This window comes from Micromonospora sp. WMMD882, assembly GCF_027497255.1.
Taxonomy (GTDB): Bacteria; Actinomycetota; Actinomycetes; order Mycobacteriales; family Micromonosporaceae; genus Micromonospora.
In genome coordinates, this window is sequence record NZ_CP114903.1 from 2,819,385 (window position 1) to 2,876,291 (window position 56,907).

Annotated in this window: 54 protein-coding genes (2 of these 54 running past the window's edge); 20 read left to right on the forward strand and 34 right to left on the reverse strand. The window is 73.3% G+C overall.

The annotated features are described in order from the left end of the window. The 5 genes from O7606_RS11410 to O7606_RS11430 form a co-directional block, all read left to right on the forward strand. Positions 1-39, forward strand: the 3' end of a protein-coding gene (locus O7606_RS11410) for an FAD-dependent monooxygenase (protein WP_281599029.1). It extends 1,158 nt beyond the left edge of the window; the window shows 39 of its 1,197 coding nt (coding positions 1,159-1,197); the start codon falls outside the window, past its left edge; the stop codon is at positions 37-39. Between the two features lie 19 nt (positions 40-58). Beyond that, the gene (gene rfbA, locus O7606_RS11415; protein ID WP_281599030.1) at positions 59-931 is read left to right on the forward strand and encodes a glucose-1-phosphate thymidylyltransferase RfbA; all 873 of its coding nucleotides are present in this window, start codon (positions 59-61) and stop codon (positions 929-931) included. A gap of 25 nt (positions 932-956) precedes the next feature. After that, complete coding sequence (rfbB, locus tag O7606_RS11420) at positions 957-1,943, forward strand: dTDP-glucose 4,6-dehydratase (RefSeq protein WP_281599031.1); 987 nt, start codon at positions 957-959, stop codon at positions 1,941-1,943. A 143-nt stretch (positions 1,944-2,086) separates the two neighbouring features. Beyond that, complete coding sequence (locus tag O7606_RS11425) at positions 2,087-3,307, forward strand: acyltransferase (RefSeq protein ID WP_281599032.1); 1,221 nt, start codon at positions 2,087-2,089, stop codon at positions 3,305-3,307. Between the two features lie 43 nt (positions 3,308-3,350). Continuing rightward, positions 3,351-4,094 carry a 3-oxoacyl-ACP reductase family protein gene (locus O7606_RS11430; RefSeq protein ID WP_281599033.1) on the forward strand — a complete coding sequence of 248 codons (744 nt, stop codon included), beginning with the start codon at positions 3,351-3,353 and terminating at the stop codon, positions 4,092-4,094. Between the two features lie 39 nt (positions 4,095-4,133). Here O7606_RS11430 and O7606_RS11435 read toward each other — a convergent pair whose 3' ends face one another. Then, the gene (locus tag O7606_RS11435) at positions 4,134-4,706 is read right to left on the reverse strand and encodes a TetR-like C-terminal domain-containing protein (protein ID WP_281599034.1); all 573 of its coding nucleotides are present in this window, start codon (positions 4,704-4,706) and stop codon (positions 4,134-4,136) included. 79 nt (positions 4,707-4,785) lie between these two features. On the opposite strand from O7606_RS11435, the gene O7606_RS11440 reads away from it, so the two are divergent. Both O7606_RS11440 and O7606_RS11445 read left to right on the forward strand, forming a co-directional pair. Next, positions 4,786-5,277: an FBP domain-containing protein gene (locus tag O7606_RS11440; RefSeq protein WP_281599035.1), complete on the forward strand. Its 492-nt coding sequence runs from the start codon at positions 4,786-4,788 to the stop codon at positions 5,275-5,277. A 118-nt stretch (positions 5,278-5,395) separates the two neighbouring features. Continuing rightward, positions 5,396-6,925, forward strand: coding sequence for a DHA2 family efflux MFS transporter permease subunit (locus tag O7606_RS11445; RefSeq protein WP_281599036.1), 1,530 nt, complete (start codon positions 5,396-5,398; stop codon positions 6,923-6,925). Positions 6,926-7,025: 100 nt separating this feature from the next. Here O7606_RS11445 and O7606_RS11450 read toward each other — a convergent pair whose 3' ends face one another. After that, complete coding sequence (locus tag O7606_RS11450) at positions 7,026-7,625, reverse strand: GNAT family N-acetyltransferase (protein WP_281599037.1); 600 nt, start codon at positions 7,623-7,625, stop codon at positions 7,026-7,028. 51 nt (positions 7,626-7,676) lie between these two features. Between O7606_RS11450 and O7606_RS11455 the strand changes: the two genes are divergently transcribed. Next, positions 7,677-8,588 (forward strand): YihY/virulence factor BrkB family protein, encoded by a 912-nt coding sequence (locus O7606_RS11455; protein ID WP_281599038.1) that lies wholly within the window; start codon positions 7,677-7,679, stop codon positions 8,586-8,588. On the opposite strand, the gene O7606_RS11460 is transcribed toward O7606_RS11455, so the two are convergent. Next, positions 8,558-9,727 carry an alkaline phosphatase PhoX gene (locus tag O7606_RS11460; RefSeq protein ID WP_281599039.1) on the reverse strand — a complete coding sequence of 390 codons (1,170 nt, stop codon included), beginning with the start codon at positions 9,725-9,727 and terminating at the stop codon, positions 8,558-8,560. The two genes, O7606_RS11455 and O7606_RS11460, sit on opposite strands and share 31 nt — an antisense overlap. Positions 9,728-9,854: 127 nt before the next feature. On the opposite strand from O7606_RS11460, the gene O7606_RS11465 reads away from it, so the two are divergent. Continuing rightward, positions 9,855-11,453: an NAD(P)/FAD-dependent oxidoreductase gene (locus tag O7606_RS11465; protein ID WP_281599040.1), complete on the forward strand. Its 1,599-nt coding sequence runs from the start codon at positions 9,855-9,857 to the stop codon at positions 11,451-11,453. Between the two features lie 4 nt (positions 11,454-11,457). Here the strand turns inward: O7606_RS11465 and O7606_RS11470 are convergent, their stop codons facing one another. Next, positions 11,458-13,044 (reverse strand): Rieske 2Fe-2S domain-containing protein, encoded by a 1,587-nt coding sequence (locus O7606_RS11470; RefSeq protein ID WP_281599041.1) that lies wholly within the window; start codon positions 13,042-13,044, stop codon positions 11,458-11,460. 202 nt (positions 13,045-13,246) lie between these two features. Here O7606_RS11470 and O7606_RS11475 point away from each other — a divergent pair, with 202 nt between their 5' ends. Continuing rightward, entirely contained in the window at positions 13,247-13,468 is a 222-nt protein-coding gene (locus tag O7606_RS11475) for a DUF2631 domain-containing protein (protein ID WP_281599042.1), read from the forward strand. Positions 13,469-13,552: 84 nt separating this feature from the next. On the opposite strand, the gene O7606_RS11480 is transcribed toward O7606_RS11475, so the two are convergent. The 8 genes from O7606_RS11480 to O7606_RS11515 form a co-directional block, all read right to left on the reverse strand. Then, positions 13,553-14,917, reverse strand: a complete 1,365-nt coding sequence (locus tag O7606_RS11480) for a DivIVA domain-containing protein (RefSeq protein ID WP_281599043.1) — start codon at positions 14,915-14,917, stop codon at positions 13,553-13,555. Positions 14,918-14,948: 31 nt separating this feature from the next. Continuing rightward, on the reverse strand, positions 14,949-16,100 hold the full coding sequence (gene rlmN / locus O7606_RS11485) for a 23S rRNA (adenine(2503)-C(2))-methyltransferase RlmN (RefSeq protein WP_281599044.1): 1,152 nt from the start codon (positions 16,098-16,100) through the stop codon (positions 14,949-14,951). Between the two features lie 104 nt (positions 16,101-16,204). Continuing rightward, positions 16,205-17,506 (reverse strand): phosphatidate cytidylyltransferase, encoded by a 1,302-nt coding sequence (locus O7606_RS11490; protein WP_281599045.1) that lies wholly within the window; start codon positions 17,504-17,506, stop codon positions 16,205-16,207. A gap of 440 nt (positions 17,507-17,946) precedes the next feature. Then, positions 17,947-18,504, reverse strand: coding sequence for a ribosome recycling factor (gene frr, locus O7606_RS11495; protein ID WP_281599046.1), 558 nt, complete (start codon positions 18,502-18,504; stop codon positions 17,947-17,949). Positions 18,505-18,562: 58 nt separating this feature from the next. After that, on the reverse strand, positions 18,563-19,330 hold the full coding sequence (pyrH, locus tag O7606_RS11500; RefSeq protein WP_281599047.1) for a UMP kinase: 768 nt from the start codon (positions 19,328-19,330) through the stop codon (positions 18,563-18,565). Between the two features lie 158 nt (positions 19,331-19,488). Further along, the gene (tsf, locus tag O7606_RS11505; RefSeq protein ID WP_281599048.1) at positions 19,489-20,316 is read right to left on the reverse strand and encodes a translation elongation factor Ts; all 828 of its coding nucleotides are present in this window, start codon (positions 20,314-20,316) and stop codon (positions 19,489-19,491) included. A gap of 161 nt (positions 20,317-20,477) precedes the next feature. Next, entirely contained in the window at positions 20,478-21,338 is an 861-nt protein-coding gene (gene rpsB / locus O7606_RS11510) for a 30S ribosomal protein S2 (protein ID WP_281599049.1), read from the reverse strand. A gap of 323 nt (positions 21,339-21,661) precedes the next feature. Continuing rightward, a complete protein-coding gene (locus O7606_RS11515; protein ID WP_281599050.1) occupies positions 21,662-22,930 on the reverse strand; it encodes a hypothetical protein in 1,269 nt (422 codons plus the stop codon). Positions 22,931-23,147: 217 nt separating this feature from the next. On the opposite strand from O7606_RS11515, the gene O7606_RS11520 reads away from it, so the two are divergent. From O7606_RS11520 to O7606_RS11530, 3 genes are read left to right on the forward strand one after another with little or no spacing between them, the layout of a single operon-like run. After that, positions 23,148-23,507, forward strand: a complete 360-nt coding sequence (locus tag O7606_RS11520) for a YraN family protein (RefSeq protein ID WP_281599051.1) — start codon at positions 23,148-23,150, stop codon at positions 23,505-23,507. Between the two features lie 15 nt (positions 23,508-23,522). Beyond that, positions 23,523-25,046 carry a YifB family Mg chelatase-like AAA ATPase gene (locus tag O7606_RS11525; RefSeq protein ID WP_281599052.1) on the forward strand — a complete coding sequence of 508 codons (1,524 nt, stop codon included), beginning with the start codon at positions 23,523-23,525 and terminating at the stop codon, positions 25,044-25,046. Beyond that, complete coding sequence (locus O7606_RS11530) at positions 25,043-26,308, forward strand: DNA-processing protein DprA (RefSeq protein WP_281599053.1); 1,266 nt, start codon at positions 25,043-25,045, stop codon at positions 26,306-26,308. The genes O7606_RS11525 and O7606_RS11530 overlap by 4 nt, the downstream gene beginning before the upstream one ends. On the opposite strand, the gene O7606_RS11535 is transcribed toward O7606_RS11530, so the two are convergent. Beyond that, on the reverse strand, positions 26,275-26,619 hold the full coding sequence (locus tag O7606_RS11535; RefSeq protein ID WP_281599054.1) for a hypothetical protein: 345 nt from the start codon (positions 26,617-26,619) through the stop codon (positions 26,275-26,277). The genes O7606_RS11530 and O7606_RS11535 overlap by 34 nt on opposite strands. A 316-nt stretch (positions 26,620-26,935) precedes the next feature. Here O7606_RS11535 and O7606_RS11540 point away from each other — a divergent pair, with 316 nt between their 5' ends. Next, positions 26,936-28,033 (forward strand): tyrosine-type recombinase/integrase, encoded by a 1,098-nt coding sequence (locus tag O7606_RS11540; RefSeq protein WP_281599622.1) that lies wholly within the window; start codon positions 26,936-26,938, stop codon positions 28,031-28,033. Positions 28,034-28,115: 82 nt separating this feature from the next. Continuing rightward, positions 28,116-29,297: an aminotransferase class V-fold PLP-dependent enzyme gene (locus O7606_RS11545; RefSeq protein ID WP_281599055.1), complete on the forward strand. Its 1,182-nt coding sequence runs from the start codon at positions 28,116-28,118 to the stop codon at positions 29,295-29,297. Between the two features lie 175 nt (positions 29,298-29,472). Here the strand turns inward: O7606_RS11545 and O7606_RS11550 are convergent, their stop codons facing one another. Next, complete coding sequence (locus O7606_RS11550) at positions 29,473-30,174, reverse strand: M23 family metallopeptidase (protein ID WP_281599623.1); 702 nt, start codon at positions 30,172-30,174, stop codon at positions 29,473-29,475. A 443-nt stretch (positions 30,175-30,617) separates the two neighbouring features. Between O7606_RS11550 and O7606_RS11555 the strand changes: the two genes are divergently transcribed. Both O7606_RS11555 and O7606_RS11560 read left to right on the forward strand, forming a co-directional pair. Then, complete coding sequence (locus O7606_RS11555; protein WP_281599056.1) at positions 30,618-31,373, forward strand: class I SAM-dependent methyltransferase family protein; 756 nt, start codon at positions 30,618-30,620, stop codon at positions 31,371-31,373. Then, positions 31,370-32,476 carry a sulfite oxidase gene (locus O7606_RS11560; protein WP_281599057.1) on the forward strand — a complete coding sequence of 369 codons (1,107 nt, stop codon included), beginning with the start codon at positions 31,370-31,372 and terminating at the stop codon, positions 32,474-32,476. Before O7606_RS11555 ends, O7606_RS11560 begins: the two co-directional genes overlap by 4 nt. Before the next feature lie 82 nt (positions 32,477-32,558). On the opposite strand, the gene O7606_RS11565 is transcribed toward O7606_RS11560, so the two are convergent. The 12 genes from O7606_RS11565 to proS all read right to left on the reverse strand — a co-directional run bounded on the left by O7606_RS11565 (position 32,559) and on the right by proS (position 41,040). Beyond that, the gene (locus tag O7606_RS11565) at positions 32,559-32,882 is read right to left on the reverse strand and encodes a DUF2469 domain-containing protein (protein WP_281599058.1); all 324 of its coding nucleotides are present in this window, start codon (positions 32,880-32,882) and stop codon (positions 32,559-32,561) included. Beyond that, complete coding sequence (locus tag O7606_RS11570) at positions 32,879-33,691, reverse strand: ribonuclease HII (protein ID WP_281599059.1); 813 nt, start codon at positions 33,689-33,691, stop codon at positions 32,879-32,881. The genes O7606_RS11565 and O7606_RS11570 overlap by 4 nt, the downstream gene beginning before the upstream one ends. Continuing rightward, positions 33,685-34,152 carry an NUDIX domain-containing protein gene (locus O7606_RS11575; protein ID WP_281599060.1) on the reverse strand — a complete coding sequence of 156 codons (468 nt, stop codon included), beginning with the start codon at positions 34,150-34,152 and terminating at the stop codon, positions 33,685-33,687. The genes O7606_RS11570 and O7606_RS11575 overlap by 7 nt, the downstream gene beginning before the upstream one ends. A gap of 100 nt (positions 34,153-34,252) precedes the next feature. Then, positions 34,253-34,885: a signal peptidase I gene (gene lepB / locus O7606_RS11580; protein ID WP_281599061.1), complete on the reverse strand. Its 633-nt coding sequence runs from the start codon at positions 34,883-34,885 to the stop codon at positions 34,253-34,255. Continuing rightward, positions 34,882-35,760 (reverse strand): signal peptidase I, encoded by an 879-nt coding sequence (gene lepB, locus O7606_RS11585; protein ID WP_281599062.1) that lies wholly within the window; start codon positions 35,758-35,760, stop codon positions 34,882-34,884. Before lepB (O7606_RS11585) ends, lepB (O7606_RS11580) begins: the two co-directional genes overlap by 4 nt. Before the next feature lie 156 nt (positions 35,761-35,916). Next, the gene (gene rplS, locus O7606_RS11590) at positions 35,917-36,273 is read right to left on the reverse strand and encodes a 50S ribosomal protein L19 (RefSeq protein ID WP_281599063.1); all 357 of its coding nucleotides are present in this window, start codon (positions 36,271-36,273) and stop codon (positions 35,917-35,919) included. A gap of 143 nt (positions 36,274-36,416) precedes the next feature. Next, the gene (gene trmD / locus O7606_RS11595) at positions 36,417-37,187 is read right to left on the reverse strand and encodes a tRNA (guanosine(37)-N1)-methyltransferase TrmD (RefSeq protein ID WP_281599064.1); all 771 of its coding nucleotides are present in this window, start codon (positions 37,185-37,187) and stop codon (positions 36,417-36,419) included. A gap of 194 nt (positions 37,188-37,381) precedes the next feature. Then, a complete protein-coding gene (rimM, locus tag O7606_RS11600) occupies positions 37,382-37,996 on the reverse strand; it encodes a ribosome maturation factor RimM (RefSeq protein ID WP_281599065.1) in 615 nt (204 codons plus the stop codon). After that, entirely contained in the window at positions 37,996-38,229 is a 234-nt protein-coding gene (locus O7606_RS11605; RefSeq protein ID WP_018218949.1) for an RNA-binding protein, read from the reverse strand. The genes rimM and O7606_RS11605 overlap by 1 nt, the downstream gene beginning before the upstream one ends. A gap of 1 nt (position 38,230) precedes the next feature. Continuing rightward, positions 38,231-38,704, reverse strand: a complete 474-nt coding sequence (gene rpsP / locus O7606_RS11610; RefSeq protein WP_281599066.1) for a 30S ribosomal protein S16 — start codon at positions 38,702-38,704, stop codon at positions 38,231-38,233. Between the two features lie 193 nt (positions 38,705-38,897). Next, a complete protein-coding gene (locus O7606_RS11615) occupies positions 38,898-39,548 on the reverse strand; it encodes a DUF402 domain-containing protein (protein ID WP_281599067.1) in 651 nt (216 codons plus the stop codon). Between the two features lie 85 nt (positions 39,549-39,633). Next, entirely contained in the window at positions 39,634-41,040 is a 1,407-nt protein-coding gene (gene proS / locus O7606_RS11620; RefSeq protein ID WP_281599068.1) for a proline--tRNA ligase, read from the reverse strand. A gap of 155 nt (positions 41,041-41,195) precedes the next feature. Here proS and O7606_RS11625 point away from each other — a divergent pair, with 155 nt between their 5' ends. After that, a complete protein-coding gene (locus tag O7606_RS11625; RefSeq protein WP_281599069.1) occupies positions 41,196-42,371 on the forward strand; it encodes a PP2C family protein-serine/threonine phosphatase in 1,176 nt (391 codons plus the stop codon). 31 nt (positions 42,372-42,402) lie between these two features. On the opposite strand, the gene O7606_RS11630 is transcribed toward O7606_RS11625, so the two are convergent. Next, positions 42,403-43,488 carry an amidohydrolase family protein gene (locus O7606_RS11630; protein WP_281599070.1) on the reverse strand — a complete coding sequence of 362 codons (1,086 nt, stop codon included), beginning with the start codon at positions 43,486-43,488 and terminating at the stop codon, positions 42,403-42,405. A gap of 248 nt (positions 43,489-43,736) precedes the next feature. On the opposite strand from O7606_RS11630, the gene O7606_RS11635 reads away from it, so the two are divergent. Next, positions 43,737-47,306 (forward strand): S8 family serine peptidase, encoded by a 3,570-nt coding sequence (locus O7606_RS11635; RefSeq protein WP_281599071.1) that lies wholly within the window; start codon positions 43,737-43,739, stop codon positions 47,304-47,306. 56 nt (positions 47,307-47,362) lie between these two features. On the opposite strand, the gene O7606_RS11640 is transcribed toward O7606_RS11635, so the two are convergent. The 7 genes from O7606_RS11640 to ftsY all read right to left on the reverse strand — a co-directional run bounded on the left by O7606_RS11640 (position 47,363) and on the right by ftsY (position 55,620). Next, positions 47,363-47,500: a hypothetical protein gene (locus tag O7606_RS11640; protein WP_281599073.1), complete on the reverse strand. Its 138-nt coding sequence runs from the start codon at positions 47,498-47,500 to the stop codon at positions 47,363-47,365. 202 nt (positions 47,501-47,702) lie between these two features. Continuing rightward, entirely contained in the window at positions 47,703-49,259 is a 1,557-nt protein-coding gene (gene ffh / locus O7606_RS11645) for a signal recognition particle protein (protein ID WP_281599074.1), read from the reverse strand. Between the two features lie 151 nt (positions 49,260-49,410). After that, on the reverse strand, positions 49,411-51,690 hold the full coding sequence (locus tag O7606_RS11650; RefSeq protein WP_281599075.1) for a [protein-PII] uridylyltransferase: 2,280 nt from the start codon (positions 51,688-51,690) through the stop codon (positions 49,411-49,413). Positions 51,691-51,705: 15 nt separating this feature from the next. Then, positions 51,706-52,044, reverse strand: coding sequence for a P-II family nitrogen regulator (locus O7606_RS11655; RefSeq protein WP_281599076.1), 339 nt, complete (start codon positions 52,042-52,044; stop codon positions 51,706-51,708). 26 nt (positions 52,045-52,070) lie between these two features. Further along, positions 52,071-53,429, reverse strand: coding sequence for an ammonium transporter (locus O7606_RS11660; RefSeq protein ID WP_281599078.1), 1,359 nt, complete (start codon positions 53,427-53,429; stop codon positions 52,071-52,073). A 160-nt stretch (positions 53,430-53,589) separates the two neighbouring features. Further along, positions 53,590-54,453, reverse strand: coding sequence for an aminoglycoside phosphotransferase family protein (locus O7606_RS11665; RefSeq protein WP_281599079.1), 864 nt, complete (start codon positions 54,451-54,453; stop codon positions 53,590-53,592). A 6-nt stretch (positions 54,454-54,459) separates the two neighbouring features. Beyond that, a complete protein-coding gene (ftsY, locus tag O7606_RS11670; protein WP_281599081.1) occupies positions 54,460-55,620 on the reverse strand; it encodes a signal recognition particle-docking protein FtsY in 1,161 nt (386 codons plus the stop codon). A gap of 147 nt (positions 55,621-55,767) precedes the next feature. On the opposite strand from ftsY, the gene O7606_RS11675 reads away from it, so the two are divergent. Then, positions 55,768-56,907: the 5' portion of an alkaline phosphatase D family protein gene (locus tag O7606_RS11675; protein WP_281599082.1), read on the forward strand. 621 nt of this gene lie beyond the right edge of the window; 1,140 of the gene's 1,761 nt are visible here — the first part of the coding sequence; it begins with the start codon at positions 55,768-55,770; the stop codon falls past the right edge of the window.

The window sequence follows — 56,907 nt, forward strand, 5'->3', positions numbered from 1 at the left end:
TCGGCACGGGTGGGTCGGGAGCGGTCGGCCGTCGGCTGACCCCCAAGGAGAGGGACTCATGAAGGGCATCATCCTGGCCGGTGGCCACGGCACCCGGCTGCATCCGGTCACGCTCGGCATGTCCAAGCAGATGCTCCCGGTCTACGACAAGCCGATGATCTACTACCCGCTGTCCGTGCTGATGCTGGCCGGCATCACCGACATCCAGATCATCTCGGCGCCGCAGGACCGGGCGAGCTTCCAGCGGCTGCTCGGCGACGGCTCCCGGATCGGGCTGAACCTGAGCTACGCCGAGCAGGACGAGCCGCGTGGCCTGGCCGAGGCGTTCCTCATCTCGTCCCGGCACATCGGCGACGATCCGGTGGCCCTGGTGCTCGGGGACAACATCTTCCACGGCCCCGGCTTCGGCGACCTGCTCCGCCAGCAGGTACGCGACGTCGACGGCTGCGTCCTCTTCGGCTACCGGGTGCACGACCCGGAGCGATACGGCGTCGGCGAGTTGGACGCGCGGGGACGACTGCTGTCGCTGGAGGAGAAACCCGCCCGCCCCCGGTCGAACCTGGCGGTCACCGGTCTCTACCTCTACGACAACGACGTGGTCGACATCGCCAAGAACCTGCGCCCCTCGGAACGCGGCGAGCTGGAGATCACCGACGTGAACCGGATCTACCTGGACCGGGGCCGGGCCCGGCTGGTGCCGCTGGGGCGCGGCTTCGTCTGGTTGGACGCCGGCACCCACGACGCGCTGACCGCCGCCGGCCAGTACGTGCAGATCCTGGAGCACCGGCAGGGGGTCCGGATCGCCTGCATCGAGGAGATCGCCTGGCGGATGGGCTTCATCGACCAGGAGACCTGCCACCGGCTCGGCGCCGAGCTGGCCAGCTCCCCGTACGGGCGCTACATCGTCGACGTGGTCACGGCCGATGCGTGACCACCCGGAGAGGAGGAGGGCCGCGATGCGGATCCTGGTGACCGGGGGCGCGGGCTTCATCGGCTCGCACTACGTCCGGAGCCTGCTGGACGGCCGGTACGCCACCGGCCCGGTCGAGGTGACGGTGCTGGACCGGCTCAGCTACGCCGGCGACCGGGACAACCTCCCCGCCCGGCACGAGCGGCTGCGGTTCCACCAGGGCGACGTCCGGGACCTGCCGCTGCTGGCGGAGCTGCTGCCCGGGCACGACGCGGTCGTGCACTTCGCGGCCGAGTCGCACGTGGACCGGTCCGTCGCGTCGGCCGCCACCTTCGTCAGCAGCAACGTGCTGGGCACCCAGACCCTGCTGGAGGCGGTGCTGCGCGCCGGCGTGCCCCGCGTCGTGCACGTCTCCACCGACGAGGTGTACGGGTCGATCGCCGAGGGCTCGTGGACCGAGGAGTGGCCGCTGCTGCCGAACTCCCCGTACGCCGCCTCGAAGGCGGGCTCGGACCTGGTCGCCCGGTCGTACTGGGTGACGCACGGGCTGGACGTGTCGATCACCCGGTGCACCAACAACTACGGGCCGTACCAGCACCCGGAGAAGCTCATCCCCCGGTTCGTCACGAACCTGCTGGAGGGCCGGCGGGTGCCGGTGTACGGCGACGGCCGCAACGTCCGCGAGTGGTTGCACGTCGACGACCACTGCCGGGCGATCCACCTGGTGCTGACCGAGGGCCGCGCGGGCGAGGTCTACAACGTCGGCAGCGGGTGCGAGCTGACCAACCTCGCGCTCACCGAACGCATCCTCGGACTCTGCGGCGCCGACCGCTCCTCGATCGAGTACGTCACCGACCGCAAGGGCCACGACCTGCGGTACTCCCTCGACGACACCAAGATCCGCCAGCAGCTCGGCTTCGTGCCGCAGGTCGACTTCGACAGCGGGCTGGCCGAGACCGTGGCGTGGTACCGGGACCACCCGGGCTGGTGGAAGGAGGCGCGGCGGCGCGCGGACGCCGACCCCGCCGGATGACCGCCTCAGGCCATGACCTAGACGGGACAGCAATTGCACTTACTGCGGCTTCCTGGTCGATGCCAGACTCTACACCGGCCTGATCTCCAACGGTCTCCGCAGGGTCGCCGGAAATCGCTCTACACGAACAGCCGGGGTGGCAGATGGAACACGGGACAGACGTCGTGCGGCGTGGCCGCCTGGATTCGATAACGGGCGCTCGGTTTGTCGCCGCCTTCGTGGTCTTCGCCTGCCATGTCGGCATCTACGGTTTCTTCGCCGCGGACAGCGCCGTCGGTCGGTGGCTCAAACCCGCGACGCAGGGCGCCGGTCTGGAGGCCGTGTCGTTCTTCTTCATTCTCAGCGGTTTCGTGCTCACCTGGTCGGCCCGGCCCGGGGAGGGCTACGGCCGGTTCCTGCGCCGCCGGATCCTGAAGATGTACCCCAACCACATCGTCACCTTCTGCCTGGCCATGCTCCTCTACGCGGCGGCCTCCACCTCGGCGCTCAACGCGACGCTGAACGTGTTCCTGCTGCACGCCTGGCGTCCGGAGCCCGGCGGGGGCAACGGTCCGAGCTGGTCGCTCTCGGTCGACCTGTTCTTCTACCTGCTGTTCCCCCTGCTGCTGCCGCTGGCCAAGCGCATCCCGGGCAACCGGCTCTGGTGGTGGGTGGCCGGCATCGGCGTGCTCGTCCTGGCCCTGCCCAGCCTGGCCATGCTGCTGCCGGCCGAGCCGAAGTTCCCGGACAGCTACGAGGGGACGATGCTGGAGGGGGTCTCCAGGTACCCCTTCTACGCTTTGTTGATCTTCCCGCCGGCCCGGATGCTGGACTTCCTGCTCGGCATCCTGGTCGCCCGGATCGTGCTGACCGGCCGGTGGATCAACTTCGGCGTGCCGAAGGCGGTGCTGCTGGCCGCCGCCAGCTACGTGGTCGGGCTGTTCGTGCCGTTCTACTACACCCTCGACGCGATCAACGCCATTCCGATGGCCATGCTGATCGGCGCCCTGACGGTGGCGGAATCCCGTGGCGGCCGGTCGTGGCTCGCCCATCCGGTGCTCCGCAGGCTGGGCGAGGCGTCCTTCGCCTTCTATCTCGTGCACGAGATCGTGCTCATTTCCGTACGCGCAACGATGGGCTTCGAAACGCAACTCAGCCTCGGCCAGAGTCTGCTCTCGGTGAGCGTCGCACTGGCGGTGAGTCTGGCCCTGGCATTCGCGCTCTACCACTGGCTGGAAATGCCGGTGATGCGAAAGTGGGCCGGTTCCCGTCGGTCGGCGAAAAACAGCGCCGCAGCGACCCCCGCCGCAGTTTCCACGCCCACCGCGGCGTCCCTGCCGACGCCGGAGGGCAGCGGCCGGCCGGACGAGCGGGAACGCATCTGACGATTCCGTCCCCCCATTCACGAGCAGACAGGACGGCAACCGCATGAAGCTGCCCCTCATCGGCAAGGCGGCCCTGGTCACCGGCGGCAGCCGTGGCATCGGACGCGCGACCGCGCTCCGGCTCGCCGAGGACGGCGCGGACGTGACGTTCACCTTCCAACGGCAGGCCGAACAGGCGGCCGAGGTGGTCACGCAGATCAAGGCCCTGGGCCGGCGGGCGCTCGCCGTGCGGGCCGACTCGGCCGATCCCGCCGCGGTCCGGGCCGCCGTGGAACAGGCGGTCGCCGAGTTCGGCCGGCTCGACATCCTGGTCAACAACGCCGGCACCGGCGTCGGCGGGCCGATCGAGGAGACCCCGCTGGAGGACGTCGACCGGCTCCTGGCGGTCAACCTCCGGGCCCCGGTCGTCGCCACCCAGACCGCCGTCCGGCACCTCAGCGACGGCGGACGCATCATCAACATCGGCAGCAGCAACGCCGAGCGGGTCCCCCGCCCCGGGCTGACCCTCTACGCGCTGACCAAGGCCGGTCTCATCGGCATGACCAAGGGCCTGGCCCGGGATCTCGGCCCCCGCGCCATCACCGCGAACGTGATCTGCGTGGGCCCGGTCGACACCGACTTCAACCCCGCCGACGGCCCGGACGCCCCGGCCAAGGCGGCCCGGTTGGCGCTCGGGCGGTTCGGCGAGCCGGCGGACGTCGCCGCGATGGTGGCGCACCTCGCCGGCCCGGCCGGGCGGTGGATCACCGGAGCGTCGATCACGGTGGACGGCGGGGCGAACACCTGAGACGCGGAGGGTCGCGCCGGGGCCCCGGCGCGACCCTCCCTACCGCGACGCCGGCCAGTTCTCCAGCAGCGTGTGCAGGGCGTCGAGGGAACGGTCCCAGGACGCCTGGACCGCCCGCGAGGCGCCGAACCCGCCCGCCGCCTCCAGGCTGACGAAACCGTGGATGGCGCTGCGCAGCAGACGTACCGCGTCGGTGAGGTCCGGCTCGGCGAGCCCGTAGGCGCGCAGCATCGCGTACGTGGTCTCGATGATGGCCAGATGCCCGGCGGAGTCGGCGGCGACCTGCGGGGGCAGCGGGATCTGGACGGCGGCGTACCGCCCCGGGTGCCGGTGGGCGAAGTCCCGGTAGGCGTGGGCGAAGGCGACCAGGGCGTCCCGGCCGGCCCGGCCGGCCACCGCCGCCGTGATCCGCCCGGCCAGGTCCCGGGCGGCCAGCATGGCCACCCGGGACCGCAGGTCCTGCAGGTTGCGGACGTGGGAGTAGAGGCTCGCGTCCTTGACCCCGAACCCACGCGCCAGGACGGACACCTTGACGTTCTCGAACCCGACCTCGTCGGCGAGGTCGGCGGCCGCCCTCGTGACGCGGTCGGCGGTCAGGCCCGCACGGACCATCTGGCACCTCTTCTCGACCCGAAACCTAATACTCCAAGGTTGTTGCCTAGACAGCCTAGGCCCTGCTAGCGTCCGGGTCATGAACGAAGTGGGCGCCCAGGCCATCCGGCAATCGTTCATCAACTGTTCCAGAGGCGAGGCCCGACGATTGGCGCTGCCGTCCGACCTGGGCGCCCGCCCCTGGGCCGATCTCGACTTCCTGGGCTGGCGCGACCCGACCCGACCCGGTCGGAGCGCGCTGGTGACGACGACGACCGACGACCGGCTCGTGGGGGTGATGTTCCGGGTCGCCGACACCCGCGCCCGGCGACGCGCCATGTGCGGCGTCTGCCTGACCACCCACCCCGGCGACGGGGTGGCCCTGATGACCGCCCGCAAGGTCGGCGTCGCCGGCCGTCGGGGCGACTCCGTCGGCCTCTACCTCTGCGCCGACCTGGACTGCTCGCTCTACCTGCGGGGCAGGAAGGACGCCGGCCCGGGCGCGCGGATGACCGAGTCGCTGACCCTCGACGAGCAGATCGGACGCTGTCGGGCCACCCTGCTGGCCTTCCTCGACAAGCTCTTCGGGTGAGCGCCGCCCCGGCCGCCGGACGCCGGGGCCCACCGGCCGGCGGCGGCCCACGGAGGCCACCCGCCCCGCACCGACCCGACGGCCCCGGCGCCGTCCCACGACCAGCCAGGAGTCCCTGATGTCCGAGTCCCTGGGGGCGGCGCCCCCCACCAGCGGGCCCACCGCGACGGAGCCCGCCGCGGCCCCCCGGCCCGCCGGTCTCGTGCTCGTCGTCCTCGCCTCGGCGCAGTTGATGGTGATGCTGGACGGCACCATCACCAACATCGCGCTGCCGAGCATCCAGAACGACCTGGAGATGTCCCAGGCCAACCTGGCCTGGGTGGTCAACTCCTACGCCCTGGCCTTCGGAGGTCTGCTGCTGCTCGGCGGCCGGGCCGCCGACCTGTACGGCCGGCGACGCGTCTTCCAGCTCGGTCTCGCCCTGTTCACCCTCGCCTCCCTGCTCGGCGGGCTCGCGCCCAACGGTGGGCTGCTGGTCGCCGCGCGGGTGGTCCAGGGCGTCGGCGCGGCGATCGTCGCGCCGACCGTGCTGTCGCTGATCACCACGAACTTCCCCGCCGGCCCGGCCCGCAACAAGGCGATGGGGGTCTACGGCGCGGTCGCCGGCCTCGGCGCGACCCTCGGTCTGCTGCTCGGCGGGGTGCTCACCGACTACCTCAGTTGGCGTTGGGTCATGTTCGTCAACGTCCCGGTCGGCATCGCCGTGCTGGTCAGCAGCAGGATCCTGCACGGCGGCACGGAGCTGCCCGGCCGGCTGGACGTGCCCGGCGCGATCACCGGCACCGCCGGCCTGCTCGCCTGCGTCTACGCCATCCACCACGGCGGCCAGGAAGGCTGGGGCGAGAGCCTCACCGTGGCGCTCATCGTCGCGGCCGTGGTGTTCCTCGGCGCGTTCGTGGCCATCCAGTCCCGGGCCCGGCACCCGATGATGCCGCTGCGGCTGTTCCGGGAACGCAACCGGCTCGGCAGCTACGTCACCTCGCTCTTCCTCGGCGCGGGCCTGTTCGCCACCTTCTACTTCCTCACCCTCTACATGCAGCAGATCCTCGGCTGGAGCCCGGTGCGCTCCGGCCTGGCGTACCTGCCGTTCAGCGTCGGCCTGATCCTCGCCGCCACGGTCGCCTCGAAACTGGTCAGCCGCTACGCGCTGCGGCAGGTCGCCGTGCCCGGCCTGCTCGTCGGGATCGCCGGGATGTACTGGATCAGCACCGTCGAGCGGGACTCCTCCTACCTGACGACGCTGATGCCGGCCATGTTCATCACCGCCTTCGGCCTCGGCTGCGCCTTCGTGCCGATGACCCTCGGCGCGGTCCGGGGCGTCGCCGACCACGACGCCGGCATCGCCTCCGCGCTGCTCAACACCGGCCAGCAGATCGGCGGCGCGATCGGCCTGGCGTTCATGGCCGCCGTCGCCACCGCCACCGCCGACGACCTCGTCCCCGACGCCGTCGGCACCCTGCACCGGGCCACCCTCGCCCAGGACCTGCCCCTGGTCGAACGGGCCGCCGACGCGCTCACCGCCGGATACACCCAGGCGTTCCTGGTCGCCGCGGCCCTCTTCGCCGTGGCCGCGGTGCTCACCGGAATCCTGATCGACGCCGCCAAGCCGGATCAGGCGACGGACGTTCCCCCGGTCCATCCGTCCTGATCCCCCACGGGCCTGCCGCCGGGATCCCCCGTTCCCCGGCGGCAGGCCCGACCGGGGCGCCGCGCCAGCCGGTCGGGCTGGGGTCCGGCCCCCACGACGGTCAGGCGGACAGCACGAACGTCTCCATCTCCAGCCCGCCGTACCAGTCGGCGCGCCGGCCGACGTGGGTCATGCCGAGCCGTCGGGCCACCGCCATCGACGGCTCGTTGCCCGGCAGCACCACCGCGTGGACCCGTCGGGTGCCGGCGGCGAACTCCCGGGCCACCAGGGCGCGGGCCGCCTCGGTGGCGTACCCGTTGCCCCAGGAGTCCGGGTGCAGGTGCCAGCCCACCTCGATCTGGTCGACCGGCTCCATGTCCCGGCCCCGCAACGGCTTGACCAGCGCCGTCCCGACGACCAACCCGCCACCCACGCCGCCCTGGCCACCACCGGGCGGGCCGGCCTCCGCCGGGGCGTCCCGGTCACCGGCGCGCAGCTCGACCGCCCAGAGCCCGTACCGGCCGTCCGGCGAGTAGCTGCCCTGCCAGCCGCGGACCCGGTCGAGCGCCTGCTCCGGGTCGGTGAGCGGCAGATCTCGTGCGCCGCCGAACCAGCGCACCACCTCCGGACGGGAGTAGATGTCGTAGAACCGGGCCACATCGGTAGGCTCCTCGGTCCACTTCCGTACCAGCAGGCGTTCCGTCCGCGTGACCACCGTCATGACGGGGGATCGTAATGCGTGCCGGGCCCGGCCGGGGGGAATGGAATGCCGATGGGCAGCGGATGGCAGCGGACGAAACGGATCACCCTTGGGGCCTTCCGGCCGGTACGGGGGCGGGACCTGTCGTTGCACGCCGCCGCCATCACGTTCTACGGGGCGATCGCCGTGGTGCCGGTGGCGCTGCTGGCGATCTGGCTGACCGGGCTGGCCGCCGGCGCGGGCCGGGTCCGCCGGCTCACCTCGTACGCGGTGGAGACGCTGCCCACCGAGATCGGCGCGAACCGGGCGGTGGCCGCCCTGGTCGAGGGCGGTCTGGAGCTGACCCCGATCTTCGCGCTCGCCTCCCTGCTGCCGGCGTCGCTCTACGGCGAAGGGCTGCGCCGGGCGTTCGTCTCGGTCGCCATCCGGCCCGGCCCGGAGGAGTCCCTGATCGGCTGGCGCGGCCGGCTGCTGCTGCTGCCGCTGCTGGCCCCCGCGCCGGCCCTGCTGCTGTCGATCCTGGTGGCGCTGCCGCTGACCACCCGACTGGTCCGGCAGGGCGGCTGGGTCGGGGCGCTCGGCGTGGTGCTGTCGTTCCTGTCGGTGTGGCTGGTGCTCACCCCGGTGCTGATGTGGGTGTTCCGGGTGGTCGGTCCGGCCCGCCCGGACTGGCTCGCCACGCTGGCCGTCGGCTCGTTCACCGCCGCGAACCTCTCCGGCTTCCTGCACGGTTTCGTGCTGTTCGCCTCGCTCCCGATCGACCTGGGCGTGCCGTTCGGCGGCTTCGACGAGATCGGCGGGGGCGTCGCCGTCCTGCTCTGGCTGTACCTGTTCCACGTGATCGTGCTGGCCGGCTACTCCGCCACCCTCGCCCTGTCCCGCTGGCGCTCCCGCCGCCGCGGGCCGCAGGAAGGGGACCCTGGGGACGGGCCCCTTCCTGACGGTCCGGGCGATCAGAGGCGGAACGGGCCGGTGACCTCGTAGGTGACGCCGTCGGTGCCGGCCACGTCGCCGCTCGGGCCGCGCTGGGACGAGAAGTAGAGGCGGCGGCCGTCCGGCGAGAACGCCGGGCCGGTGATCTCCGACTTCGACTGCCCCGGCAGGCGCAGGAAGGGCGCGACGACCCCTGCCGGGGTGATCACGTTGATCTCCATGTTGCCGCCGTCCTCGGCCACGTACAGGTCACCGCCCCGGGTGCCGGTGATGTTGTCCACCCCGGTCAGCGGGGCGGTCCCGGCCGGCACCAACGAGTCGTCGTACGCCAGGTCGAGGCGCTGGGCGACGGCGTCGTACGCCCACACCCGGTTGTCACCCTTGGTGGTGAAGTAGCAGATCCCCCGGTCGTACCAGCAGCCCTCGCCGCCGTCGAAGTGCTTGGCCGCGCTCACCTGCTTACGGGTGGCGACCGGGAAACCGTCCCGGTCGGGGATGTCCTGCCAGGTGACTTGGCCGGTGACCTGGTCGGCCGGGGCGCAGAGCACCTGGACCTTACCGGTGCGCAGGTCACCCCAGGTGTCCGGGACGAACCGGTAGAAGCAGCCGTCCGACTCGTCCTCGGTCAGGTAGACGACCCGGCGGTCCGGGTCGCAGGCGGCGGCCTCGTGGGTGAACCGGCCCATCCGGGTCCGTTCCTCCGCCGCCCGGCTGCCGTCCGGCCAGGTCTCGAAGACCCGCCCGAGCGGCACCTCCTCGCAGGAGAGCCAGGTGCCCCACGGGGTCGCCCCACCGGCGCAGTTGACGTTGGTGCCGCCGAGGATCCGGTACGCCGACGCGATCGACCCGTCGGCGCGGAAGCGGACCGCCGACGCCCCGCCGAGCAGCGGGATCTCGGAGTTCGACACGTAGATCCAACCACCGTCGCCGGTGGGGAAGCACGCGCCGCCGTCCGGGGCGGGGTGCCAGAGGTAACCGGTGCCGGGGACGGGTCGGCTGGATCGGGCGACGATCCGGCTGGTGAAGCCGGCGGGGAGCTGCACCCCGTTCGCGTCGGCGGGCAGCAGCTCCCCGTACGGGCTGGGCCCGGGCTGGGCGACGGCGGCGAAGGCCTGCTGCCAGAGCGCCCCGGAGAAGGCGGCGGTGCCCACGCCGACGACGGCGGCGCGCAGGACGGTACGACGCTCCACGAAAACCTCCAGAGAAAACTGTCGATGCCCGGTCGACGCTACGGCCACCGGGACGCCGCCCGCAGCCCCGCGCCGGTGAACGTGGGGTGACGTCACCGCCGCCGCCGGCGCAGTAGGCTGCCCGGACATGACACCCGAGTTGCCGCCCCGCGCCGACGTCGTGATCATCGGCGCCGGACACAACGGTCTGGTCTCCGCCGTCCTGCTGGCCCGTGCCGGCCTTCGGGTGCTGGTGCTGGAGGCCGCCGACACCATCGGCGGGGCCACCCGGACGGAGCAGCCGTTCCCGAGGGTCCCCGGCCTGCGCCACTCCACCGGCTCCTACCTGCTCGGGCTGATGCCGCCCGAGCTGCTGGCCGCCCTGGACGTGACGATCCCGACGCTGCGCCGCGACCCGCACTACTTCCTGCCCACCCCGGGCGGCCCCGGCTCGCCGTACCTGCTGATGGGCAGCGACCGGGCGGCCACCCGGCGGCAGCTCACCGAGTTCTTCTCCGCCGCCGACGTGGCCGCCGACGACGCCATGCAGGCCGAACTGGGCGCGCTGCGCGACGATCTCGCGCCCGCCTGGCTCGCCGAGCCGCTGCCGGTCGAGGAGACCGCGCAGCGGTACGTGCGACCGGCCCTACGGGACGTCTTCGTCGAGCTGGCGCGCGGCTCGGTCGCCGACTACCTGGCCCGCTTCGAGTTCCGCTCCGAGCTGCTGGTCAGCATGTACGCGGTCACCGACGGGCTGTCCGGGCTCAACGCCGGCCCGGACGACCCGGGCACCGGGCACAACTTCCTGGTGCACAACATGTGCCGCCTCCCCGGCGCGGACGGCACCTGGATGATCGCCCAGGGCGGGATGGGCGCCGTCTCGCGGACCTTCGCCGACGCCGCCCGCGCCGCCGGGGCCACCATCGTCACCGGTACGCCCGTCACGTCCGTGCTGCTCGACGGCGGCGCGGTCGCCGGGGTGGCGCTCGCCGACGGCCGGACCGTACGCGCCCGGGTGGTGCTCGGGGCCTGTGACCCGTACCGGCTGATGGAGCTGACGCCCGACGGCGCGCTGCCGGCGGCGCTCACCGAACGGATGACGGCGGTCCGCCGCCCCGGCACCACGCTCAAGGTCAACCTGGCGCTGACCGGGCTGCCCCGGTTCTCCTGCCTGCCGGCGGACGCGCCGAGCCCGTTCGGCTCCACCATCCACCTGCTGCCCGGCTCCGCCTCGCTGGTCGGCGGCGGCTCCGACTCCCCGATGGCCGCGCTGCGCGGCATGTGGGCCGACGTGCGGGCCGGACGGCTGCCCGCCGAGCCGACCATCGAGTGGTACCTGCACACCACCGTCGACCCGTCGTTGCGCGACGACGCCGGGCACCACTCGTCGGCGCTGTTCGTCCAGTCCGTGCCGTACGAGCTGGCCGGCACGAGTTGGGCCGAGGCGCTGCCCGGCTACGTCAACCAGCTCGTGGCGATCTGCGAACGGTACGCGCCCGGGACGGGTGACCTGATCGCCGACGCGGTGCCGCTGTCACCGCCCGGCATCGAGGCGCACTTCGGCATCACCGGCGGGCACATCCACCACGTCGACAACACCGTCTCGTTCACCGACCGGATGCCGTACGCCACCGGGGTCGACGGCCTGTACGCGGGCAGCGCCGGCTGTCACCCGGCCGGCAGCGTCATCGGCGCCGCCGGCCACAACGCGGCCCGCCGCATCCTCACCGACCTGGGCCCTTCCTGACACCTCAGGCGTCGGCGGCCGGGGTGACGCCGGCCGCCGGCGCGACGGCGTCGGCGCGGTGGGCGCGGATCCGGTGGCCGACGCTGGTCAGGCAGCGGCCGGAGGCCAGATCGAACCGCCAGCCGTGCAACTGGCAGGTGAGCTGGTCACCCTCGACGATGCCGAACCGGGTCAGGTCCGCCTTCAGGTGCGGGCAGCGCCGCTGCACCACCCAGTCACCGAGGGTGACGTCCTCGGCGTCGCTGCTGCGCTCGTGCTCGTCGTACCAGCCCTCGGCGTACTGCTGCCGCTCCCGGGACAGGCACTTGAAGAAGGAGTAGACGAACTCGTTGTACTGGCCGATCCGGGCGGCGGAGAAACGGCAGGAGAGGAAGAGCGAGTTCACCCAGTCCACCTCGCCGGTGTGCAGCAGGTGCTCGACAAGCGTGCGGCCGGTGCGGAAGCGGTACCGGACCTTCTCGTCCGCGTACGGCCGCACCTCCTTGCCGGGGAAGTCCACCACGATGGATTCCACGCTGTCCCCGTCCTCGGCGACCAGGTCGAAGCGGACCGGGCCGCCGACCCCCTTGGCCAGGTAGACCGACTCCTCCAGCAGCGGCTCGATGCGCCGCTTCATCTCCTTGAGGACGTCGATCTCCGGGTGCCGCCAACTGGCCTTCTCCGCCTCGATGACCGGGCGCTTGCGCTCCCGCATCTCCTCCAGGTGGGCGACCTTGCCGGCGAAGAACTCGTCCACCGGCACCGGGTGGCTGGTCTCGCAGCTCTCCGTGGTCACCTCGGCAACGCTGCCGGGCAGCAGGACGACGCCGTTGGTCCCGCCGACCTTCGCGTACTCGGCGAGGAAGACCGACTGGTCGGGGAAGATGTTCCCCTCGTCGCCGTGGATGTCGTTGAACTGCCACAGCTCGTCGTCGAGAAAGCACGGCGGCCCGGCGATCGGGAAGACGTGGTCGGCCTTCAGGTCGTCGATGTAGCGCCAGGTCCGGTCGAACTGCCGGTCCCGCTTCTGTTTGCCGAACGCGGTCTTGGCGTGCTGCGGCAGCTCGTACACCATCGGGTACCAGATCGCCCCGGAGAACTGCAACAGGTGGGCGTGCACGTGGCCCAGCTCGGCGAAGACGCTGAGGTCCGTCGGGCGGGCGTCGTTCTGGTTGAGCAGCCGTACGCCGTCGTGCTCCACCCAGAGCGCCGAGTCACCGATCGGCCCGTCGGTCGGGCTGGTCAACGACTGGATCATGATCTTCAACCCGCCGTCGAGCTCGTGCACCTCCTCGTTACGGGTCCGCAGGAAACGGGTGAAGCCCAGCCCGCGCAGCTCGTCCTCCATCTCGGAGGTGGGGAAGGCCGGCAGCAGCACGGTCGCCCTCTTCGACACGTACCGCTTCAGGTGCGCCGCGTCGAAATGGTCCCGGTGCAGGTGGGAGACGTAGAGGTAGTCGACCTGCCCGAGGGTCTCCCAGTCCAGCAGCGAGTTGTCGGGAAACGGGAACCAGGAGGCGAAGTACGCCGGATTGACCCAGGGGTCGCAGAGGATGCTGCCCGCGGGCGTGTCGATTCGCATGCTGGCGTGCCCCGTACCGGTCACTCGCACCGTGCAGTCCCCCTCGTCGCGACTATCCAGGTCCACGACGAACGCTACCGGAGCGATGGTGGCCGCCGAACCGCGACGCCGGTACACGCTCACCCGCCGCCACGGCCAGGAACGACGCCCGGGCACGGCCGGGACCCAGCGCCGGGGCCGATACGAGGCGTGCCAGACTAACCGGAGATCCGACGCGAGGGAAGGACCGACAGTGGCAGGAAGCGAGCCGGTAACGTCGCCAGATCAGCACAAGCCGGGGCACCGCAAAGCCGGCCGGATCGGCGCGGTCGTCGTCGCGCTGTCGCTGCTGGCGATGATCTGCGGCAACCACGAAGGCAGGGTCGAGGACATCTTCCTGATCGCGGGCGCGGCGCTGCTGCTGCTGGTCGTCATCGGCGACGTGGTGCTCCGCCGCAACGGCCTGCGTTCCTGACCGGGCCGCCCGGCGCGGACCCACCGACCGGACAGACGCCGAGGGCCCGCTCCCGTCCGGGAGCGGGCCCTCGGCCGTGTCACGTCAGCGGCCGAACAGGATGTCCTGCACGTCCTTGAGCGCCGCGTCGACCTCGGCCTCGAAGTAGCCCCCGGGGACCAGCGGAAAGCGCACAGTGTCCAGGTCCTTCGGGTTGACCGGCATCGGCCCCCGACCGGACATGCCGCCGAGCAGACTGTCGAAGAACCGGTCCACCTGGTCCGGGTCGTAGCCGCTGCCGAACCTGCGTACCTGGAAACCGCGTCGGATCTGGTCCACCCGGTGCAGGTCGCTGCCGGGCGGGCCGGCCATCGGCGGAGCGGCCGTCGGCAGGCCAGCCGGCGGCGGGCCGACCGGTTGAGGGGGTAGCGCCGGCGGCATCCCGGGCGGCGGCCCGGCGATCGGCGGCGGCCCGGCGATCGGCGGCGGCCCGGCCGGGCCACGTCCACGCAGGTCACGGTCGGGCATCCGGATCTCGGCGGTCATGTCGGCGCGCCCGTGCCTACCGGCCTCGAACCCGTCGAACCGGTCGTCCGGGCCTGGTCCGCCCCCCGGTCCCGGAGGCAGCCCCCGGGGCGGCGGGCCGCCGGGGCCGAGTGGCGGAGCGGCATGACCACGCGGACCGTCGTAACCGCCCCGAGGCGGCGGACCGTCGTAACCACCGCGGGGCGGCGGGCCGCCGTCGTGACCGCCCGGGAAGGCGCCGGTGGGTTCCTCGTACCGGCCGTACCGGTCGGGAGGTCCTCCCACCTGGTTGGGCATCGCTCGGGACGGCATCGGCATGCCTCGCTCGTCCCGCATCGGCGGCCCCATCCTGCCGGGCGGCCCCATCCGATCCGGCGGACCCATGTGGCTCGGGGGACCCATCTGATCCGGCGGACCCATCCGGTCGGGCGGACCGAACCGGTCGGGCGGACCCATCCGGTCCGGCGGACCCATCCGGTCGGGCGGACCGAACCGGTCGGGCGGACCCATCCGGTCCGGCGGACCCATCCGGTCGGGCGGACCGAACCGGTCGGGCGGACCCATCCGGTCCGGCGACCCCATCCGCTCCGGCGGACCCATCCGATCCGGCGGGCCCAGACGGTCAGGGGGCGGGAGGCGGTCGGGCGGGCCCGTCCGGTCACCGGCACGGGGAGCTCCGCTGCGGGCGGGGAGGGGGCCGCCCCGCTCCTCCAACTCGGCGAGCTGCCGCTCCACCCGGTCCAGGTGCAGGTCGACCTGCCACTCGTCGTACCCGTTGAAGCGGACCCGGAAGACGACGTCGTGGACCTCCTCGGCGGCCACGGGCGCGCCGATCGGCTCACCGGCGAGGGTCGCCTCGACCCGGTCCAGGAAGGTGTCCACCTCGTCGACCTTGTAGCCCCGGCGGAGCGCCTTTCGCCGGAAACGCTGACCCTGACTCGCCACTATGTCTCCTGGTTCAGTTCGCTACGCTCCGTCATGCCGGCGCTCCCTCCGGCACGTCCCGGTCCTTCTCCCCAGAGGCGGCCAACTGCCCGCACGCGCCGTCGATCTCCCGACCGCGGGTGTCCCGGACGGTGGTGGAGACCCCGGCGGCACGCAACCGCCTGACGAACTCCCGCTCGACCGGCTTCGGACTGGCGTCCCACCGGCTGCCGGGGGTCGGGTTGAGCGGGATGAGGTTCACGTGCGCCAGTCTGCCGGCCAGCAGCCGGCCGAGCAGGTCGGCCCGCCAGGGCTGGTCGTTGACGTCCTTGATCATCGCGTACTCGATCGACACCCGACGCCCCGTCCGGGCCGCGTAGTCCCATGCGGCGTCCAGCACCTCGGCGACCTTCCACCGCTGGTTCACCGGAACGAGCTCGTCGCGCAGCTCATCATCGGGGGCGTGCAGGGAGAGCGCAAGGGTCACGGAGAGGTCCTCGCCGGCCAGCTTCCTGATCGCCGGCACCAGACCGACAGTGGAGACGGTGACGTGCCGCTGGGAGAGCCCCAGCCCCTCGGGAGCGGGCGACGTCAGCCGGCGGACCGCCGCGATCACCCGGGCGTAGTTGGCCAGCGGCTCGCCCATGCCCATGAAGACCACGTGCGACAGGCGGGGCGGTGAGCCGGCCACCGCGCCGGAGGCCGCCACCCCGGCCAGGTAGACGGCCTGGTCGACGATCTCGGCGGTGGAGAGGTTACGGGTCAGCCCGGCCTGGCCGGTGGCGCAGAACGGGCAGGCCATGCCGCAGCCGGCCTGGCTGGAGATGCAGACGGTGACCCGGTCCGGATAGCCCATCAACACGCTCTCCACCAGGGAGCCGTCGTGCAGCCGCCAGAGCGCCTTGCGGGTGGCGCCGTCGTCGCAGGCCAGCTCGCGGACCGGGGTGAGCAGCTTCGGCAGCAGCGTGCCGGCGAGCCGCTCCCGCGCGGCGGCGGGCAGGTCGGTCATCTGCGCGGGATCGCGGACCAGCCGCCCGAAGTAGTGGGTGGACATCTGCCGGGCGCGGAACGCCGGCTCCCCCAACTCGGTGACGGCGGCCTGCCGCTGCGGCAGGTCGAGGTCGGCGAGGTGTCGGGGCGGCATCGCGGCCCGGCGGGCGGTGGCGGCGTCCGGATCGACCGGAATCATGGGCAGGCTCGTCATGGCCTGTCCAGTCTTCCACGCCGACGCCGCACCCGGCCCGTCCGGCGGGCCCGGAAGCGCTCCCGAGCCGCCGACCAGCCCGCCCGGACGCCGTGATCCATGCCTCAGCCCACCACCGGCGCGAACACCGCGAGCAGGAGATACGCGGTGGGGACCGCGAAGAGGATCGAGTCCAGTCGGTCCATCAGCCCACCGTGCCCGGGCAGCAGGTTGCTCATGTCCTTGATGCCGAGATCACGCTTGATCATCGACTCGCCGAGATCGCCGAGGACCGCCGCCACCGAGACCGCCACCCCGAACAGCGCGCCCCACCACGGGGCCACGTCGAAGAGCAGCCAGAGCAGCAACGCGCTGCCCGACGCCGCCGCGACGACCGACCCGACGAAGCCCTCCCAGGACTTCTTCGGGCTGATCGTGGGAGCCATCGCGTGCCTGCCGAAATTCGCGCCGGCGGCATACCCGCCGGTGTCGGAGAGCACCACCGCGACCAACGTCACCAGCACCCGCAGGTGACCGTCCCCGGGGGCCGCCGCCAGCAGCGCCGCGAAACCGGCCAGGAACGGCACGTAGACCGCGATGAGCATGGCGGCGACCAGGTCCCGGCCGAGGTTGGTCAGGCCGTCGGCCAGCCGCCAGAGCGCCGTTGCCCCGAGGGTGACCAGCAGGCCCAGCATCAACGCGTCCGGGCCGGAGAACCAGGCCACCCCGACGGTGATCACGCCACCGGCGATCAGGGGCGTCATCGGCGAATGAGCGTCGGCCCGGCGTACCGCGCGGACCATCTCCCCGATGCCGATCGCCACCGCCCCCGCCAGCACGACCAGGAACGCCTCCAGGACGAAGAACAGCGACCCGACGATCAGCCCGCCGAGCGCGAGCCCCACCGCGATGGCGGCCGGCAGGTTGCGCCCGGCCCGGCTGGGCCGGCCGTGACCGGCCGAGGATCCTCCGCCGCGTACCGGTCGGCGTCGCCCGTGCCAGCGCCCCGGCGGACGCGTCGGCTCCGGCTCGCCGACCTCCGGCGACAGGCCGGCCCCGACGGGCCGCGCGCCGCCCTCGACGGGGTACGGGTCGGAGCCGACGGGGTACGGATCGGTCCCGGCCGGACGAGGGTCGACCCCGACGGGTTGCGGGACGGTCGGAGGCGGATCGCTGTCGGCCGGTGACACCGGGTCGGCCCAGGCCCGCTCGAAGTCCGGGTGACCCGGGACGAGGGTCGGCTGGTCGTCCGGGGTGTCGTCGTACCGCTGCGGTGACCAGGTGGTGGTCGACTGGTCGGCGTACGCGTGCCGGACCCGCCCGCCGGGCTCCAGCTCGCGGTCCGGCCACGGGAGGCCGGCGGGGAGGGCCGCCGTGCGGTCCCGCCCACGCGGTTCGATGCTGCCGTAGGGGTCGAGGTGGGACATCACGCGCCGAGCGGGTGCGACGCGATTTCCACCAGATGACGCAAGACCAAGACCATCCCCTGCACGCGACTGTTGTCCGTCCGGTTCGCCCGCCCGACGGCGGGGAGACTCCCACTGTTCACGGTGCGGTAGTGCGAATCGAGCCGAGCCTACTGCACGTGCTGGCCGCGCACGTCCGCAGACGATGCCGCCCGCGCTCCCGGCGCGCCCTCCCCCGCCGAACCATCGGCGACACCACCCGGCGGCGACCCGGGACGGGTCCCGGTCGCCGAGCGGCTCGGGATCGACGCCGACCGGTGGGCCGGACCTGGTGCGCCCGGCCGGGACAGGCCGGGCGCACCGGCCGGACAGGCGACGGCACCGGTGCCCGACCGCCGGTAGGGCGGACGGCACACCGGTGCCGGACGCGCGGATCGCCGACGGCTCGCCGGCGGGCCCGCTCAGACTTCGAGCAGCTCGGTCTCCTTGTGCTTGACCAGCTCGTCGACGGCGGCGACGTACCGCTGGGTCAGGTCGTCGAGCTCCTTCTCGGCGCGCCGGCCGTCGTCCTCGCCGGCCTCGCCGTCCTTGACGATCCGGTCCAGCTCCTCCTTGCCGCGGCGGCGGACGTTGCGGATCGCCACCTTGGCCTCCTCGCCCTTCTGCCGGGCCACCTTGATCATGTCGCGGCGGCGCTCCTCGGTCATCGGGGGGAGCACGATCCGGAGCTGGTTGCCCTCGTTGTTGGGGTTGACGCCCAGGTCGGAATCCCGGATCGCCTTCTCCATGGCGGCGAGCTGCGAGTTGTCGTACGGCTTGATGATCGCCATCCGCGGCTCCGGAACGCCGACCGAGGCCATCTGGGTCAGCGGCGTGGGGGTGCCGTAGTAGTCGATGATGACCTTGGAGAACATGGCCGGAGTGGCGCGACCGGTACGGATCGCGCCGAACTCCTCCTTGGCGTGCTCGACCGCCCGTTCCATCTTCTCCTCGGCCTCGAGGAGGGTGTCGTCGATCACCGGTCCCCTCGCCTCCTTCTCTGCTTCGTCGTGGTGTGTGCTGTCGGCTCGCCGGTGGTCAGGCGGTGATCAGGGTGCCGATCCGCTCACCGGCCACCGCGCGGATGATGGTGTCCTCACCCTGGGCGCCGAAAACCAGCATCGGCAGGCCGTTCTCCATGCAGAGGCTGAACGCGGCGGCGTCCGCCACCCGGAGGTTACGGCGCAGCGCCTCGGAGAAGGTGATCGAGTCGATCTTACTGGCGGTGGGGTCGACGTTCGGGTCGGCGGTGTAGACCCCGTCCACCCCGTTCTTGCTCATCAGCACCACGTCGGCGCGGATCTCCAGGGCCCGCTGGGCGGCCACCGTGTCGGTGGAGAAGTACGGCATGCCGGCGCCCGCCCCGAAGATGACCACGCGGCCCTTCTCCAGGTGCCGGATGGCGCGCAGCGGGATGTACGGCTCGGCGACCTGGGCCATCGTGATCGCGCTCTGCACCCGCGTCTCGATGCCCTCGTTCTCCAGGAAGTCCTGGAGCGCCAGGCAGTTCATCACGGTGCCGAGCATGCCCATGTAGTCGGCCCGGGCGCGATCCATGCCACGCTTCTGCAACTCCGCGCCACGGAAGAAGTTACCGCCCCCCACCACCACGGAGACCTGCACGCCGCGGCGGACCACGGTGGCGATCTGCCGGGCGATGGCCTGCACGACGTCCGGGTCGACGCCGATCGCGCCACCGCCGAAGACCTCACCGGAGAGCTTCAGCACGACCCGGCGGGCCCGACCGGGCGGCGGCGCCGTCGGGTCTTCCACTGCCAGCGTCCGGTCATCCACAATCTGCGTCATCCGCCCCGCCTTCCCTCGCACACGTCGTCTACGTGGCGTCCTGCGTCCCTGCCGAGGTTGACCCTATGTGACGAGGAGGCCGCGGTGCCTGTCACGTACACCTGCGACCTCCTCCTCGACGTTCCTGGTCACCGGGCGACGTCACGCCCGGTCACCGCTCAGGCCTGGCCGACCTCGAACCGCAGGAAGCGGGTGACCTCGATGCCGGCCTCGGACAGCACCTGCTTGACCGTCTTCTTGTTGTCCGCGACCGACGCCTGCTCGACCAGGACGTAGTCCTTGAAGAAGGCGTTGACCCGGCCCTCGACGATCTTCGGCAGCGCCGCCTCGGGCTTGTTCTCCTCCCGGGCGGTCTGCTCGGCGATGCGGCGCTCGGACTCGACGACGTCGGCCGGCACCTCGTCCCGGGTGAGGTACTTCGGGCGCATCGCGGCGATCTGCATGGCGACGCCACGGGCGTCGGCGTCCCCGGCCTCGTCGGTCCTGCCGGCGTACTCCACCAGCACGCCGACGGCGGGCGGCAGGTCCTGGCTCTTGCGGTGCAGGTAGACCGCGACGGCGCCGTCGAGCTTGGCGAAGCGGTTCAGCACCAGCTTCTCACCGATCTTGGCGGACTGCTCCTGGACCAGGTCGGCGACGGTCTTGCCGTCGATGGTGCTGGCCAGCAGCTCCTCGGCGGTGCCGACCCCGCTGCGCTCGCCGTGCTCGACGAGCTGCTGGGCGAGGGCGATGAAGGCGTCGTTCTTGGCGACGAAGTCGGTCTCGCAGTTCAGCTCCAGCAGCGCCTTGCCGGAATGGGCCACCAGACCGTTGGCGGCGGTCCGGCCGGCCCGCTTGCCGACGTCCTTGGCGCCCTTGACGCGCAGGATCTCGATGGCCTTGTCGAAGTCGCCCTCGGCCTCGGTCAGCGCCTTCTTGGAGTCCATCATGCCGGCGCCGGTGAGGTCGCGGAGCTTCTTGACGTCCGCGGCGGTGAAGTTGGACATGGCTCTCTCTTCGGTGTTGAGGCTCGGTGGGATGGTCTGTGCGGTGCCGGTCACCCGGAGCCGGTGACGCCGGTCGGCGTCGCAGGTGGGCACGGCCCTGGCCGGCGATCCCGTCGTCTCCCGTCGGCCGGCGGACCGGCCGGCGGGAGACGACGGCGCGGTCACTCGGCGGCGGCGGTCGCCGGCTGCTGCTCGGCCTTGGGCTCCTCGGCCTTGGGCTCCTCGTCGGCCTTCTTCGGCTCCTCGAGCAGCTCGCGCTCCCACTCGGGCAGCGGCTCGTCGGCGCCGACCTGGCCCGCCTCGGGCTTCTCGTCGGCGCCCCGGCGGCGGCCGGAACGGGCGATCAGACCGTCGGCGACGGCGGCGGCCACGACCTTGGTCAGCAGCTCGGCCGAGCGGATCGCGTCGTCGTTGCCCGGGATCGGGAAGTCGACCTCGTCCGGGTCGCAGTTGGTGTCCAGCACCGCGATGACCGGGATGTTCAGCTTCCGCGCCTCGTCGACGGCGATGTGCTCCTTCTTGGTGTCGACGATCCAGACCGCGGCCGGGAGCTTCTGCATGTCCCGCAGACCACCGAGGGTCTTGGTGAGCTTGATCTTCTCGCGGGAGAGCTGGAGGGTCTCCTTCTTGGTGTACCCGGCGGCGGTGCCGCTCAGGTCACCCAGGGCCTCGAGCTCCTTCATCCGCTGGAGCCGCTTGTACACGGTCTGGAAGTTGGTCAGCATGCCGCCGAGCCAGCGGTGGTTGACGTACGGCTGGCCGACCCGGGTCGCCTGCTCGGCGATGGCCTCCTGGGCCTGCTTCTTGGTGCCGACGAACAGGATGCTGCCGCCCTCGGCGACGGTGTTGCGCACGAAGTCGTACGCCTTCTCGATGTAGTCGAGCGTCTGGCGCAGGTCGATGATGTAGATGCCGTTGCGCTCCGTCATGATGAAGCGCTTCATCTTGGGGTTCCAGCGCCGGGTCTGGTGTCCGAAGTGGACACCGCTTTCCAGCAGCTGACGCATGGTCACGACGGCCATGGTGGGGTACTCCTCGAAATCCCTGGTTGTCACGCCCGGCCGGCGGCCGGGCGTCCTGGCGCCTGGTCGCCGGTCATGGTGGGCCCGACGATCGTCGGGACCAGGGAACCGTCGCCCCATGGTTGATCATGGGGAGGACGCGCGAAGTCGACCGCGCGAGGCGGTCGTCAGTAGTCAAGTGTACGCCCCCACCCCGCCGGGCAGCCCCGGGGTACGCGGACGACCCACCGGACAGCCTGCGCCCTACCGCCGAGGTGACGGTGTCCGCGCTGGCCGCCGACTCGACGACCGACGCGCCGGCGGTTGCCGCGCTGGCCGCCGGCTCAACGGGCGGCGAGCGCGGCGGCCACCAGCAGCGCCAGCCCGACCGTCAGGTAGGCCGCGGGCGGACGGAGCAGGCCGCGACCGCCCTCGGCCAGGGCCAGCCCACCGGCGCGCAGGCCGTACAGACCCGCGCCGAAGATCGGCAGGCCGCCCACGAGGAGGATCCCCACCACGACGTGGGAGACCGGGACCGGGTCAGCGGTCACCCCGTGCAGCAGGACCCGCAGGGCCGGAACCTCGAAGACCAGCACCGCCAGCGCGATGAGCGCCGCGAGGGCCGGACGCCGGGTCCGGTACACACCGTCACCCACGGCAGGGCCCGGACGGGCGAGCGCCCCGGTCGACGGAAACGCCAACGGCTCGGCGCCCGGTGCCAGGTCCGGCCGGGGACCGACCGGCGGCATCGGCCCGGTGGGCATCTCCAACGGGTGCGGCGTCTCGACCGCCCCCGCACCGCCACCCCGGCCGGCGTCCCCGCCCAGCCCGCCGTCACCACCTCGGAGCGCCTCGCCGCCACGGAAACCATCACCGCCCCGGAAACCATCACCCCCTCGGGGCGCATCGTCGCCCCGGAGCGCGTCGCTGCCCCGGAGCGCGTCACCACCACGGAGCGCGTCGCTGCCACGGAGCGCGTCACCACCACGGAGCGCGTCGCTGCCACGGACGGAAGTGTCGGCCCAGCCGGGCTCGGCGTTCCGCGCCGGCTCGGCGCCCGGGCCGGGCTCGACGGCTCGGCCCGGCTGCTCCCCACCCCGGGACGGTTCGATGATCGGGTAACCGCCCAGCGGCGACTGCCGGGACGCATCCACGGCCCGGGCCCGCTCCCCCGGATCGGTCTCGTCCCGGAACGGGCCGACGTTCTCCCGGTAGGACGGCAACGGATCCAACTCCGTGGCGGCCCGGGCCTCGCGTGACCGGCGTCCGCCGGACTCACCCCGCGCATCACTCCCGGTGACCTCGTCCGGCCCGGTCTCGGCCCGCCGGGAACGAGGCGTCCGGTAACTCTCCGAATCCAGACGGTCGACCCCGAGTAGATCTCCTGCGCCGTACCGACCGGAGTCGGCGTACCGGCTGACCGGGGGGTCCGTCAGATCGCCGTACCGCCGCTCGCCGGTGTCCCCACGCTGTTCGGGGGCGCTGAAGTCGTCTTCCCGGCGACGCTCGTCACCTCCGGCCCGCCATCTGGAGTCGTCGTAACCCCGGTCATCGGAGTACCAGCGCGACTCCTGATCTTCGGGAAAGCTCCGTCGTCCGTCCACGACCGGCACGGTATGTGACAGGGACCATCCCGCGCCATTCGCCGCACCGAGATCACCTTCACCAATCAGTTCGTCACTGTACGTAGATGATGCCGCCGTGGTGTGCCGGTCTTCCGCCATAGCACACGGGTAGCATGATCGTCCGGTTGTCCACAGGTGGTCCCGTTGTCCACAGGTGACCGCCGGCGGGCCACGGGACGGCCCGATTCCGGCGCACCCTGCTGGCATGACGAGACGAAGGCAGGCGGTCGGCGCGTACGGCGAACGATGCGCCGTACGTCACCTGATCGGAGCGGGGCTGCGTCCGGTGGCGCGTAACTGGCGCTGCCCGGACGGCGAGATCGACATCATCGCGTGGGACGGCGAGGTGCTCGCCTTCTGCGAGGTGAAGACCCGCCGCAGCGAGACGTACGGCTCACCCGTCGAGGCGGTGGTCCCCGCCAAGGCCCGCCGACTGCGCGGGCTCGCCGTCCGGTGGCTGGCCGAGTCCGGCACCAGCGCCGACGAGTTGCGCTTCGACGTGCTCGCGGTGCTGCTGCCGCGCGGCGGGGCGGCCCGCGTGGAGCACCTCAAGGGGGCGTTCTGAGATGGGCGCGCCGCGATGAGTTACGCCCGGGTGCTCTGCGTCGGGCTGGTCGGCGTGACCGGCCACCTGGTGGAGGTGGAGGCCGACCTCGCGCCGGGGTTACCCGCCGTCGCCATCTCCGGTCTGCCGGACACCGCGCTGCACGAGGCCCGCGACCGGGTCCGCGCGGCGATCGTCAACTCCGGCCAGAAGTGGCCCAACCGTCGGATCACGTTGAACCTGCTGCCGGCGACCCTGCCGAAGTTCGGTTCGGCGTTCGACCTGGCCATCGCGGCGGCGCTGCTCGGCAGCTCCGGCGAGTTGCCGCTGCTGGCGCTGGACGGCGTGGTCGTGCTCGGCGAGTTGGGGCTGGACGGAACGGTTCGGCCGGTCCGGGGCGTACTGCCGATGGTCGCCGCGGCGGCCGGCGCCGGGGTCCGACGGGTGATCGTCCCGGTGCCAAACGCCGCCGAGGCGGCGGTGATCCCCGGGGTGCGGGTGCGGGCCGTGGACACGCTGCACCGGCTGGTGGCCTTCGTCCGCGACGGCAGTCCGCTGGTCGACCCGCCCGGACCCGTGCCGGCGTCCGCGCCGACCGGCGGTCCCGACCTGGCCGACGTGGCCGGGCAGGGGTACGCGCGCCGGGCCCTCGAGGTGGCGGCGGCCGGCGGGCACCACGTGGCGCTGCTCGGCCCGCCCGGCACCGGCAAGACCATGCTCGCCGAGCGACTTCCGTCGATCCTGCCGGCGTTGGACGACGAGGCCGCCCTGGAGGTCACCGCCCTGCACTCGATCGCCGGCCTGCTCCCGCCCGGTGGCCGGCTGTTGCGCCGCCCGCCGTTCCAGGCGCCGCACCACACCGCGACCGTTCCCGCGCTGGTCGGCGGCGGCACCGGGTTGGCCCGTCCGGGCGCGGTCTCGTTGGCTCATCGTGGCGTGCTGTTCCTCGACGAGGCTCCCGAGTTCAGCAAGACCGCGCTGGAGTCGCTGCGGCAGCCGCTGGAGCACGGCCGGGTGCACCTCGCCCGCGCCCGGGGCGCCACGGAGTACCCGGCCCGCACCCAGGTGGTGCTCGCCGCGAACCCCTGCCCGTGCGCGCGGCCCGCCGGGGACACCGCCTGCGAGTGCAGTCCGCTGGCCCGCCGCCGCTACCTCGGCCGGCTCTCCGGCCCGCTGTTGGACCGCATCGACGTCCAGGTCACGGTCCTGCCGGTCCGCGCGGCGGAGTTGATGGGGTCGGGGGAGACAGCGGAGCCGTCGGCCGTGGTGGCCGCGCGGGTCGCGGCGGCCCGGGCGGCAGCCGCCGAGCGGTGGGCGGCCGTCGGCCACCGGCTCAACGCGGAACTGCCCGGTCCGGCGCTGCGCCGTCCGCCGTTCCGGCTGCCCGCCGCGGACACCGCCGAGCTACGGGGCCGGCTGGACAACGGATCGCTCTCCGCCCGGGGTTTCGACCGGATCATCCGGCTGGCGTGGAGCATCGCCGATTTGGACGGGCGGGGCAGACCGAACCGCGAGGACGTACGGGAGGCGATCGGGTTCCGGACGGGAGAAGGGGTATGAGCGACGACATCCAGGACCGGGAGGACGCCCAGGGCCGGGACGACGTCGGGGACCGGCTCGCCCGGGTGGCGCTGACCTGGCTCGCTGAGCCGGGCACCTGGTCGGTGTACGGGCTGGTCGACGAGCACGGCGCGGCGAACGCCCTCGACCTGCTGCTCGACGGAGGCGCGCCGGACGACCGGCTGCGCCGCGCCGTCGCCGCCCGGTCGGGCGCCGGTGACCCCCTGGCGGTGGCCACGGAGGCAGTCACCCGCGCCGAGCGGCTGGGCGCCCGGCTGGTCACCCCGGCCGACGCCGAGTGGCCGGTTCAGGTCGCCGCGCTGCGCCGGCTGGCCGGGTCCGGCGCGACCGGTCGGCGGGTGGACACCGAGACCGCGCCACCGCTCTGCTTCTGGGTCCGCGGCGGCTGGCCGCTCGGTGAGGTGTTGCACCGGTCGGTCGCCGTGGTCGGCGCGCGGGCCGCCACGTCGTACGGGGTACACGTGGCCACCGAGTTCGGCTACGGGCTCGCCGACCGGGGCTGGACGGTGGTGTCCGGCGGCGCGTTCGGCGTCGACGCCGCCGCACACCGGGGCGCCCTGAACGCCGGCGGTGTGACGGTGGCGGTGCTGGCCTGCGGGGTGGACCGCCCCTACCCGGTCGGCAACCACGCCCTCTTCGACCGGATCGCCGAGACCGGTCTGCTGCTCAGCGAGTGGATACCGGGGGCGGAGCCGCTGCGTCCCCGGTTCCTGACCCGCAACCGGGTGATAGCCGCGGGCACCCGGGGCAGCGTGCTGGTGGAGGCGGCGGCGCGCAGCGGCGCGACGCAGACCCTGCGGCGGGCGTACGCCGTCGGCCGTGCGGTGATGGCGGTGCCCGGACCGGTCACCTCGGCCATGTCGGTCGGCGCGCACGAGCTGCTGCGCGAGTTTCCGGAGGCACGACTGGTCGCCGGGGTGCCGCACGTGCTGGAGGAGGTGGGCCGGCTCGGCGTGGATCTGGCGCCGCCGCCCCGGGGTCCGTCCCGCCCGACCGACGGGCTCGACGACGAGGCTACGGCGGTGCTGGAGTCGATGCCCCGACGCGGGGTGACCGGACCGGACGTCATCGCCACCCGGGCCGGCCTGGATGTCCGCACGGCGTTGCGCAAGCTCGCTCTGCTGGAGGAGTTGCGGCTGGTGGCACGGCGTGAAGGCGGCTACGCGATCGTTCCACCGCTCGCGCGTCGCGCCGGGGCAGACGCTGGTCAGTCGCCCTCGAACCGGATCTGGACGTCGTGACCGCGGAGGCACCGTCGGATCAACGCCACCAGGGCGCGCAGCCGGGCCGCCTCGGCCGGCGAGCCGGCCATCTCGGACAACGAGCGCAACTCGGCCAGGAGACGTGGCGCCTCCGACGCGCCGACCACCAGCTCGCCGGTCGGGTCGAACCGGTCCAACAGCGGCGTACGGCCGCCGCCACGCACCCGGGTCAGCAGGCGCAGCAGCACGTCGTCGGAGTCGTCCACCACCTCGACCGGCACGTACGAGGGACGCCGGGAGGCGCCAACGGGTGGCCGGACCATCCGGTAGAGCACGACATCCAGACCCATCCGGCCGCCTCCGCCCGTCGACGCCTGTCTCACCCGCACGGCCCGGCCTGCCGGGTGGGCCGCTCGTCCTACTCGACCAGCACGCCAGCGGGTGGGGGGGCGGGACCGGGCCCGACGAGCGTGCCGGTCGGCGCGCCCGGCGCACCGGGCTCGCCGCGCTGCCGCCCACCCGCGTCGACCGTAAGCTGAACCGGTGCAGGGGGACAACCACATCCCAGCGCGGCCGGCGGAGACGGCTCGACCGGCGGCGGGTCGCGCCGCCACCGGCAGGGCCACGGCGAAGAGCCACGTCGACACCCGGGCCCGGCACGAGGGCCTGCCGGCCGCGTTACGCGACGCGGTGGACGAGTTCGCCAGCCATCTCGCCCAGGTGGGCAACCGCTCCCCCCACACCGTCCGGGCGTACGTCACCGACCTGGTCTCGTTGTGCGACCACGCCGTCCGGATGGGCGTGCGGACGCCCGCCGATCTCGACCTGGCGGTGCTCCGGAGCTGGCTGGCGAAACAGCGGACCATGGGGGCGGCCCGCAGCTCGTTGGCCCGCCGGGCCGCGTCGGCACGCACGTTCAGCGTCTGGGCGCACCGGGTCGGGCTGCTCCCGGCCGACGTCGCGGCTCCCCTGGCGAGTCCGAAGGCGCGCCGGGAGCTGCCGACCGTCCTCCGCGTCGACCAGGCCGCCGCCCTGCTCGACGCGCCCCGGCAGCGGCGGGCCACGACGCTCCAGCCGGCAGCCTCCCCCACCCACCAGCCGGAACCGAACGACCGGCCGGAACCGACCCACCGGCCGGACCGGACACATCGACTGAGATCGAATGATCGGCCGGAACCGATCGGCCGTCCCGACGCGACGGACCAGCCCGAACCGAACGACCGGGCTGACCCGACGGGGCGGCCCGCACCAGCAGACGAGGCGGCGCTGCTGCGTGACCAGGCCCTGCTGGAGATCCTCTACGCCACCGGGGTGCGGGTCAGCGAGGCGTGCGGACTGGATCTCGGCGACGTGGACCACGCGCGCCGGCTCATCCGAGTGCTCGGCAAGGGCGCCCGGGAGCGGTCGGTGCCGTACGGACTCCCCGCTCAGCAGGCCGTCGACGCCTGGCTACGCCGCGGACGGCCCGCGCTCACCGGTCCCCGGTCGGGCGGCGCCCTGCTGCTCGGCGCCCGTGGCGGCCGACTGAACCCCACCACCGCCCGGCAGATCGTGGCCCGGTACGCCGAGACCGTCGGGCTGCCCCGCACCAGCCCCCACGGGCTGCGCCACTCGGCCGCCACCCACCTGCTCGAAGGCGGGGCGGATCTGCGTGCGGTGCAGGAGATCCTGGGGCATTCGTCCCTGGCGAGCACCCAGTTGTACACACATGTCTCGGTGCAGCGACTCCGGGCCGCCTACCGCCAGGCCCACCCGCGCGCCTGAGCGACGTCGCCACGTTCCCCACCGCGTCGGGCCGCCCGGGAAGGCCTGGGGCGGCGCAGGTCGGCAGAGTTACGATCACGCGGTGACCGTGCCGCAGCCGCCCACCCCGATCCCCGGCGCGCGGCTGCTGTTCAGCCTCGACCCGGCGGTCAGCCATCTCAACCACGGCGCGTTCGGGGCCGCGCCGGTCCCGGTGCAGCGGGCCCAGCAACGGCTGCGGGACGAGATGGAGGCAAACCCGCACCGGTTCTTCGGCCGGGGACTGGTCGACCGGGTCGCGCACGCGCGCCGGCACCTCGCCGACTTCCTCGGCGCGGACCCGGAGGGCAGCGCCCTGGTCGGCAACACCACCACCGGGGTGGCCGTGGTCCTCCAGTCCCTCGGGCTGGGGCCGGGCGACGAGGTGCTGTCCACCGACCACTGCTACGGAGCGGTCGGCATGTCGATCCAGCGCGAGTGCCGGCGCGTTGGGGCGTCCTCCCGGGTGTTGGCGGTGCCGTTGTCGGCCACCGACGAGGAGGTCGTCGAGTCCGTCCGCGCCGGTCTGCGGCCGGGCCGCACCCGGTTGCTCGTCGTCGACCAGGTCAGCTCGGCCACCGCCCGGCTGTTCCCGGTCGCCGCCATCGCCGGCGTCGCCCGGGAACTGGGCGTGCCGGTCCTGGTCGACGCGGCGCACGTGCCGGGAATGCTGCCGGTCCGCGTGGAGAGCGTCGGCGCGGACTTCTGGGTGGGAAACCTCCACAAGTGGGGGTACGCGCCGCGCGGCACCGCCCTGCTGGCGGTGCGTCCACCCTGGCGGGAGCGGATCCAACCCTTGACTGTCTCCTGGGAGCAGGACAGCGGCTTCCCGGGACGTGCCGAGTGGCAGGGCACCCTGGACTACACGCCCTGGTTGGCCGCGCCGGTAGGTCTCTACACCCTGCGCAGCCTGGGCGTGGACCGGGTACGGGCGCACAACGCGGCGCTGGCCGCGTACGGCCAACGGGTGCTCGGCGACGCCCTGGGGGTGGCGCCGACCCACCTGCCCGACCCCGGCGGGCCGTCGGTGGCGATGCGGCTCGTGCCGCTGCCCCCCGGGATGGCGACCACGATCGCGGCGGCGACAGCGCTACGGGACCGGATCTCGGACCGGATCGCCACCGAGGTCGCCGTGATGGCCTGGGGTGGGCGGGGCTGGCTGCGGCTCTGCGGCCAGGTGTACAACTCGGCCGAGGAGTACGAGCGGCTGGCGGTGCGCCTGCCCGCGCTGCTCGCCCAACGCTGACGCCCGGCCGGTTCCCGGCACGGTGGCCAGCCAGCCGTCCTGGCCGACCGCCGACGCCGACGACCGGGCGCTGCCCGGGCCCGACGCCGACCATGAGCCGGGTTCCCGCCCGACGCCCAGCCGGGCCCGACGCCGACACCCGGCCGGGTTCCGGCCCGACGCCCGCCCGGCGAGGTCACCCCGTCGGTCGGGCCGGCGGGTCGTCTCCGGCGCCCGACGGCACGACCGGGGCCGGCGGGTCGACGGGGAGCAGCCGCACCGGGACCGCCCCGAGCAGGGCGAGCGGGTCGAGGTAGTCCGTGCCCTGCCGCAGGCCCCAGTGCAGGCAGGCCGACGCCGGGCAGCCCGGGTGACCGGCGGCCAGCGCGCCCAACGGGACGCCGACGCCGACCCGGTCGCCGACGCGTACCGCCGGGCGCACCGGCTCGTAGGTGGTCCGCAACCCGTCGGAGTGCCCGACGCTGATCACCGGCCGGCCGGCGACCATCCCGGCGAAGAGGACCACTCCGTCTCCTGCCGCCCGCACCCGGGCCCCCACCGGGGCGGCCAGGTCGACGCCCCGGTGCCCGGGCAGCCAGGGCCGCGGAGGCGGGTCGAACCGCCGTACCGGAGCGGCCGGCACGTCAAGCGGCCAGCGGAAGCCCCACCCGGCCCCGGACCGCGGCGCACCGCTCACCGCCCGGATCGTCCCGGCCAGCGGCACGGCCAGCAGCCCGACAGGCACGGCAGGCGGACCCGTGCTCACGGTAGGCAGCCGGGGCGGCGCGGCGCGCGCCGCCGCCGGCCCGGGAACCGTCGCCGGGGCGGACGACACGACGGCGGCCCCGGCCGGCGGCCGGGCGACCGCTCCGGGCGGGCAGGGCGCCGCCAGCAGCACCGCGCCGACCAGCACCGCCACCGCCACGTCCCTCGGTCGTGCCGTTCCCCGGCGTCTCCTGTCCGTCACGGACCGCAGCCTGCCCGGTCGTCACGCCGGACGCCACCCGTAGCGGCTCGACTGTGGACAACCGGACGGCCTGTGGACGACCACCCGGACCGCCACCCGATCTGCTATGGCAGGACCACCGGCAGGCCCCTGAGTAGGACCGACGCCCCGGCCGCCCCGGCTCACCCTGACCGCTGACCACCCACCGCCCACGAACCACGACCACGACCACGGCCACGGCCACGGCCACGGCCACCAGCGCCAGGGCACCAGGGCACCAGGGCACCAGGGCACCAGGGCACCAGGGCACCAGGGCACCAGGGCACCAGGGCACCAGGGCACCAGGGCAGGGTCGCCCACCGGCCCGAAAGCCGTCGATTCTCTAAGCTGAACCCATGGTCCCCGACTGGTACGCCTGGCACACCGACTACGACCAGCCGGAGTCGGCGCTGTCGCGCCGGCTCGCCGAGGTGCGGCGGCAGGTCGGCGCGGCGCTGGACCGCGCGCCGGCCGGTCCGCTGCGGGCGCTCAGTCTCTGCGCCGGCCAGGGCCGGGACCTGATCCCGGTCCTGGCCGAGCATCCCCGACGGGTCGACGTCACGGCCCGCCTGGTCGAGCTGGACGCGCGCAACGCCGGGCTGGCCGCCGAGGCGGCCCGCGCCGCCGGACTCACCGGCGTCGAGGTGGTACGGGGTGACGCGGCGGACACCGACGTCTGGGCGGATCTCGTGCCCGCCGAGATCGTGCTGGTCTGCGGCCTCTTCGGCAACGTGAGCGACGCCGACGTCCGGGCGGTGGCGCGTCACTGCGGCGCGCTCTGCGCCACCGGCGGCACCGTCGTCTGGACCCGGCACCGCGAAGCGCCGGACCTGGTCCCGGCGATCTGTGACTGGTTCGCCGAGGAGGGTTTCGAGCTGCTCTCGCTGACCGCCCCGGAGGTCCGCAACGGGGTGGGCGCGCACCGCCACACCGGCCGTCCCCACCCGCTGCCCGCCGGGGTGGGCATGTTCCGGTTCGTCACCGACCACGACCGACCGGCGACGCCACCACCGACCGGCGACGCGACGGCGGGCGGCGCGCCGATCCGGTCGACCGCCGGCCTACCCGGCGGTGACGACGTGGCCCGTCAGCGCCCCGAGGAGCTCCGATGACCACTGTGGAGGACGCCAGCCGGCCGTCCCGGCTCGCCGGGCCGGACGAGGGGATCAGCCTGGAGGAGCTCCAGCTCGCGGCCCGCAACCACGGGCTCCCGCTGGAGGCGCTGCGCTACGACGTCACCCCGGCCGGCCTGCACTATCTGCTCATCCATTACGACATTCCGGCCCTCGACCCGGTGACCCACACGCTCACCGTGGACGGGGCGGTGGCCCGGCCGCTCACCCTCGACCTGGCCACCCTGCGCGATCGGCCGCGGGTCACCCGGCAGGTGACCATGGAGTGCGCGGGCAACGGGCGGGCGCTGCTGCGCCCCCGACCGGTCAGCCAGCCGTGGCTGGTCGAGGCGGTCGGCAACGCCGAGTGGACCGGCACCCCGCTGGCGCCCCTGCTCCACGAGGCCGGGCTCGACGCCGACGCGGTGGACGTGGTGTTCACCGGCGCCGACCACGGTTTCGAACGCGGGGTCGAGCAGGACTACCAGCGGGCCCTGCCGGTCGCCGACGCGCTACGGGACGAGGTGCTGCTGGCGTACGAGATGAACGGCGCTCCCCTGCTCCCGCAGCACGGCGCGCCACTGCGGCTGATCGTGCCCGGCTGGTACGGCATGGCGCACGTCAAGTGGCTGCGGGGCGTCACCGTGCTCGACCGGGCGTTCGACGGCTACCAGAACGCGGTGGCCTACCGGCTGCGCCAGGAGCCCGACGACGAGGGCGTGCCGGTCACCCGGATCGCGCCCCGGGCCCTGGTCCGGCCGCCCGGCGTGCCCGACTTCATGTCCCGGACGCGGGTGCTGCGGCCCGGTCCCTGCACGGTGGACGGTCGGGCCTGGTCCGGGTACGCGCCGGTGGTCTCCGTGGAGGTCACCACCGACGGGGGCGGCACCTGGTCGCCGGCCGTCCTGGACGAGCCGACCGGCGGCGAGTTCGCCTGGCGGCGCTGGCGGTACGACTGGACGGCGCAGCCTGGACGGCACGTGCTGGGCGCCCGGGCCACCGACGCGTCGGGGCGGAGCCAACCGGTCGAGCAGCCGTGGAACCGGGGCGGCTTCGCCAACAACCTGGTGCAGCAGGTGCAGGTCGCCGTCCTGCCAGACTGAGTCGCGCGGCGGGCGCCCGACCCTGGCGCAGCAGGTCGCGCGGCGGGCGCGTGCGGCCCGGGTCGGTCGGTCGGCGGGTGGGTCAGCCGCCGAAGCCGGTGTCGGCCGGGAGGGAGATGTCCGGCTTCTCCAACTCTTCGACGTTTACGTCCTTGAATGTCATGACTCGCACGTTCTTGACGAACCGGGCGGGACGGTACATGTCCCACACCCAGGCGTCGTGCATCTCCACCTCGAAGTAGACCTCGCCGTCGGAGTTGCGCACGTGCAGGTCCACCTGGTTGGCCAGGTAGAACCGGCGTTCAGTCTCCACCACGTAGGAGAACTGGCGGACAATGTCGCGGTACTCCCGGTAGAGCTGAAGCTCCATCTCGGTCTCGTACTTCTCGAGATCTTCCGCGCTCATCGCACTCCGCCCTCCATGACCACATCTTCCCCCACCGGTGCCGGCGGTCGAGGCTGCTCGCCCAACGCCACGCCGACGGTACCCCCTGACCGCCCCGAACGCTCCATCGGCCGGTGGCCACCCGCCGGATTCGGCCGGCGGGCCCGGGGCGGGCTGTCGGCCCGACCCGACACCGCCGCCACGTTGACGTACGAGAATCGGTGCTCCGGGCACGGGCCGTGCTCCCGCAGCGCCGCGCCGTGCTCGGCGGTGACGTACCCCTTGTGCTCGGCGAAACCGTACTCCGGGAACCGGGCGTCCAGCTCGACCATGATCCGGTCCCGGGTGACCTTGGCGAGCACGCTGGCCGCGGCCACGCACGCCGCGACCCGGTCGCCCTTCCACACCGCCAGCCCCGGCACGTCCAGGCCGTCGACCCCGAAGCCGTCGGTGAGCACGTACTCCGGGCGGGTGGTCAGCAGGGCGAGCGCCCGCCGCATCGCCGCCAGGTTGCACACGTGCAGGCCCCGCGCGTCCACCTCGTCGGCGGGGACCACCACCACCGCGTACGCCAGGGCACGCGCCACGACCTCCGCGTACACCCGTTCCCGGGCGGCGGCGGTCAGCAGCTTGGAGTCGGCCAGCTCGTCGATCTCGCCGCGTCGTCCCTCCGGGAGCACCACCGCGGCGGCCACCAGCGGCCCGGCGCACGCCCCCCGGCCGGCCTCGTCCGCGCCGGCCACGTGCCGGAACCCCCGTCGCTGCAACGCGCGTTCCAGGGCGTAGAGGCCGCCGTCGCGGCGCACCACCGTACGCGGAGGCGTCAGCACGTCACGTCACCTCCCAGCACACGGGCCAGCACCGCCGGCAGGTCCACCGGGTGGTACCGCTCGGCGGTGGCCGTCAGCTCGGCCGGCGTCCACCAGCGGTGGCCGGTGACGCAGGCCCGCTCGACGTCGTCGAAGCCCGTGGTGTCCACCTCCCAGGCGGGCACCCGGACCAGGAAGAACTCCTGCTCCTGCCGGTACCTGACCCCGCCGAACGGAAACTCGACCGTCTCCTGCCAGACCGGCGGCCCCAGCTCGGCCGGGGTCAGTCGCAGCCCGGTCTCCTCGGCCAGCTCCCGGGCCGCAGCGGCGGCCGGCGCCTCGCCGGGCTCCAGCCCACCCCCGGGGGTGAACCAGTACGCGACGCCGGGTCGGGCCGGGTCGACGCCGTGGAAGAGCAGGACCCGTCCGGCCGCGTCGACGAGGAGGACCCGCGCGGCACGTCGGGGGGTGTGGACGGTCACCTCTCCAGCCTGCCAGACGACCGGGCGCCGGCTGGCGACCACCCGGTGGGCCGGCGCGCGGGCCGGCGCAGCGACGCCGGACCGGGGACGACGGAGGCGCTCAGGGGTTCGGGACGGCCTCGAACGGCTCCGGCACGGACAACCAGGTGGCCCGGTCGAACGGCCAGAAGACGGTGAACGCCCGCCCCACCACGTCGTCCACCGGAATGGTGGACTGGTCGATGTCCTGGAGCCGCTCCCAGTGCTCCAGCGAGTCGCCGGAGGCGGACCGGTGGTCGCCCATCACCCAGAGCCGCCCGGCCGGCACGGTGATGTCGAACTCCTGGTCGGCGGGCTTGTCTCGGCGACCGTTGACGGAGAACACGTACGGCTCGTCCAGCGACCGGCCGTTGATCACCAGACGGTCCTGCTCGTCGCAGCAGACCACGTGGTCGCCGCCGACGCCGATCACCCGCTTGATGAAGTCCTCGCCGTCGGGGTTGCCGCTCCACTCGGTGGGCGCCTTGAACACCACCACCTCGCCCCGTCGGGGCGAGCGGAAGTCGTAGACCAGCTTGTTGACCAACACCCGGTCATCGATCTTGAGAGTGTTCTCCATCGACGGCGACGGGATGAAGAAGGTCTGCAGGACGAAGGCACGCACCAGCACTGCGACCAGGATCGCCACACCCAGGAGGATCGGCAGCTCCTTCCAGAAGGAGCTGCGCGGCTTGTCGGTCTGCTCGTCTATCACAAGTGGAGCCTACGTCGCCCGACGCGCATCGATCGACCGGAACGCGCGAGAAGCCAGCCGGTGATGGCCGGCGGGGCCAGCGGCAGCAGGGGCGGCAGCGTCCCGCCGACCGGCCGGAGCGGGGCGGGGGCGGCCGAGGTCGGGTCGAGCTGGCCGAAGGTCTCCGGCACCGGCAGCGACGTCCACCGCGCCGACGGCCAGACCACCAGGAAGGCCCGGCCGATCACGTTGTCGACGGGCACCGGCCCCTGACAGCGGGCGTCCTGCGAGACCAGCCGGTGGTCGCCCAGCACGAAGAGCTGGCCGGACGGGACGACCACCTCGTCGAACCGGCGGGACCGGCACTCCGCGCCGTTGGGCGGCAGCTCCAGCGGGGAGTCCCGCAGCACGTACGACTCGTCGAGCGCGACCCCGTTGACAGTGACCCGACCCTGGGCGTCACAGCAGGCCACCCGGTCCCCGGCCACGCCGATCACCCGCTTGATGAAGTCCTTCTCGCCGGGGCGGCTCACCCCGACCAGGTCGCCCAGGGTCTGACCGAGCTTGCCCAGGAAGCCCGGCTCCGGGCTGGTCTCCACCTGCGGCGCCCAGCGGTCGGTGCCCCGGAAGACCACCACCTCGCCGCGCCGGGGCTCCCGGACGTCGTAGACGACCTTGTTGACCAGCACCCGGTCCCCGATGAGCAGGGTGTCCTCCATCGACCCGGACGGGATGAAGAACGCCTGGAGCAGGAACGTACGGATCAGGACCGCGAGGCAGAACGCGACGATCAGCAGCAGCGGCAGCTCCTGCCAGAGCGGCATCTGCCGGACGGTCCGCCGGGAACGCCGCCGCCACGGGTCGGCCGCGCCGTCCTCGTCCACCGATTGCACCACGCCATCTCCCCGGTCACGCGGACACGACTACCGCCCGGGAGCCTCGTCGAGGCCCCACGGGCGGCAGTGAGATCGTCTCGCCGCGCCCGCCCGACCAGAGTAGTTCGCCCAGTTTCGATGGGCGCGGCGTACCGGTCGGTGGCGTGGCGGCCGAGATCAGCTCGGCTGCTTCTCGCGCTTCTCCTTGATCTTGGCCTTCTTGCCGCGCAGCTCCCGCAGGTAGTAGAGCTTCGCCCGCCGGACGGCGCCGCGGGTCACGACCTCGATCCGGTCGATGGCCGGGCTGTTGACCGGGTAGGTCCGCTCGACGCCGACCCCAAAGCTGATCTTGCGGACGGAGAAGGTCTCCCGCAGACCGTCACCCTGGCGACGGATGACCACGCCCTGGAAGATCTGCACACGGGACCGGTTGCCCTCGACGACCCGCGCGTGCACCTTCACGGTGTCACCGGCACGGAAGTCGGGGAGGTCGGTCCGCTTCGACTGGGCGTCAAGGGCGTCCAGGATGTTCATCGCTGCAACCTCGTGAGGCTCACGGCGTGCCGGTGGTCGGCACGCGAACGGGTGATTCTGATCCTCGGGTGGTGGCCGGTGGAAGCGACCCCGGTCGGGGATCCTCGTCTCCGCGCACGGTGTGGACGGAGACGGCAACCTCCCTACTCTGCCACATCCCGGCCGGGCAGGTGGAACCCACCCTGCGCCAGCGCCGACACATCCCGTTTGTCCAGATCGTCGACGAGCGCGGCGAGCAGGTCCGGCCGTCGGGCCGCGGTCCGGCGCAGCGCCTCGTCCCGCCGCCAGCGGGCGATCCGACCATGGTCGCCGGAGCGGAGGATCTCCGGCACGTCGTGCCCGCGCCAACTCGGCGGCTTGGTGTAGACCGGCGCCTCCAGCAGACCGTGCGCGTGCGACTCCTCGTCCAGTGAGCCGGCGTTGCCGAGCACGCCGGGCAGCAGCCGGGTGACCGCCTCCAGGATCACCAGCACGGCCACCTCGCCACCGAAGAGCACGTAGTCGCCGAGGGACACCTCGGTCACCGGCATCCGGGTGGCGGCGTGGTCGAGGACCCGCTGGTCGATGCCCTCGTACCGGCCGCAGGCGAACAGCAGCCGCTCCTCGGCCGCCAGCTCGTGCGCCATCGCCTGACTGAACGGCGTCCCGGCCGGGGAGGGAACCAGCAGCCGGGGCTGCGGCGCCTCCGCCGGGGCCAGCGCGTCGAGCGCCGCGCCCCACGGCTCCGGCCGCATCACCATGCCCGGCCCCCCGCCGTACGGGGTGTCGTCGACGGTGCGGTGCACGTCGTGGGTCCAGCTCCGCAGATCGTGTACGGCCAGCCGGAGCAGCCCGCCGGCACGGGCCCGCCCGATCAGCGACAGGTCGAGGGGCGCGAGGTACTCCGGAAAGATCGACACGATGTCGACGCGCATGCTGGTGGCTCCTGCCGATGTCAGGGACGTCCCGCCCGACCGGCGCCGCGCCCGCCGGCCCCGGGACGGCGAACGGCCCGGGCCCGACGATCCGGGCCCGACCGGCCGGCGGAAAGGTCCGGCCGGAAAGGGTCACGCCGGAATGGTCAGGCCGGCGGGAACGGTCCGGCCGGGACGGCCCGCCCGGCCGGGTGTCACAGGTCGAGCAGGCCGGCCGGCGGATCGACCACGACCCGACCACCGGCGAGGTCGACCTCGGGCACGATCGCCTTCACGAACGGAATCAGCGCGGTACGCCCCTCGGGACGACGCAGCACCAGCAGGTCGGAGGCGGGGGCGTGGTCGATCCGGGCCACCTCGCCCAGCCGCTCGCCGTCCGGCGTGACCACGGCGAGCCCGACGAGCTGGTGGTCGTGGAACTCCTCCGGGTCGTCCGGCGGCGCGATCTCGGCGCTGTCCACCACGAGCAGCGTGCCGCGCAGCGCCTCGGCGACGTCGCGGTCCAGCACGCCGTCGAAGGCCACCAGCAGGCGGCCCTGGTGCCAGCGGGCCGCCTCGACGGTCAGCCGCTCGGGCACCCGGAACGGCACGCCGACGTCGGACGACGGGGCGGCGGAGCCGGACGCCTGGTCGCCGACGCCGGCCGCCGCCGGGGCGACCCGGGACGGGGCGACGGGTGTCGCCCCGGGCTCGGTGACCAGCACCGACCCCGGGGCGAAACGTGCTTCGGGCTCGTCGGTCCGCACCTCCACGGTGACCTCACCGCGGATGCCGTGCGGCTTGCCGATCCTGCCGACAACGAGCTGCATCAGTACGAGTCGACGATGTCGACGCGAACCCCGCGCCCGCCGATGGAGCCGATCACCTGGCGCAGCGCCTTGGCGGTCCGGCCGGACCGCCCGATCACCGTGCCCAGGTCCTCGGGGTGCACGCGGACCTCGAGCCGCTTGCCCCGCCGGGAGTCGACCAGCCGGACACGCACGTCGTCCGGATTGTCGACGATGCCCTTGACCAGGTGCTCCAGGGCCGGACGGAGCGCCACGTCAGGCCTGCTCGCCAGCGCCCGCGCCGGCCTGCTCCGCGGCCTGCGGCGCCTCGGCGGGCTTCTCGGCCTTGTCGGCCTTCTCGGCGGGCTTGTCGGCCTTCTTGGCCGGCTTGGCCGGGGCGTCGGTCAGGCCCGCGGCGGCCTTCGCCTCGGCCTCGTACGCGGCCTGACGGTTGACCCGCTCGGGGGCGACCTTCAGCGGCGGCGGCGCCGGCAGGCCCTTGAACTTCTGCCAGTCACCGGTCAGCTCCAGCAGACGCTGCACCGCCTCGCTCGGCTGCGCGCCGACGGACAGCCAGTACTGGACCCGCTCCGACTTGACCTCGATCACCGAAGGGTCTTCCTTCGGCTGGTAGATCCCGACGAACTCGATCGCCCGACCGTCCCGCTTGGTGCGGGAGTCGGCGACGACGATGCGGTACTGCGGGTTGCGGATCTTGCCCATCCGCAGGAGCCGGATCTTTACGGCCACAGTGTTTTCGCTCCTGTTGCGATTCTCACCGGCCCGAAGGGGCGGTGCGGTGGGTGAGAGCCGACCGGCACAGTGGGGTTGGGCCGGAGACTGCTCGGTGGACTGGCGACGTGCCCGGGTTAGAGGGCGCCGAACACACGCCGGATACCAGCCAGCCATTGTGCCAGACCCACCGGTCACCCCGCACACCGGGTCAGCGGACGGGCGGGCGGTCCCAGCCGGGCGGCAGGGCCGGTGGCGCCGCCCACTCCGGCGGCGGGCGGAAGTCGCACCAGGTGCCGTCGAACGGGAACTCCCCCGCCTCGGCGAGCGCGATCGCCCGTTTCCCCTCGGCGCGCACCGCGGCCTCGTCGGCCACCCAGTAGTGCTCCGGGAAGGCGAGCCGCTCGGCGAACTCCTCCTCGTCCTTCCACTGCCAGCTCCGGTCGGGTCGGACGACCACGTCGAGGTCCTGGTCGACCACGTCCACCCCGGCCAGGTGACCGTCGTCCCACCGGACGCCCGGTTCCTCCAGGTTCACGTACCAGTTGGCGAAACGTCCCTGCTCGTCGGAGAACCACCAGACCGAGTGCGCGGCCCCGGTGGGCAGGAACTTCAGCAGCGGCGGCCCGCTCCAGCGGGCGTGGGCCGACCGGTACGACGGGGAGGTGATCCACTCGGCGAACGGCATCGTCCGCATGCCCCGGCCGTCCGCGTGCACCTCGCTGGCCACCGGCGTGTCCCGGGCGATCCAGATCAGCAGGCCCCGGTCGTCGTCGCTGACCACCCGGGCCGGGCGGACCCAGCCGATCCGCCCGCGTCGTACGTTCCGGTGGACGACCAACCGCCCCGGCTCGAACCTCACCCCGTGCCCTCCCCCTCGTGTCGGCAGAGCCCCGTCCTACGCACGAGACGTCCGGAAGGCGCCCTTCCTTGCATTACGCCGCGGCTCAGTAGGCGCGGGCGAGCACGGCGACCAGGTCGGGCTCGTCCTCGGAGTCCGGGACGGAGCCGTCCGCGCGGACCAGGCAGCGCACGGTCACGCCCTGGCCGTTGGCCTCGGTCTCCCCGGCGACGCCCACAGCCGACCACGGCACCCGGGCCCAGCCGGTGGCGGCGGCCTCGATCGCCTCGGCGAGCGTGCCCACCTCGACCGTGCGGGCCGCCCGGTGGGCGCGCGCCTCGTCGAGCAGCGCCTGCTGGTCGGCCGCCAGGGCGGCGCGTACCGCGCCGACCACCTCGTCCACCGGCGTCGGGGTCTTCGAGCCGTCGGTGCGCCGGACCACCACCGCGTTGCCGGCGGCCAGGTCACGGGGGCCGACCTCGACGCGTACCGGGTGGCCGCGCAGCTCGGCGTCGACGGCCCGGCGACCGAACGGCGTGTCGACCCGGTCGTCGAGCGCCACCCGGACGCCGGCCTCGCGCAGGCCGTCGCGCAGCTTGGCCGCCGCCTCGACGACGCCGGGGCCGTCCTTGACCACCATCACGTACGCCTGGACGGGCGCGAGCCGCGGTGGGACACGCAGGCCGTTGTCGTCGCCGTGGCACATGATCAGGCCGCCCAGCATCCGGGTGGAGGTGCCCCAGGAGGTCGTCCAGGCGTGTTCCCGGCCGCCCTCGGCGGAGGAGTAGGTGATGTCGAACGCCCTGGCGAAGTTCTGCCCCAGCTCGTGGCTGGTGCCCAGTTGGAGCGCCTTGCCGTCGCCCATCATGCCTTCGCAGGTGTAGGTGGCGGTCGCCCCGGCGAACCGCTCCCGGGCGGTCTTCAGCCCCACCTGCACCGGGATGGCGAGCACGTTGACCATCAGGTCCTCGTACGCCTCGTGCAGGATCCGGCGGGCGTACGCGCGGGCGTCGTCCCGGGTGGCGTGCGCGGTGTGCCCCTCCTGCCAGAGGAACTCGCTGGTGCGCAGGAAGATCCGGGGGCGCAGCTCCCAGCGGACCACGTTGGCCCACTGGTTGAGCAGCAGCGGGAGGTCCCGGTACGAGTCGACCCACTTGGCCATGAACTCGCCGATCACCGTCTCGCTGGTCGGCCGCACCACGATCGGCTCGGCGAGCTGCTTGCCGCCACCGTGGGTGACCACCGCCAGCTCGGGCGAGAAGCCCTCGACGTGCTCGGCCTCCCGCTTGAGGTAGCTCTCCGGGATGAACAGCGGGAAGTACGCGTTCTCCGCCCCGGCGTCCTTGATCCGGGCGTCCATCTCGGCCTGCATCCGTTCCCAGATGGCGTAGCCGGCCGGTCGGATGACCATGGTGCCCCGCACCGGCCCGTTGTCGGCGAGCTTCGCCTTGGCGATCAGGTCCTGGTACCAGCGGGGGAAGTCCTCCGCACGGGGAGTGAGCACGCGTGCCATGACCGGACATCCTATGCGCCCGCCCCCGGGACGCCGCCACCGATCCCCGGCTCTGCCATCATGGGGGAACTCGGCGGTGGGCGGGGCATCAGGCCGCCACCCGTCGTCCGCTGTCATCCGGGGCGCCCGGGTGACAGGACGCGAGGGGAACCGTGGTGGATCTGCTCCAGGCGCTGCGCCAACTGCTGCGCGCGTCGCACCACGCCCGCGCGGTGGACCTGCCGGACCTGGCCATGCGGGTGGCCCCGCTGCTGGACGCCAGCGCCGTGCTGCTCTACCGCGTCGACCACCAGCAGCGGTGGTTGATGCCGCTGACCGGTCCGCTCACCCCGCCCCGCCCGCCGGTGCCGATCGCCGGCACGATGGCCGGGCGGGCGTTCACCGCCCTGACCGTCCACGAGGTGCCCGGCCCGGACGGCGTCTCGCTGTGGATGCCCCTGCTCGACGGCGTCGAACGGCTCGGCGTCGTCGAGGTGGTCGGCGTCGGGCCGTTCGACGCGGCGGACCGGGACGACCTGGTCGACCTCGCCACGCTGCTGGCCGAGCTGGTCGTCACCCGCTCCCTCTACGGCGACACGTTGGAGCTGGTCCGGCGACGCGCGCCGATGCAGCTCCCGGCGGAGCTGCTGCGGGCCCAGTTGCCGCCGATGACCTTCGCCACCGACCGCCTGGTGATCAGCGGGCTGCTGGAGCCCTGCTACGACGTGGGCGGTGACGCCTTCGACTACGCGGTCAACGGGGACACCGCCCACCTGGTCCTGTTCGACGCGGTCGGGCACGGCTCGCAGGGCGGCCTCCGGGCGGCGGTGCTCGCCTCGATCGCCCTGGCCGCGTACCGCAACGCGCGCCGGTCGGGGTTGTCGCTGACCGGGACGTACCACCACATCGACGACGCGGTGCGGTCCCACGACCGGGCCGGCATGATCACCGCGGTGCTGGCCGAGCTGGACCAGCGGACCGGGCTGCTCCGGGTCATCTCGGCCGGTCACCCGGGCGGTCTGGTGCTGCGGGACGGCCGGGTGATCCGGGTGCTGCCGACCCCGACCGCGCTGCCGATGACGCTGGGTGACCTGCAACCGCCCCGGGTGGTCGAGGAGCAGTTGGAGCCCGGCGACAACGTGCTGCTCTACACCGACGGCATCGTCGACGCGCGTTCGGCCGACGGCCGGCCCTTCGGGCTCGACCAGTTGGTGGACTTCACCCTGCGGGCGCTCGCCGACGGTCTGCCGGCCCCGGAGACGATCCGCCGGCTGGTGCACGCCATCCTCGACCACCAGGACAACCACCTGACCGACGACGCCACCGTGCTGATGGCCCGCTGGCGGGGTTGACCGCCGCGCCGCGGGCGGCCCGGGCCGGCGGTCATCGCGTCCGCAGGGGGCGGCCCTTGAGGACGACGTGGGTGGGGGCGCGCACCACGCGCAGGTCCCGCCGGGGGTCCTCGGGGTAGATGGTGAGGTCGGCGAGGGCGCCTTCGGTGAGGGCGGGGAAGCCGAGCCAGGCGCGGGCCCGCCAGGAGGCGGCGGCCAGCACGTCCTCGGCGGACATGCCGGCCCGCTCGTGCAGCAGCAGCATCTCCTCGGCGGCGAGGCCGTGATCGATGCCACCGCCCGCGTCGGTGCCGACGTAGATCGGCACCCCCGCCTGGTACGCGGCGCGGACCACCTCGGGGAAGCCGTCGCGCAGGGCGAGCATGTGGTCGGCGTACCCGGGGAACTTGGCCCGGGCCTGGTCGGCGATCTGCCCGAAGGTCCGAATGTTGATCATCGTGGGGATCAGCGCGGTGCCCCGGCGGGCCATCTCGTCGACCAGGTCGAGGCTCAGGCCGGTGCCGTGCTCGACCGAGTCCACCCCGGCCCGCACCATGATCTCCACCGCCTCCTCGGAGAAGGTGTGCACGGCGGCGCGTACCCCGGCGGCGTGCGCGGCCTCGACGGCGGCGGTCATGGTGGCCGCGTCCCACGCCGGCGCGAGGTCCCCGACGCCCCGGTCGATCCAGTCGCCGACCAGCTTGACCCAGCCGTTGCCGGCGCGGGCCTGCGCGGCCACCGTCGCGACGACCTCCGCGGCGGGCACCTCCACGCCGATGTCGCGCAGGTAGCGGCGCGGCGGGGCGATGTGCCGGCCGGCGCGGACCAGTCGCGGCACGTCCGGGTCGTCGTCGAGCTCCGGGTACGGGTACGGCGAGCCGGCGTCGCGGATGGTGAGCACGCCGGCGTCCCGGTCGACGGCGGCCAGTTCCCGGGCCTGCGCCAGGGAGCCGACCGGCGCGCCGCCCCGGGCGATGCCCAGGTGGCAGTGCGCGTCGACCAGGCCGGGCAGGACGAACCCGCGGTCGGCGATGGTCTCCGCGCCGGGGACCGGCTCGAAGGTCACCCGGTCCCCGATCAGCCACAGGTCGCGTTCCTCGTCGTCGGGGAGCAGCACGCCGCGTACGTGCCAGGCCATTCGTCCTCCGTCTGGGTCGGTCGGGCTGGTGGGGCCATTCTTCCCGCCCGTGCCGGCGCGCTCCGGGCGGGCGGGTCGATGTGACACGGCGGTAACGAATTGAACACAGAGAGCCACACGAACGGTCGATTGACGAATTTCTTTATTTATACCTGTCTTGATCTGTGGGATCGTCGGGCCGCACGATGCTCCGATGGGTCCGGCCCGGCCGGGAGCCCAGCCTCGCCTCACGAAGGAGCGTCGAAACCGTGTCACCACGAAGATGGCGTCTGGCCGTGGCCGGCCTCGCGGTCGGCCTCACCCTCCCCGTCGGCCTCGTCGGCAACCCCGCCGTGGCCGCGCCGGACCCGGAGGCCGCCGCGACCGCGCGGGCCGTGGCCGCCAAGGTCGACAAGAGGGTCACCAACCGGATCTCCGCCACCGGCAAGTCGGCGTTCTGGGTCTTCCTGGACAGCCAGGCGGACCTGACCGCCACCGCCCGGCTGCGCGCCAAGGCGGACAAGGCCGCCGCCGTGCTCCGGGCCAAGACCGCGCACGCCGACCGCAGCCAGGCCGGGCTCCGCGCGCTGCTGACCGCCCGGGGCGCCGACTTCACCCCGTTCTGGCTGGTCAACACGATCAAGGTGACCGGTGACGCCGCGCTGCTCGGCGAGATCGCCACCCGCGGCGACGTCCGCGAGGTGGTCGCCGACGAGCCGGTGGCCCTGCCGGAGCCGATCGCCGCCGACACCGTCCCGACCGTGGACGGCGTCGAGTGGAACATCGACCGGATCAACGCCCCGCAGGTCTGGAACGGGCTGGGCGTCCGGGGCGAGGGCATCGTGGTCGCCGGCATCGACACCGGCGTCAACTACCTGCACCCGGCGCTCAACGCCAGCTACCGGGGCCGCCAGGCCGACGGCAGCTACGACCACGCCTACAACTGGTTCGACCCCACCGGCTCGTGCGCCGGCGACGCGCCCTGCGACAACAACGACCACGGCAGCCACACCATGGGCAGCATGGTCGGCCTGGACGGCGAGAACGTCGTCGGCGTCGCCCCCGGCGCGACCTGGATCGCGGCCAAGGGCTGCGCGTCCAGCTCCTGCGCCCGGGACACGCTGCTGGCCGCCGGCCAGTGGATGGTCGCGCCGACCGACAGCGCCGGCGCGAACCCCCGGCCGGACCTGGCCCCGGACGTGATCAACAACTCGTGGGGCAACACCACCTACGACCCGTGGTACGCCGAGACCGTCTCGGCCTGGGTGGCCGCCGGCATCTTCCCGGCGTTCTCCAACGGCAACAGCGGGCCGAACTGCAACACCTCCGGCAGCCCCGGCATGTACTCGATCAGCTACAGCTCCGGCGCGTTCGACGTGAACAACGCCATCGCCAGCTTCTCCAGCCGGGGCACCGGCGAGAACGGCGAGATCAAGCCGAACATCGCCGCCCCCGGCGCGAACGTCCGCTCGTCGGTCCGGACCGGGTACGGCTCGTTCAGCGGCACCTCAATGGCCTCGCCGCACACCGCCGCCACCGTGGCGTTGATGTGGTCGGCCTCCCCCGCCATCCACGGGGACGTCGCCGCCACCCGGGCCATCCTCGACGACACCGCCATCGACGTGAACGCGCTCACCTGCGGCGGCACCGTGGAGAAGAACAACGTCTTCGGTGAGGGGCGGCTCGACGCGTACGCGGCGGTGGAGGCCACCCCGCGCGGCGCGCTCGGCGCGGTGGCCGGCGCGGTCACCTCCGCCGGCCAGCCGCTGGCCGGGGCCTCGGTCGCCGTGGCCGGCCCGACGACCCGGACCACGACCACCGCCGCCGACGGCTCGTACGGCTTCGAACGGCTGATGGTCGGCGACTACACGGTGACGGTCACCAAGTTCGGCTACCTCACCGCCACCGGGCAGTTCACCGTCACCGAGGACCAGACGACCACCGCCGACGTGGCCGTCGAGCAGGCCGCCTCGGCCACCCTGACCGGCACGGTGTCCACCTCCGCCGGCCCGGCCGCCGGGGCCACGGTCACCGTGCTGAACACCCCGGTCACCGCCACCGCCGACGCGCAGGGCCGCTACCGGGTCACCGTGCCGCAGGGCAAGTACGACGTCCGCTACGAGCACGCCTACCGGTGCGCGGACGGGGTCACCCGGCCGACCACCGTGCAGACCGACGAGGTCCAGGACGTCGTGCTGCCGGACCGGGTGGACGCCTTCGGTTACGCCTGCGGCGCGGCCGACGGCACGTTCGTGCCCGGCGTCCAGCAACTGGACATCACCGGGGACGACAAGACCGTGCCGGTGACCCTGCCGTTCCGGGTGCCGCTGTACGGCAAGTCGTACCGCGAGGCCTGGGTGAGCAGCAACGGCGTGCTGGGCTTCGGCGTGGCCACCACCAACCGGCTGAACACCACCATCCCGACCACCGGCACCCCCAACCTGGCGCTCTTCCCGTTCTGGGACGACCTGTACGTGGAGACCGACTCGGCGGTCTACACGACGGCCTTCGGCAGCGCCCCGCGCCGGACGTTCCTGGTGGAGTGGCGCAACGTCTCGCTCTACGCCGACCGCACCCAGCGGCTGACGTTCAGCGCGGCGATCAGCGAGGACGGCTCGGTGGTCTTCCGGTACAAGGACGTCGACGGCGGCGGCCCGCAGACCGGCACCGGGGCCACCATCGGTCTGGAGAACGAGGCCGGCACCGAAGGGTTCCTGTACTCGTTCAACACCGCCGCGGTCGCCGACGGCGCCGCCATCGCGTTCCGCACCACCCGCACCGGGGTGCTCTCCGGCGTGGTCACCGACGCCAACGACGGCCTGCCGGTGGCCGGTGCCACGGTCACCACCCGGGTCGGCGACACGTCGGTCACCGACACCTCGGACGCCTCCGGGCGCTATCTCGTCCAGGCCCCGGCCGGCGCCGCCCAGGTGAGCCTGGCCAGCGCGAACTACGAGACCGCCACCGCCACGGCCACGCTGACGGCCGGCGCCTCCGAGGTGCGGTCGGCGGCGCTGCGCACCGCCCGGATCACCGCCTCGGCGGCCAGCCTGACCGTCACCGCGCCGGCCGCGCAGACCCGCAGCCGGTCGATCACCCTCAGCAACACCGGCACGCTCGACGCCGAGGTCGTGGTGACCGAGCTGGACGCGGACGGCTTCCCGGCCGACATCGGCTGGCTGGAGCTCACCGGCGGCAGCGCCACGGTCGCGCCGGGCGCGCGGCACACCGTCGGCCTGGGCATCCGCACCGCGGGCCTGGCCCCGGGCAGCTACCACCAGGCCAAGGTGCAGATCACCTCACCCAGCGGGCGCAAGCCGGTGCTCGTGGTGCCGGTCACCCTGGTGGTGCCGAGCTGGACGCTGGCGGTCGACGCCGGCGCCAACGCCGGCCGCACCGACGTCGAGGGGCAGACCTGGTCTCCCGACCGGGCGTACAGCGCCGGTGGGGCCGGCTACCTCGGGGCCTCCACCCGCCAGAGCACGGCGCGGGCCATCACCGGCACGAACGACCCGGCCCGCTTCGCCGACCTGCGGGAAGGCATGTACGAGTACCGGGTGGACGGGCTCGCCGACGGCCACTACACGGTGGAGCTGGACTTCGCCGAGGTGCGGATCCAGCGGCCCGACACCCGGGTCTTCGACGTGCTGCTGGAGGGCCAGGAGGTGCTGCCGTCGCTGGACGTCGCCGGTGAGGTGGGCAACTTCGCCGCGCTCAACCGGACGTACACCGTCCAGGTGACCGACGGGAGCCTGAACATCCGGTTCGTCACGCACAAGGGGTTCGGCGTGCCGATCGTCAACGCGCTCCGGGTGACCAACCGCCCGGACCTCGGCTGACCTGAGCGGCAGCGTGGGGCCCGGCCGTCACGGCCGGGCCCCACGTCGTACCCGCCTCAGGCCCCGCGCTCCAGCACCGCCCGCCGCCGCCTGCTCCACGACGGCAGGTCCATGGTCGTTTTCCAGGGCCGGTCGATCGTGACGAGACCGTCGGTCTCGACGCTCGGCTCGTAGCCCCCCTTCGGGCTCAGCACGAACTCGGTCAGGGTGAAACGGCACGATCAGCCTTCCGTCGACCAACTCGTACGGAAGGTCCTTCGGCAGGTCGTCGAGGTCGTCGACCGTCCACTCCGTGCGCTCGGGCAGGATCGGCGCCGCAGTCATGGGGTTCTCCTTCCAGGGGACCCCATCACCGTAAGAGTTCATCCGATCACCCTACGCCAGCGACACGTACGGTCACTTCTGCTTGCCGTCGCCCTTGCCCAGCTTGTTGAAGTCGATCTTCGGCAGCTTGAAGCCCGGGGGCAGGCCCTGGCCGCCGGCCAGGTCGTTCGGGTCCAGCCCCGGCGGGAGCTGCGGCATCCCGCTCGGGAACCCGCCGGCCATCCCGGCGCCCGCCCCGGTACGCGGCCGGTTGCCGCCCTTGGTGCCCTTGCGCTTGTTCTTCGGGCTCTTGGTCGCCTTGCGCCGGCCACCGCCGGGCAGGCCCATCATGCCGCCCATCTGCTTCATCATCTTCTGCGCGTCGGCGAACCGGTTGAGCAGTTGGTTGACGTCCATCACGGTGACCCCGGAGCCGTTGGCGATGCGCGCCCGCCGGGAGCCGTTGATGATCTTCGGGTTGCTGCGCTCGGTCGGGGTCATCGACCTGATGATCGCGGTGACCCGGTCGAAGTGCTTGTCGTCCAGCTCGGCGAGCTGGTCCTTCATCTGCCCCATGCCGGGCATCATGGCCAGCACGTTGGCGATCGGACCCATCCGCCGGACCGCGATGAGCTGATCGAGGAAGTCCTCCAGGGTGAAGGACTCACCGCCCATCAGCTTGGCGGTCATCTTCTCCTTCTGATCGGTGTCGAAGGCCTGCTCGGCCTGCTCGATCAGGGTGAGGACGTCGCCCATGCCGAGGATCCGGCTGGCCATCCGGTCGGGGTGGAAGACGTCGAAGTCCTCCAGCTTCTCGCCGGTGGAGGCGAACAGGATCGGCTGACCGGTGACCTCGCGGACGCTCAGCGCCGCGCCGCCCCGGGCGTCGCCGTCGAGCTTCGACAGCACCACGCCGGTGATGCCGACGCCGTCCCGGAACGCCTCGGCGGTGCGGACCGCGTCCTGGCCGACCATCGCGTCGATGACGAAGACGACCTCGTCCGGCTGGACCGCGTCGCGGATGTCGGCGGCCTGCCGCATCATCTCGGCGTCGATGCCCAGCCGACCGGCGGTGTCGACGATGACGACGTCCCGGGCGGCCCGCCGGGCGTGCTCGATGGAGGCGCGCGCCACCTGCACCGGGTCACCGGCGCCGTTGCCGGGCTCCGGGGCGTACACCTCGACGCCGGCCCGACCACCGAGCACCTGGAGCTGCCCGACGGCGTTGGGCCGCTGGAGGTCGGCGGCGACCAGCAGCGGCTGGTGCCCCTGGGCCTTGAGCCAGCGGGCCAGCTTGCCGGCGAGGGTGGTCTTGCCGGAGCCCTGAAGGCCGGCCAGCATGATCACGGTCGGCGGCTGCTTGGCGAACTGGAGCCGACGCCCCTCGCCACCGAGGACGGCGATCAGCTCCTCGTTGACGATCTTGATGATCTGCTGGGCCGGGTTGAGCGCCTGCGACACCTCCGAGCCGCGCGCCCGCTCCTTGACGTTGGCGATGAAGCCCTTGACGACCGGCAGCGCGACGTCCGCCTCCAGCAGCGCGAGGCGGATCTCACGCGCGGTGGCGTCGATGTCGGCGTCGGTGAGGCGCCCCTTGCCGCGGAGCTTGGTGAAGATCCCGGAGAGGCGGTCACTCAAGGTGTCAAACACGCGAACATCCCGATTGTCAGTGTCCCGGCGAGCACGAACGGCGACCGGACGGAGGTGTCCAGCCACCGCTAGGGTAGCCCGCCACCCATCGCCGTGCGCCACGCCAGCCACCCCGCCGCCGCCCGGCGTCCCCCAGCGACCTTCCCCGCGCCTACACGGCGGCGAGGACGGCGGCGTCGATCCGGGCCCGCTCGTCGTCGGACGGCCAGCCGCCGACCAGGTAGAAGGCGTCCACCACGTCGCCGCCGAGGGTGGCGATCCGGGCGGCGCGGACCTGGGCGCCGGCCGCGTCCAGCGCGCTCGTCACCCGGTACAGCAGGCCGGTGGCGTCAGCGGCGCGCAGCTCCAGCACCACCGCGTCGGTGGCCGCGTCCCGGTGCCACACCACCCGGGGGGCCGCGCCGGCCGTCCGGGCCGCCAGCGCCCGCCCGCGCAGCCGCTGGGTGACCGACACGTCGCCGGCCAGCGCGCGGCGCAGGTCGGCGGCGAGCGCCACCGGGTCGGCGGCCAGCCCGTAGCGGGGCTGCACCCGGCACTCCACCAGGGCCCGACCGTCGTGGGTGGAGGCGTCCGCGCTGAGCACCTCCAGCCGGTGCAGGGCCAGGCAGCCGGCCACCGTGGCGAGCAGGCCCCGCCGGTCCGCGGCGGCCACCGCCACCAGGTCGCCGGCCAGGTGGACCACCGGCAGCGGCTCGGCCAGCAGCGCCGGATCGGGGACCGGGGGCGCGGGCAGCACGCCGGTGTCCAGTGCCGTCCGGACCCGGGTGACCAGCTCGGCGACGAGCCGGCCCTTCCAGTCCGACCAGGCGGCCGGGCCGGTGGCCGCCGCGTCCGCCCGGACCAGGGCGTGCAGCAGGTCGAGGGTGGCCGGGTCGCCGACCGCCCCGGCGACCCGGGTGATGGTGACCGGGTCGGAGAGGTCCCGTCGGGTGGCCACGTCGGGCAGGAGCAGGTGCAGCCGGACCAGCGTGCCGATCAGCGCGGCCTCGGCGGGCGGCAGGCCGATCCGGGTCACCACCGCCTCCGCGATCGGCGCGCCGAGCGTGCTGTGGTCGGCCGGGCCGTCGGGCTCCTCGGCCGGCAGGCCCTTGCCGACGTCGTGCAGGAACGCGCCCAGCAGCAGCAGGTCGGGGCGGTCCACCTCGCGGGCGTACCGGCTGGCCTCGGCCGCCGCCTGGACCAGGTGCCGGTCGACGGTCCACCGGTGCACCGGGTTGTGCTGCGGGCGGCTGCGCAGCCGGGGCCACTCGGGCAGCCAGGCGTCGACCAGCCCGTACCGGTCGCAGGTCTCCCAGGCGGCGATCAGGCCGGGACCGGCCCCGAGGAGGGTGACCAGGGCGGCGCGGGCCTCCGGCGGCCAGGGCGACGGCAGCGGCGGGCAGTACGCGGCGAGCCACTCGCAGGTGGCCCGGGCGATCGGCAGTCGGGTGGTGGCCGCGGCGGCGGCCACCCGCAGCGACAGCGCCGGGTCGGGGCGGGCCCCGATCGCGGTCCGCGCCAGCACCAGCTCGCCGTCGTGCTCGACGACGTCCCGGGCGACCGGACGGCGGACCGGACGGTCGGCGCCGGCCCGGCGACGGCTGCGCAGCCGGTCGGCGGCCCGCCAGGCGTCGTCGAGAGCGTGACTGACGGTACGGGCGTCCCCGGCGACCCGGCGCAGCAGGGCGTCCCCGCCGTCGAGGCCGAGCAGCCGGGCGACCCCCTCGCGTTCCTGGGCGAGCAGCCGGTCGACCCGGCGGCCGACCTGCTGGTGCAGGGCGTCGCGGGTGTCCAGCAGGCGCAGGTGCGCGGCCCGCACGGCGGGGCGCAGCGCGTCGGTGAGCCCGGCGGTCGCGATGGCCCGCAGGATGCCCAGGTCACGCAGCCCGCCGGCGGCCTCCTTGAGGTCGCCCTCCAGCAGGAAGGCCAGCTCGCCGTGCGCCTGCCAGCGGCTCTCGGTGGTCTCCCGCAGCCCGGGGAGCTGCCGGACGGCGGTGCGTCGCCACTGGTCGGCGGCGGCGCGGGTCAACTCGTCGGCGACCTGCCGGTCACCGGCCACGTGCCGGGCGTCGAGCAGCCCCAGGGAGACCTTGACGTCGTCCAGGGCGACCGACAGCGCCTCGCCGACGGTGCGCACCGAGTGGTCCAGCCGGAGCCGGGCGTCCCAGACGGGATACCAGACGGCGGCGGCCAGCGCGTCGATGCCGGGCACGCCGGTGTGCACGAGCACCAGGTCGAGGTCGCCGTGGGGCGCGCACTGCCGGCGGCCGAGCCCGCCGACGGCGACCAGCGCCACGCCGGGGGTCGGCGGCAGCAGGGTGGCCAGCCAGCGGTCGTACCGGTCGGCGCGGTCGCGGCGGGCCGCCTCCCCCACGCCGTCGACCCCGTCGACCGGGGGGTCAGCGCCGGGACCGGGGTCACCGGGCGCGTGTTCCGTGGTCGACGGGGTCATGGCGGACGTGGCGGATCAGAGGGCGTCGAGGCCGCGCTCGCCGGTACGGACCCGGACCACCTCGTCGACGGCGGTCACCCAGACCTTGCCGTCACCGATCTTGCCGGTCCGGGCGGCGCCGACGATGGCGTCCACGACCTTCTCGACGTCGATCTCGTCGGTGAGCACCTCGACCCGGATCTTGGGCAGGAACTCGACGGTGTACTCGGCACCCCGGTAGACCTCGGTGTGCCCCTTCTGACGACCGTAACCCTGGACCTCGCTGACGGTCAGGCCGGCCACGCCGAGGGCGTGCAGGGCCTCCTTGACCGCGTCCAGTTGGTACGGCTTGATGACCGCGGTCACCAGCTTCATGTCCAACCCTTCCATGGCTAGAGAAGTTAACCGGCGACCTTTTCGCTTACCGGAGTGGTGGGTTCCGACGCCGCGGGCGCGCTGGGGGCCCCGATGCCCGCCATCGCGAACGCGCCGCCGGAGCTGCCGGTGGACGGCGACAGGTCGTAGCCGCTCTCCGCGTGCTCGGTGATGTCGATCCCGTCGACCTCGGCCTCCTTCGTGATCCGGAAGCCGATGGTCTTCTCGATGACGAAGCCGAGGACGAAGGCGACCGCGAAGGAGTAGACCGTGACGATCAGGGCGCTGAGCGCCTGCACGCCGAGCTGGGTGACGCCGCCGCCGTAGAACAGGCCCTCGTCGGCGACCAGCGAGCTGACCGAGGTGGTGCCGAACAGGCCGATCCAGAGGCAGCCGATCCAGCCGCCGACGAAGTGCACGCCGACCACGTCGAGCGAGTCGTCGTAGCCGAGCTTGTACTTCAGGCCGACCGCGAGGGCGCAGACCACGCCGGCGACCAGGCCGAGCAGGACGGCCGCCCAGGGGGCGACGAAGGCGCAGGCCGGGGTGATCGCGACCAGACCGGCGATGGCCCCGGAGGACGCGCCGACCAGGGTGGGCCTGCCGTCGCGGATCTTCTCCACCACGAGCCAGCCGAGCACGGCGGCGGCGGTGGCGACCTGGGTGTTGAGGAACGCGATGGCGGTGGTCGCGTCGGCGGTCAGCTCGGAGCCGGCGTTGAACCCGAACCAGCCGAACCACAGCAGACCGGTGCCCAGGGCGACCATCGGCACGTTGTGCGGCTTCATGGCCTCGCGGGGCCAGCCGAGCCGCTTGCCGAGCACCAGCACCAGGGCCAGGGCCGCGGCGCCGGCGTTGATGTGCACCGCCGTGCCGCCGGCGAAGTCCAGCGCGCCGAGCTTGGCGCCGATGAAGCCGCCGCCCCACACCCAGTGCGCGACCGGGAAGTAGACCAGGGTCGCCCAGGCCGCCGCGAAGATCAGCCAGCCGGAGAACTTGGCCCGGTCCGAGATCGCGCCGCTGATCAGCGCCACGGTGATGATCGCGAACATCATCTGGAACGCCATGAAGACGTAGAGCGGGATGCCGGTCTCGCCCCACAGGTCGGTCTCGGCCATGAACGTCTTGGTGCCGAGGTACTGACCGACGTCGCCGATCAGGCTGGCCTTATCTTCGCCGAAGGCGATGCTGAAGCCGTAGAACAACCACAGAATGCTGATGAGCCCCATCGCGGAGAAGCTCATCATGATCATGTTGAGTACGCCCTTGGACCGGTTCAGGCCGCCGTAGAACAGCGCCAGACCCGGCGTCATGAGCAGCACGATCGCGCTCGATATCAGCAACCACGCGGTGTTGCCGGTATCGATCGTCGGTGCTTCAGGCACGCTGGCCTCCTAAAGGTGGGGTCCCTCCTTCACGGCTTCCGGGGCAGCGTCGCCCGTACGCCGGTTGCGCGAAAGGTTCCGCCCCGGCTGTTTCGCCTTCGGTCCCGCCCTGGTTTCCGGTCGGTCACGAGTTGTTTCAGACGTGTGAAGAAACGCGCACTTACCGCAGGGCCCACTCGAGGGTGTGCCGTTCGTAGTCGAGCAGGCGCAGATCGCGCATCGGCCGCCGGAGGTGCCCCTTGTGCACGATCCGGACGAACGCCGGGTCACCGGCGGCGGCCATCCGGCGGATGCCCTCGACGTGGTCCACGATCCGCTTGCGGATGGTGCGGATCAGCCGGTGCCGGTCCCGCGGGATCAGCCCGTACGCGTCGGCGAACAACCGCAGCCGGCGCGGCCGGTCCGGCCGCTTCCAGCCGAGGGTGTAGGAGTCCCGGTCGGAGAAGACCGGCACCCAGGTCCAGGCCGCGTACGCCACGTCGTAGATCCGCGCGCCCGGCGAGGCCAGGTCGAAGTCGATCAGCCCGAGGGTGCCGTCCGGTCGCCAGATCACGTTGTGCGGGGCGGCGTCGTGGTGGCAGATCACCTCGGTGTCCGGCGGCGGCGGCCCGAACGAGCGCCAGACCGCGCCCGGCGGCGGCACGAAACCGTACTGGGCGTCGTGGTACATCCGCAGCATGGTCGCCACGGTCACCAGCGCCTCGTCGGTGACCCAGTGCGGGGCGAGCGGATACTCCCCGCACTCCCCCTCCATGTACGACAGGATCTCCCGGTTGCGCTCGTCCATCCCGTAGGCGCGGGGCGCGCCGGTGAAGCCGACGTACTCCAGGTGCCGGAGCAGGGCGTGCACCGACGGCGTCCACGGCCCGGCGTTGCGCCGGACGGTGTCGCCGACCCGGACGACGGTGCTGACGTTCCCGCCGTGCAGCGGGATCTCCTCTGCGGTCACCTGCGGTCTCCCGGGGCCCGGTGGCGGCTGGGGCTGCTCACGCCACCCCGCGTGGACACGGTCGTCACTGCTCACCCGAGGCTACGCGTCCCGGGCGAGCGGCTCGACGCCGAGCAGCGCGTCGACGAACTGGGTCGGCTCGAAGGGCGCCAGGTCGTCCTTGCCCTCGCCCAGCCCGACCAGCTTGACCGGGATGCCGAGCCTGCGCTGGACGGCGATGACGATGCCGCCCTTGGCGGTGCCGTCGAGCTTGGTGAGCGCCACGCCGGTGACGTTCACCACCTCGGTGAAGACCCGGGCCTGCTCCAGGCCGTTCTGGCCGGTGGTGGCGTCCAGGATCAGCAGGGTCTCGTCGATCGGGCCGTGCTTCTCCACCACCCGCTTGACCTTGCCCAGCTCGTCCATCAGGCCGATCTTGTTCTGCAGGCGGCCGGCGGTGTCGATCAGGACGGTGTCCACGCCGGTGGCGATGCCGCGCTTGACCGCGTCGAACGCCACGCTGGCCGGGTCGGCGCCCTCCGGCCCGCGGACGGTCTCCGCGCCGACCCGGCCGCCCCAGGTCTCCAACTGGTCAGCGGCGGCGGCCCGGAACGTGTCGGCCGCGCCGAGCAGCACGCTGCGGCCGTCCGCGACCAGCACCCGGGCGATCTTGCCGCAGGTGGTGGTCTTGCCCGCGCCGTTGACCCCGACGACCAGCAGCACCGCCGGAGCGCCCTCCTTCGGCGCGGTGCGCAGCGAGCGGTCCAGCGTCGGGTCGAGCGCGTTGACCAGCTCGGCGGCGAGCAGGGCGCGCAGCTCGGTGGCGCTGCGGGTGCCCAGCACCCGGGTCCGCTCCCGGAGCCGGTCGACGATCTCCCGGGTGGCGTCGACGCCGACGTCGGCGGTGATCAGGCTGTCCTCGATCTCCTCCCAGGCGTCCTCGTCGAGGTGATCGCGGCTGAGCAGGCCGAGCAGCCCCCTGCCGAGGGAGTTCTGCGAGCGGGACAGCCGGGAACGCAGCCGGACCAGCCGCCCGGCGGTCGGCTCGGGCACCTCCAGCGGCGGGGCCTCCACCACCGGCGGCTCGACCACCACCGGGGCCGGCTCCCGGGTCGGTGGGGCGGTCGGCCGCTCCTCGACCCGGGTGGGCGCCGACGGTTGCGGGGGCGCCGGCCGTCGCCGCAGCCTGGGCGCCACGAGCCCGACCACCGACAGCAGCAGCACACCGAGCAGAACCAGAGCGACCACGAGGTAATCCGCCATGCCGAAATCCTGTCAGATGCCGCCGTGGTCGGCTCAGCCACCGCGCCTGATCCCGGCCCGAGCTGCGACGACGCGCCGGTGACCGTGGGTGCCGGTGGCGTCGACAGGGTAGAAATGGTGAGCCGCTCTCGTCTCGGAGGTGCCGTCATGCCCAGCCCACGCCTGCTCATCGGGCCGTTGCTACGACGGGTCGTCGGCACGCGGGCCACCGTCTGGGTGGAGACCAGCGCCCCCGCGGTGGTCCGGGTCCGCGCCGCCGACGGGGCAGCCGGCAGCGCGCCCACCTTCAGCGCGTACGGCCACCACTACGCGCTGGTGGTGGTGGAGGGCCTGACCCCGGACTCCACCACCACGTACGAGGTGCTGGTCGACGACGAGGTGGCCTGGCCGGAGCCGGGCGACCCGTACCCGCCGTCCATGATCCGGACCCGGGCGGCCGACGATCTCGACCAGCAGGTGCGCCTGGTCTTCGGCTCCTGCCGGGAGACCACCCAGCACTCCACCACCCGCAAGCTCCCGCCGGACGCCCTGGACGCGTACGCCCGACGGCTGATGGCCGACCCGGCTTCGGCAGAGCGTCCCGACCTGCTGGTGCTCCTCGGCGACCAGGTGTACGCCGACCAGACCTCGCCGACCGTGCGTCGGCTGCTGCGCCGGCGTCGGCGACGGCCGGCGGGCGCGCCGGCCGACCAGGTGGTGAGCTTCGACGAGTACACCAAGCTCTACCTGGAGTCCTGGCGGGACCCGGAGATCCGCTGGCTGCTGGCCACCGTGCCGAGCGTGATGATCTTCGACGACCACGAGATCATCGACGACTGGAACACCTCCGCCGCCTGGCGGTCCGACATGCGCGAGCAGCCCTGGTGGGCGGAGCGGATCGGCAGCGGGCTCGCCTCGTACTGGGTCTACCAGCACCTGGGCAACCTCTCCCCCGACGAGATCGCCGCCGACCCGGTCTACGCCCAGGTCACCGCCGCCGACGACGCCACCGCGGTGCTGCGGGAGTTCGGCCGCCGGGTCGACCAGGAGTCCGACCTGACGCACGACACCGAACGCTGGCGGGCGGCGCAGTACCAGTGGAGCTACGCGCTGGACATCGGCCGCACCCGGCTGGTCATGCTGGACAACCGGTGCAGCCGGGTGCTGGAGCCGGCGCGGCGGGCCATGCTGCCGGCCGGCGAGTGGTCGTGGTTCGTCGACCAGGCCCACGGCGTCTACGACCACCTGGTCGTCGGCTCGTCGCTGCCCTGGCTGCTGCCGCCGGGCATCCACCACGTCGAGGCGTGG

Excerpts from the sequence above, each read along its gene's own strand:
- rfbA (WP_281599030.1), top strand. The coding sequence starts at position 59 with ATGAAGGGCATCATCCTGGCCGGTGGCCACGGCACCCGGCTGCATCCG.
- rfbB (WP_281599031.1), top strand. The coding sequence starts at position 957 with ATGCGGATCCTGGTGACCGGGGGCGCGGGCTTCATCGGCTCGCACTAC.
- O7606_RS11425 (WP_281599032.1), top strand. The coding sequence starts at position 2,087 with ATGGAACACGGGACAGACGTCGTGCGGCGTGGCCGCCTGGATTCGATA.
- O7606_RS11430 (WP_281599033.1), top strand. The coding sequence starts at position 3,351 with ATGAAGCTGCCCCTCATCGGCAAGGCGGCCCTGGTCACCGGCGGCAGC.
- O7606_RS11435 (WP_281599034.1), bottom strand. The coding sequence starts at position 4,706 with ATGGTCCGTGCGGGCCTGACCGCCGACCGCGTCACGAGGGCGGCCGCC.
- O7606_RS11440 (WP_281599035.1), top strand. The coding sequence starts at position 4,786 with ATGAACGAAGTGGGCGCCCAGGCCATCCGGCAATCGTTCATCAACTGT.
- O7606_RS11445 (WP_281599036.1), top strand. The coding sequence starts at position 5,396 with ATGTCCGAGTCCCTGGGGGCGGCGCCCCCCACCAGCGGGCCCACCGCG.
- O7606_RS11450 (WP_281599037.1), bottom strand. The coding sequence starts at position 7,625 with ATGACGGTGGTCACGCGGACGGAACGCCTGCTGGTACGGAAGTGGACC.
- O7606_RS11455 (WP_281599038.1), top strand. The coding sequence starts at position 7,677 with ATGGGCAGCGGATGGCAGCGGACGAAACGGATCACCCTTGGGGCCTTC.
- O7606_RS11465 (WP_281599040.1), top strand. The coding sequence starts at position 9,855 with ATGACACCCGAGTTGCCGCCCCGCGCCGACGTCGTGATCATCGGCGCC.
- rlmN (WP_281599044.1), bottom strand. The coding sequence starts at position 16,100 with ATGACGAGCCTGCCCATGATTCCGGTCGATCCGGACGCCGCCACCGCC.
- O7606_RS11490 (WP_281599045.1), bottom strand. The coding sequence starts at position 17,506 with ATGTCCCACCTCGACCCCTACGGCAGCATCGAACCGCGTGGGCGGGAC.
- pyrH (WP_281599047.1), bottom strand. The coding sequence starts at position 19,330 with ATGACGCAGATTGTGGATGACCGGACGCTGGCAGTGGAAGACCCGACG.
- tsf (WP_281599048.1), bottom strand. The coding sequence starts at position 20,316 with ATGTCCAACTTCACCGCCGCGGACGTCAAGAAGCTCCGCGACCTCACC.
- rpsB (WP_281599049.1), bottom strand. The coding sequence starts at position 21,338 with ATGGCCGTCGTGACCATGCGTCAGCTGCTGGAAAGCGGTGTCCACTTC.
- O7606_RS11520 (WP_281599051.1), top strand. The coding sequence starts at position 23,148 with ATGACGAGACGAAGGCAGGCGGTCGGCGCGTACGGCGAACGATGCGCC.
- O7606_RS11525 (WP_281599052.1), top strand. The coding sequence starts at position 23,523 with ATGAGTTACGCCCGGGTGCTCTGCGTCGGGCTGGTCGGCGTGACCGGC.
- O7606_RS11530 (WP_281599053.1), top strand. The coding sequence starts at position 25,043 with ATGAGCGACGACATCCAGGACCGGGAGGACGCCCAGGGCCGGGACGAC.
- O7606_RS11535 (WP_281599054.1), bottom strand. The coding sequence starts at position 26,619 with ATGGGTCTGGATGTCGTGCTCTACCGGATGGTCCGGCCACCCGTTGGC.
- O7606_RS11555 (WP_281599056.1), top strand. The coding sequence starts at position 30,618 with ATGGTCCCCGACTGGTACGCCTGGCACACCGACTACGACCAGCCGGAG.
- O7606_RS11560 (WP_281599057.1), top strand. The coding sequence starts at position 31,370 with ATGACCACTGTGGAGGACGCCAGCCGGCCGTCCCGGCTCGCCGGGCCG.
- O7606_RS11565 (WP_281599058.1), bottom strand. The coding sequence starts at position 32,882 with ATGAGCGCGGAAGATCTCGAGAAGTACGAGACCGAGATGGAGCTTCAG.
- rplS (WP_281599063.1), bottom strand. The coding sequence starts at position 36,273 with ATGAACATCCTGGACGCCCTTGACGCCCAGTCGAAGCGGACCGACCTC.
- trmD (WP_281599064.1), bottom strand. The coding sequence starts at position 37,187 with ATGCGCGTCGACATCGTGTCGATCTTTCCGGAGTACCTCGCGCCCCTC.
- rimM (WP_281599065.1), bottom strand. The coding sequence starts at position 37,996 with ATGCAGCTCGTTGTCGGCAGGATCGGCAAGCCGCACGGCATCCGCGGT.
- proS (WP_281599068.1), bottom strand. The coding sequence starts at position 41,040 with ATGGCACGCGTGCTCACTCCCCGTGCGGAGGACTTCCCCCGCTGGTAC.
- O7606_RS11630 (WP_281599070.1), bottom strand. The coding sequence starts at position 43,488 with ATGGCCTGGCACGTACGCGGCGTGCTGCTCCCCGACGACGAGGAACGC.
- O7606_RS11650 (WP_281599075.1), bottom strand. The coding sequence starts at position 51,690 with ATGACCCCGTCGACCACGGAACACGCGCCCGGTGACCCCGGTCCCGGC.
- O7606_RS11655 (WP_281599076.1), bottom strand. The coding sequence starts at position 52,044 with ATGAAGCTGGTGACCGCGGTCATCAAGCCGTACCAACTGGACGCGGTC.
- ftsY (WP_281599081.1), bottom strand. The coding sequence starts at position 55,620 with ATGGCGGATTACCTCGTGGTCGCTCTGGTTCTGCTCGGTGTGCTGCTG.